Genomic DNA, 57,409 nt, shown 5'->3' with positions numbered 1-57,409 from the left:
CCGCGAGGCCCGGGTCTACAGCGAGATCGTGCCGAGCACCATGCCGGTCTCCGAGATGCTCGCGAAGAACCCCGCCGCGATCATCCTCTCCGGCGGCCCCTCGTCGGTGTACGCGGACGAAGCGCCCTCCGTGGACCGCGCACTGTTCGAGGCGGGCGTCCCCGTCTTCGGCATGTGCTACGGCTTCCAGCTGATGGCGATCACCCTCGGCGGCACCGTCGACAACACGGGCGCCCGTGAGTACGGCCGTACGCCCCTGCACGTCTCCAAGTCCGGATCGACCCTCTTCGAGGGCACCCCGGACGAGCAGCCCGTGTGGATGTCGCACGGCGACGCGTGCAGCGCGGCACCCGAGGGCTTCACCGTCACCGCGTCCACGGACGTCGTGCCGGTCGCGGCCTTCGAGGACGACGAGAAGAAGCTGTACGGCGTGCAGTACCACCCCGAGGTCATGCACTCCACGCACGGCCAGCAGGTGCTCGAGCACTTCCTCTACCGGGGCGCGGGCCTGAAGCCCGACTGGACCACCGGCAACATCGTCGAGGAGCAGGTCGCCGCGATCCGCGAGCAGGTCGGCACCAAGCGTGCGATCTGCGGTCTGTCCGGCGGCGTCGACTCCGCCGTGGCCGCCGCCCTCGTACAGAAGGCCATCGGTTCGCAGCTGACCTGCGTGTACGTCGACCACGGCCTGATGCGCAAGGGCGAGACCGAGCAGGTCGAGAAGGACTTCGTCGCGGCCACGGGCGTGAAGCTCAAGGTCGTCGACGCGCAGGAGCGCTTCCTGAGCGCCCTTGCCGGGGTCTCCGACCCCGAGCAGAAGCGGAAGATCATCGGCCGCGAGTTCATCCGCGTCTTCGAGCAGGCCCAGGCGGAGATCGTCGCCGAGGCGCCGGGCGACCAGCCCGTGGAGTTCCTCGTCCAGGGCACGCTCTACCCCGACGTCGTCGAGTCCGGCGGCGGCACCGGCACCGCGAACATCAAGTCCCACCACAACGTGGGCGGCCTCCCCGAGGACCTCGAGTTCCAGCTGATCGAGCCGCTGCGCCAGCTCTTCAAGGACGAGGTGCGGATGGTCGGGCAGGAGCTCGGTCTGCCGGACGAGATCGTCCAGCGCCAGCCGTTCCCGGGCCCCGGCCTCGGTATCCGCATCGTCGGCGATGTCACCAAGGAGCGTCTGGACCTGCTCCGCGACGCCGACGCGATCGCCCGTGAGGAACTGACCGCGGCCGGTCTCGACCGTGAGATCTGGCAGTGCCCCGTGGTGCTGCTCGCGGACGTGCGCAGCGTGGGCGTGCAGGGCGACGGCCGGACGTACGGCCACCCGATCGTGCTGCGGCCCGTCTCGTCCGAGGACGCCATGACCGCCGACTGGTCGCGCCTTCCGTACGACGTCCTCGCGAAGATCTCCACGCGCATCACGAACGAGGTCGCCGACGTGAACCGCGTCGTCCTCGACGTGACGAGCAAGCCCCCGGGCACCATCGAGTGGGAGTAGTCCCCAGGGCCTGACCCAGGTCTGAACGCCGGTGCCGCCGTCCCCCGAAGCCGGGCGGCGGCATCGGCGTTTTCTCGCGTCCCTCGGGTCCTTCGGGTCCCTTGCGTCCCTCGGGCCGTTCCTCATGTCCGCCTGGTCGTCCGCGCCGGCGCACCCGGCTTCCACAGCTGCACCGCCAGATACTTCTCGTCCTCGATGTACGTCCGCACCACTTCCGTCAGTTCCGTGCGGAAGAGGTGGAACGCGGACGGGTCCGGCGGGTTCACCTCGCCCACGTACCGCGCGACGACCTCGGGATCCTCGACCTCGATCGCCCGCCCCGAGATCCGGATGTCGCCGCCTGCCATCTCCGTGTCCGACCCGGGGTTCGCCTGGATCGAGAAGCGCGGATCGCGGCGCAGGTCGAGCGCCTTCATCGAGCCCGGCATCATGCCGAGCCACAACTCCCCGGACAGGAAACGGACTTCGAGGCCGGTCGTGCGCGGTGATCCGTCCTTGCGGAGTGTGGCGAGGACGTGGTGCGTGAACAGGCCGAACCGCTCCTCGGTGGTCCGGGCGAAGGTGGGTTCCGCTGCGCTGAAGACTGCCCAGTTCGTCGTCATACGGCGAGTGTCCCGCCGATACCCGACACCCGCTGTCCGCTTTGACGCACCGACTTCTGTCCGGCATCGCGCCCCGCATACGCACTCTCTTCACAGGGCACCCCTGTCTTCCTGCGCTGACCGGCGGTAACTTCCGCTCCGTACAGCCAGGGATGGAGGACACATGCAGGCGCCCACACCGATACCCGTCGAGCGGTTGCAGTTCGCGATGCCGCCGGTGCACGAATCGTTGGCGGACGAACGGCGGTACCGCAAGGAACGGCTCGCCGGGGCGCTGCGGATCTTCGGGCGGCTCGGCTACGAGGACGGGGTGTCCGGGCACATCACCGCGCGGGACCCGGAGCTCGAGGACTGTTTCTGGGTGAACCCCTTCGGGATGCCCTTCAAGCACGTCACCGTGGGCGACCTGGTCCTCGTCAACGCGCAGGGGCAGGTCGTCGAGGGTCGCCACCACGTCAATCAGGCCGCCTTCACCGTCCACGCGCAGGCGCACCTCGCGCGGCCCGACGTCGTCGCCGTCGCGCACTGCCACTCGCTGCATGGCCGCGCCCTGTCCACACTCGGCGAACTCCTCGACCCGATCACCCAGGAGTCCTGCGCCTTCTACGAGAGCCACGCGCTGTACGACGGCTACACGGGCGTCGTCGTGGACTCGGACGAGGGCCGCCGGATCGCCACCGCGCTCGGCGACCACAAGGCCGTCATCCTGCGCAACCACGGGCTGCTCACCGTCGGCGACTCCGTCGACTCCGCCGCCTGGTGGTTCCTCACGATGGAGCGCTCCTGCCAGGTCCAGCTGAGCGCGCGGGCCGCGGGCCGCCCGATCCTCATCGGCCACAAGCAGGCGGTGGCGACGCGCGAGCAGCTCGGAAGCGATCTCGTCGCGTGGATCAACTACCAGTCCTTGTGGCAGGACATCAGCCGCAGCGAACCGGATCTGCTGGCCTGAGCCCGAGCCGGTGACGCCCGCCGTCAACACGGGCGTACGGAAATCACCCTCGCTGACCTGACCCGAGGAAGCTGATCGCCTTCCAGTACGGCACAATCCCCTTTCATCGCAAGGAAGTTCACGTTTCGGTGCTCGAACGAGGGCGGGGAAGGCGGCGTACGCGGTGGTGGCGGTGCAGGAGGCGCGGCGGGGCGCACACGGGGGCGGCTGCACATGTGGCGACTGCCCGCACGGTGCGCGGGAGGGGCATCGGCGTGCCGTGGCCGCATTCCTCGCCAAGCGCGACGAGCTGGCGGCGGGACAGGGGCTGCCCGCGGCGGTCGCCCACTCGGCGGGCGCTTCCCGGCAGTGGGTGTCGGACGAGCTGACCCAGTCCGCACGCACCGTCGCCGAACGCGGCCGGGCCGAGGGCGAGGCCTGGCTCGGCCGACTGTGGCTGCGCACCGTCGGCGTCGTCTGGGTGGCCGTGGGCGTCCTGCTCCTGGTCCAGGCGCTCACCGCGATCGACACCGGGTGGACTCTTGCCCGGACCGCGGGGGTACTCGCGGCCGTGGTCGTCGGCGGTCTGCTGACCGGCGCCGGATATGCGCACCGGGCGCGCGGCGGCATCTTCGCTCCGTTGATCGGCGAGGACAACCGGCTCTCCACCTCCCGTGCGGTGGCCGCCTGTTGGGTCCTCCTCGTCGTCTTCTCCGTGCTCGTCCTCGTGGGCGAGCTCGCCGGGGCCTCGGGCCACCGTGAGCGGGACGAACTGATCGCCGGGCTCGACCTCGCCCGCGCCGTCGGCGTCGTGACCGTCCTCGCCGTGGTCTGCGGGGTCGCCGTGCTCGTACGCCGCGTGGTGGGCCTGCGCGTCCTCGCCCAGCGGCTGCAGAAGGTGCCCGCCGACCGCCCCCGGGCCGCCGATCTGCTCACCGACGACTCGGGCCGCGGCAGCTTCGCGGACGTGCAGTACGTCCTGGTCGGCGCCGTCGCCATAGTTTTCGCCGCCGTACGCCTCGCGCGGCGTCCCGAGCAGCTGCCCGACCTGCCGTGGGGCCTGGCACTCCTCGTCCTGGTGTCGGCAGCGACATACCTCGCGGGCAAGTACGCCGAGGGCGGCCGGCCCGTGATCCTCTCCGTGGTGCGCGCCCGCGAGGCCGGTGATCTCGACGCCCCCATCCGCACGGGCGACGACATCGAGATCCGCGGCGCCGGATTCGTGCCCCCGGGCGCGCAGACCGCCGACCGTCTCGCCCGTATGGTCGTTCGCATCGGAACCGTGCACGTCCATGTGCCGCTCGTCCCCGTGCCGGGCGGTTTCACCAACCCGACCGACGCGGTCCTGACCGTCCCCGTCCCGGTCGACGTGGAGCCGGGGCGCGTCGACGTCCAGGTGATCACGGCCGCGGGCGTGGAGACGAACCGCTGCACGATCGACGTCACGGACTGAAGCCACCGTCCTGCCGTCGAGCAGGTCCTCGCGAATTCGGTGCAAGCCACTGAGCAGGCCCTCCTGTTCGTACGTATCGTCAGATGACGGGTCCATGGGCGAAGCGGGTCAACGGGAGAGGCGGCGAGAGCGATGGCTCACGGCATGCGTACCGACAGCCACACCAGCTACGTCAGAAGCAGCGGCTGGCGGGAGAGCGCTTCCCGGTATGCCCTGCTACCGCTCCGGATCTTCCTCGGCGTCACCTTCATCTACGCGGGCCTGGACAAGCTCACCGACAGCGCCTTCATGTCGGCCAGTGGCTCAGGGTCCATCGGCGAGATGATGAAAGGTGTCCGCGACATCTCCGCCTTTCCGGCCCTCGTCGACCTCTCCCTCAAAAGCCCCGTCGGCTTCGGCTACGCCATCGCCCTCGGCGAACTGGCCGTCGGCATCGGCACCCTCGTCGGTCTGTTCGCCCGGATCGCCGCGCTTGGCGGTGCGCTGATCTCGCTCAGCCTCTGGCTGACCGTGAGCTGGTCCACCGAGCCCTACTACTACGGCAACGACCTGGCCTACCTGATGGCCTGGCTCCCGCTGATCCTCGCCGGGGCGTCCGTCTTCTCGGTCGACGCGATGATCACGGCCCGCCGCAGGTACGCGTCGGGGCTCGACTGAGGCTCGGTCGGGCTGGGCTGGTCCGGGCTGGGGCGGGCCGCTGTGGGCTAGGCGTCCGTGGAGTCGTCGGCCGAGCGGTCCGTCGCGCGGTCCGATATGCGGTTCGCCGTGCGGGCCGCGGGTCGGCCGCGTATGCCGTAGGAGACGGCTGCCGCCGCGCCTCCGAGGAGCAGACCCGCAAGGAGGAGCGGGAACGCCATGAACCACGGTGTGTCCCAGATGCCGCCCGCGTCGCCCGCGTAGGCGATGGCCGCTATCAGCAGGAACAGGCCAAGGACCAGCTTGCCGGGATGGAACTCATGACGTAGCACGGGCCACCTCCACCTGTCCGATGCCAACCTCGATGTGCATCTCCAGCGTGCCGCCGTTCTTGCTGCCCGCGGGCGGGGCCAGCGTCACCGACTTCCCCTTGCCCGGAGCGATGTCCACGTCTCCCTCGCGGTCGTCCGGCAACTGGATGTCACCGACGCCCACTTCGATGTCCAGCTTCACCGTGCTGTCCCTCGGCAGGACCACCTTGAGCTGCCCCGCCCCCATCTCGGCACTGGTGCTCAGAGTCCGGCCCTTGCCGGGTCCGGCGCGGGTCAGGTCGAGTGTGCCGAGGCCCGTCCCCAGTTCGTACCGGGGCTTGACCTGTTCCACCGCGGTCGGTCGCCACTCCGTCTCCCCCCAGCTGGTGGTGATGTCCTTGGGCAGTGCGGCGGCGCCCGCGAGCAGCCCGGCCGTGATCACCGCGAGCACGATCGAGCCCACGCCGGTGCGCCCGAGGAAGGCGCTGAGCGCGATGCCGACGCCGAACACAGCGAGGGCGAGGGCCAGGCCGGTCTGCAGGCTGGTGCTGAGCGACTGCTGCTCCCACGTGAGGGCGGTGCCGAGACCGCCGGCGAGCAGCGCTCCCAGGAAGACGAGGCCGCCGATCCAGCGCGGGCCGCGCGGCTTGGGCGGGGAGGCCGCCTCGGGCTCCCGCTGCCGTATCCGCCCGTGCGGAGGGTCGGGCTGATACTGGACGGCCACTCCCTCGGGCCCCCAGAAATAGCCCGAGATCCCGTCGTGCGTGCCGTCCTTGATGATCGGGTCCCGCCACCACGAAGGGGCACCGGCCACCGGAGGTGCCTTCGCCTCCGGCGGGGCATCCGCCACGGCCTGGGCCGCCACCGGGTCGGGGTCGGTCATACCGCGCTGCTGCGACCAGTACCCCGCGCCCGCGAGGAGCAGCGCGAGGACGGCGGCGAAGGCGAGCGCCCCGCCGTTGTTCAGCAAAGAGAGGAAGACGCCGCAGCCGACGAGCGCGAAGAGCACGGCCGTCAGGGCCTGGCCGTCCACCCGGCCGGAGAGGAGCCTGCGCGCCTCGTTCTCCTCCTCGTCCTCGAAGGGGACGAACAGCCACGCGAAGCCGTAGAAGACAAGGCCGAGCCCGCTGGTGACGGAGATGAGCGCGAACCCGATCCGGAAGATCACCGGATCCATGTCGCAGTGCTGACCGAGCCCCGCGCACACACCGCCCAGCTTTTTGTGCCGCCGATCGCGGCGGAAGGCCCGCACGACCATCGGCCCGCCCGGCTCCTGCGCCGTGGCGGTCAGGGGATCGGGCGCGGTCTGCGGGCCCGTCCCGGCGGGCTGCTCGTCTGTCATGTGTCCATGGTGACGGGCAGGAGGCCGCCGCGGCAGCCGGGACAACCCTGGACGAACCCTGAGATCGCCCCTGACACATCCCTGCCCCGACCGCCACGCCCTCGCCGTCCGGGGCGGAGATCAGGGACGTCTCGGGGGTCGACCCTGATGCCCGTGCCCGCGTACGCGTGTGAATATCGGAGGCATGCCGGAAGCCGCAGCAGTATCCATCGAAGACGAGCGGCCGCTGCGAAAGCTCTATCGCAGCGGTGACGGCCGTTGGCTCGGCGGTGTCGCGCGCGGCCTCGCCGGTCATCTCGGGCTGCCCGTCGTCTGGGTGCGGTTGATCTTCGCGGGTCTGTTCATGGCGGACGGGCTCGGCGCTCTGCTGTACGCGGCGTTCTGGTTCTTCGTGCCGCTGGGCGTCGGCGGGGTCGACGCCCAGCGCCCGCCTTCCGCCGTCACCAGCGAGACGGCGCCCGACGGGCGCCGCAGACTCGTGGCCCGCAAGCCGGACAGGGGCCAGCTCGTCGCGCTGCTCGCGATGGTCATCGTCGCCATGGTCTTCGTCGGCAATGTGGACCTGGGCAGCTCCACCAAGGCCTACCTCTGGCCGACCCTGCTCGTCGGCGCCGGTGTCGCGCTGGTCTGGCGGCAGGCCGACAACGCCCGCCGGGCCCGCTGGATGGCCGTCGGCCGCCGCAGGCGCACCCTGACCATCGCCCGCGCGGGGGCCGGAGTGCTGCTCGTGGGCGCCGGTGTCACCGGCATCGTCGTGCTGCAGGGCTCCACCTCGCACCTCAGCTCCGTGCTGCAGGCCGCGCTCGCCGTGCTCGTCGGCGTCGCGCTGCTTGCCGGCCCCTATCTCGTGCGCATGATGCAGGACCTCTCCGAGGAGCGGCTGATGCGTATCCGCGCCCAGGAGCGGGCAGAGGTCGCCGCCCATGTGCACGACTCGGTCCTGCACACCCTGACCCTGATCCAGCGCAACGCCGAGAACGCCTCAGAGGTGCGCCGCCTGGCCCGCGCCCAGGAGCGCGACCTGCGCCAATGGCTCTACAAACCCGAGGGCAGGGGCAAGGACGAGGCGGACGAGCCCGACACGCTCGCCGAAGCGGTCCGGCGTGACGCCGCGGAGGTGGAGGACAAGCACGGCGTCCCCATCGAGGTCGTCATAGTCGGCGACTGCCCGCTCGACGACCGCCTGACGGCGCAGACGCAGGCCGCGCGGGAAGCAATGGTGAACGCCGCCAAGTACGGTGGCGACGGCGGTGCGGTGCAGGTCTTCGCCGAAGTCGACGGGCAGACGGTGTTCGTGTCCGTCCGGGACCGTGGCCCCGGCTTCGATCTGGATTCCGTGCCGGACGATCGCATGGGCGTACGAGAGTCGATCATCGGCCGTATGCAGCGCAACGGCGGCACGGCGCGGCTGCGCGCGGTGCCGGGGGGCGGCACGGAAGTCGAGCTGGAGATGGAGAGGACGGCGACGACATGAGTGAAGCGAGCGAGCCCGTGGGGCCCAGGGGCGGATCAGAAGGTGCGGCCGAGCCGTCCGCGGCCGAACCGACCACGTCGGCCGGGGCGACCGGACCGGCTCAGCCCGCCGGTGCGGCGGCCGATGCGGCCGGTGCCGCCGGTGGCGGTGACCAGGAGGGGCGCCGAGCGCGCGTCGTCCTCGTCGACGACCACCGGATGTTCCGTACGGGCGTCCAGGCGGAGATCGGCAGGACCGCGATCACCGGTGTCGAGGTCGTCGGCGAGGCCGCGGACGTCGACCAGGCGGTCACGGTCATCACGACGACGCGCCCCGAGGTCGTGCTCCTCGACGTGCACCTTCCGGGCGGCGGCGGGGTGGAAGTGCTGCGCCGCTGTGCTCCGTTGATGTCCGATGCCGAGCGTCCTGTGCGGTTCCTCGCGCTCTCCGTCTCGGATGCCGCTGAGGACGTGATCGGCGTCATCCGTGGCGGTGCCCGCGGCTATGTCACCAAGACGATCACCGGCACCGACCTGGTCGACTCCATCTTCCGTGTGCAGGACGGCGACGCGGTCTTCTCGCCGCGCCTGGCCGGTTTCGTCCTCGACGCGTTCGCGTCGACCGACGCGCCGCCGGTCGACGAGGACCTGGACCGCCTCACCCAGCGCGAGCGGGAGGTGCTGCGGCTCATCGCGCGCGGGTACGCGTACAAGGAGATCGCCAAGCAGCTCTTCATCTCGGTGAAGACGGTGGAGTCGCATGTGTCGGCAGTGCTGCGGAAGCTCCAGCTGTCCAACCGGCACGAGCTGACGCGGTGGGCGACGGCGCGGCGGCTGGTCTGACGGTCGGTTCGGCCGCGCTTCGGCGACGGTCCGGCCCTGACTCAGCGGTGCGCGCCGTTCGCGGCGGAGGCGGGGCCCAACTTCCGTATCGCCCAGCGGTAGTGGCCCGCCGCCTTGGTGATGCCGATGAGGCCCGTCAGCCACAGGATGAGCCCCGTGCCCATGCCGAGCACGACGTCGCTGTACGAGTCCCGTCCCGGTTCGGCGTAGGCGGCGGCCGCGAAGGACGCCCACAGGCCGACCGCACAGACGAGGAGGGACGAGAGGAGCCAGCAGAGGCTGAGGCCGGGGGAGCGGAGAGCGGAGTCGGATGCCGGGTGGCTGTCCAGGGCCAGCCAGCTTTCGGTGAGTTCGCGGGCCTTGCGGTCGCTGCGGATACCGACGACGACGCCGATCACCGAGGGAACGAGGGCCCCGAGGCCCAGGACCGCGCAGAGCGGGCCCAGGACGAAGGCCATCGGATCATGGTCCTCGATCATCTCGATCGGCACCGTCAGAAGCGCCCAGCCGATGACGCAGCCGAGCGCGAGCAGCCAGAGCAGCAGGATCCGATGCACGCCCAGGCTGCGCCTGCGCAGCTCTTCGAGCGCCATGCCGCGGTCGTGCAGCAGCGCGTTCCGGTCCGGCCAGGTGCGCAGATAGGCGGGTGGCGGAGGCGGCGGCAGCGTACGGCGGGGCATGACCCTGACAGTACCCGCGGGCCCGCGCGGCACTTCGGGCCACCCGCGTGAGACCCCGGGCCACCCATGAGGACCCGCCCCCACCGAGACCCCTCACGCCACCCGCGCTGCCCCCGCGAACGGCATCTGGCTGATCGGGGCGAGGCGTACCGGTGCGCTCGGGTTCGGGGCGTGGATCATCTGGCCGTTGCCCACGTAGATCCCGACATGGCTGATGCCCTGGTAGAAGAAGACCAGGTCTCCGGGCCGGAGTTGAGAACGCGGGATCCGTTGGCCCTCGTTGATCTGCGCGTACGTCGTGCGCGGCAGGGCGACCCCCGCGGACCGGTAGGCGGCCTGGGTCAGCCCCGAGCAGTCGAAGGCGTTGGGACCGGTGGCGCCCCATACGTAGGGGCTGCCGAGCGCCTTGTAGGCGTACGAGACAGCCGCTGAGGCACGGGAGTTGGAGGCCTTGGCCAAGGCGCCCGGGGAGCCGTCACGGCCCGCGGCGCGGGAGGCCCTGTCGCGGTCACCCGTGAGCTTCGCGCGCTGCTCGGCGGTGAGCTGCGACAGGAGCCGCTTGGCCGCCTCGAGCTTTCCGGTGACGGTCTTCTTGTTCTTCTTCAGCTCCGCCTGACGGGACCTGAGGTCCACGAGTGTGTCGTCGGCCTCGCTGCGCAGCTGGTCGATCTCCCGGAGCTGCTTCCGCACGCCGTTGACGGCCGCGGCCTGGCGGCTGTCCGCCCGGTCGGCGAGCGCGGCACGCTCGAGGTACTGGTCGGGGTCGGAGGAGAGCGCGAGCTGGACGGCCGGGTCGATGCCACCGGTGCGGTACTGCGCCGTGGCGATCGCACCGAGACCCTCGCGCGCCGAGTTGAGCTTCTCCGTCTTGCGGGCCGCTTCGTCGCGCAGCTCGCCCAGGGACTTCTCGGCGCTCTCGGCCTTCTCCTTGGCGCCGTTGTACTTCTCGGTGGCGACCTCGGCCTCGCGGTAGAGCGCGTCGACCTTGGACTTCACCGCGGCCGGGGTGAGCCGTGGATCCGCGTGTCCTGTGCCGTCGAAGGCGATGGCTGTGGCGGCCCCGGCGAGGGCGATGGTGGCGGCGGTACGGGCCGTATGGCCACTGAGCGAGCGCTGTTTGGGCTTGCGGTGCGCTGCCACGAAAAGGGCTCCTTAAGGTTCCGGCGGCGGCCCACACAGGGGGAGCGGACCGCCGCCGGATTCTCGGTGGTGGTGTCCGACTGCCGCCCCTGTTCCGAGCGGCGGTGGGGAGCCGGTCACCTGACGAAGGACGCTAAACCTGACCGTCACGGGTTGGTGACGGATTGTGCGCAACTGGCTGAAGTGTGCCGCCGGTGACCGAATGTGGCTGTGCGGTCCACCGGACCGAGCGCCCTTCCCGTAGGCGTGTGTCCGATGCGGCGCTTGGGGCCCACCTGGCTACGGAGTGGTGATATGGCCCCGGCTAGGCTCCGGCTCATGGACGTTCTCACCCACCTCTTCGTCGGCCTGCACATCATCGGCATCGCCTCCCTCCTGGGTGGCTTCCTCACTCAGATGAAGCAGATGGGCGAGGGCACGGCCCGCTTCAACCCGGCGATGCTGCACGGCGCGCTGACGATGCTGGTCACGGGCGTCGTCCTGGTGGGTCTCAACCAGGCGGACGACAACCCGGTCAACAACCTCAAGATCGGCATCAAGATGGCCGTGCTGATCGTGATCCTCGCGCTGGTCTACGTGAAGCGGGACGAGGAGAAGGTGGACAAGGGGATGTTCGGCGCCGTCGGTCTTCTGACCGTCGCGAACATCTTCATCGCGGTGCTGTGGACCTGATCCCGCCCCCCCACTCACGGAAAACGGCCCTCCACGCGCGCGTGGAGGGCCGTTTTCTCGTGTGACGGTCGTGAGGGTTACGCGGGCCGTACCACGCTGTGGATCGGCATGTAGTAGATCGACTCGGTGCGGACGTTCGCACCCGGCTTCGGGGCGTGGATCATCTTGCCGTTGCCGATGTAGATACCTACGTGGCTGATGTCGTCGTAGAAGAAGACCAGGTCGCCGGGCTTGGCGTCGGCGGTCTTCACGGTCGTGCCGACCTTGACCTGGTCCCAGGTCGTGCGCGGCAGGGAGATCCCCGCGGCCTTCCACGCGTCCTGGGTGAGCCCGGAGCAGTCGTAGGAGTCGGGTCCTGTGGCGCCCCACACGTACGGCTTGCCGATCTGTGCCTCGGCGAAGTCGATGACCTTCGCGGCCTTCGCCGCGTACCCGCTGTCCGTGTTGCCGGAGCCGGAGCCGGAGCCCGAACCCGCGTCCGAACCGGAACCGGAACCGGAACCGGAGCCGGTGTCCGGGGTCTCCTTGTTCTTCTCGCGCTCCTTCGCCGCGGCCTCTTCCGCCGCCTTGCGCTTGGCCTCCGCCTCGGCCTCCTGCTTGCGGGCCAGCTCGGCGGCCTTGCGCTTGGCCGCTTCTTCCTTCTTCTTCTCGATCGCCGCGAGCCGCGCCTTCTCCTCGGCCGTCAGCTTCGAGAGCATCGTGCGCGCCTGGCCCAGCTTCTTCTGGACGGTCCGCTTGCTCGCCTTGAGGTCGTCCCGCGAGTCGCTCAGCGTCTGAAGGCTCTTGGCGGCCTTCGTGCGCTGCTTCGTCGCCGCGGCCTGCTTCGTCTGGTAGTCGTCGACCGCCTTCTTCTGGCGCGCGGTCAGGCGGTCCGACAGATGGTTCTGGTCGAAGTACCCCTGCGGGTCGTCGGCGAGCATCATCGTGGCGGTCTCGGAGACGGCGCCGGTGCGGTACTGCGCCGCGGCGAACGCGCCCAGCTCCTGGCGGGCCTCGTTCAGCTTGTCGGTGCGCTGGGCCACGTCGTCGAGAAGGGTGTCGACCTTCTTGCGCTGCGTGTCCGTGCGCTCCTTGGCCGAGTTGTACTTCTGTGTGGCCACGCCCGCCTGATGGTAGAGGTCGTCGACCTTCTTCTGGACCTCTTCGAGGCTGGGCTTCTGCGGTGCGGACGGTGCCGCCTGCGCGCTCTGTGACAGCAGGGCCACGGAGGTGAGGGCGGCCGTCGTGATGCCGATGGCGGGGGTGACGCGTAGGCCGGCCATGCGGGTCCGCGGCTTGCGGTGCGACGCCAAGGGAGGCGACTCCTTCCGTAGACCGCCTACCGGGTTAGCTGTCGGGTTCGGGCGGGTGGTTCCGGAAGGTTGCCCTACAGTCCCGTACTTCGTACGGGACCGATTCACCCCAAGTTCATCGTGGGTCCCCGGCTCCGAGGAGATCGAACTCGGCGGAGGCCACCCGTTCCCGGCGGGGTTCGCCGGTGGGAGTACGAGCAGCCCACGCAGCACGCTAGCCAACTCGTGTGGCTCGTGTGAAGGTTGATGTTCGATATGCCCGATACATTTTCGTGACTTTACGAAGCTCTTGATGCGGACACGCCATGCGGTGGCGGAGGGTGATCGGGCGTGGGCAGGGCGTAGACGAGTGGACGTTCGTGAGTGGACGTGGCCGGAACCCGGAGCGGGTTGTCAGTGGGGCCGCCTAGACTCGGGAGGCGATGAGCAGCCTCTTTGATGACAGCTTCCTGGCGGACCTCAAGCCCTCGCGGGCTTCGGAGGAAGAGCCCCCGCCGCCGCCCGAGGACAGTGCTCCGGAGTCCGTTCCGGATGATCTGTTCGACGGGAAGTTCGACGCGCCCGCACCCCGGGACGCGCACTACCGCGACGGCGCCCCGCGCCCCGTGCTCGACCCGGCAGCCCTGCTCGACGGTCTTAACGAGAACCAGCGCGCGGCAGTCGTGCACGCGGACACCCCGCTGCTCATCGTCGCGGGCGCGGGCTCCGGCAAGACCCGGGTCCTCACGCACCGCATCGCGTATCTCCTGGCCGAGCGGCACGTGCACCCGGGGCAGATCCTGGCGATCACGTTCACGAACAAGGCCGCGGGCGAGATGAAGGAGCGCGTCGAGCAGCTCGTCGGGCCGCGGGCCAACGCGATGTGGGTGTCGACCTTCCACAGCGCGTGCGTGCGCATACTGCGCCGCGAGTCGAAGACGATCGGTTTCACCTCCTCCTTCTCGATCTACGATGCCGCCGACTCCAAGCGCCTGATGGCCCTGGTCTGCCGTGACCTGGACATCGACCCGAAGAAGTTCCCGCCGAAGTCCTTCAGCGCCAAGATCTCGAACCTGAAGAACGAACTGATCGACGAGGAGACCTTCGCAGGACAGGCCGCCGACGGCTTCGAGAAGACGCTCGCCCAGGCATACGCGATGTACCAGTCGCGGCTGCGCGAGGCGAACGCCCTCGACTTCGACGACCTGATCATGACGACGGTCAACATGTTCCGCGCGTTCCCGGACGTCGCCGAGCACTACCGCCGCCGCTTCCGGCACGTGATGGTCGACGAGTACCAGGACACCAACCACGCCCAGTACGCCCTCGTGCGCGAGCTGGTCGGCCCCTCCGGAGGCGAGGGGGACGACCCCGCCGAGCTGTGCGTCGTGGGTGACGCGGACCAGTCGATCTACGCCTTCCGCGGCGCCACGATCCGCAACATCCTCCAGTTCGAGGAGGACTACCCGAACGCGACGACGATCCTCCTGGAGCAGAACTACCGCTCCTCGCAGACGATCCTCACCGCGGCCAACGCCGTCATCGAACGCAACGAAAGCCGCCGCCCCAAGAACCTGTGGACCAACGCGGGCGCGGGCGCGGGCATCACCGGCTATGTCGCCGACACCGAGCACGACGAGGCGCAGTTCGTCGCCGACGAGATCGACCGGCTCACCGACGCGGGCGACGCGAAGGCGGGCGACGTCGCGATCTTCTACCGGACGAACGCGCAGTCCCGTGTCTTCGAAGAGATCTTCATCCGCGTAGGCCTGCCCTACAAGGTCGTCGGAGGCGTCCGCTTCTACGAGCGCAAGGAGGTCCGGGACGTCCTCGCGTATCTGCGGGTGCTCGCCAACCCGGAGGACTCCGTACCGCTGCGGCGCATTCTCAACGTACCCAAGAGGGGTATCGGCGACCGCGCTGAGGCGATGATCGACGCGCTCTCGCAGCGCGAGAAGATCTCCTTCCCGCAGGCGCTGCAGCGCGTCGACGAGGCGTACGGAATGGCGGCCCGCTCGGCGAACGCCGTCAAGCGTTTCAACGTGCTGATGGAGGAACTGCGGACCATCGTCGAGTCCGGCGCGGGCCCCGCCGTCGTCCTGGAGGCCGTACTCGAACGGACCGGGTATCTCGCCGAGTTGCAGGCCTCGACCGACCCGCAGGACGAGACGCGCATCGAGAACCTCCAGGAACTCGCCGCCGTGGCACTTGAGTTCGAACACGACAGCGGTGGCGGCAGCGAGGACGGCGAAAACGGCGAGGACGGCGAAGGGCAGACCGAAGGGGCGGCCGAGGGCGAGACTGAGGACGGAACCGGCGGTGGAGAGGAAGACGCGGGCGCGGGCACAAGCGTTTCGGGCACGCTCTCCGCGTTCCTCGAGCGGGTCGCGCTCGTCGCCGACTCGGACCAGATTCCCGACGAGGAGGACGACGGCTCCGGAGTCATCACGCTGATGACGCTGCACACGGCCAAGGGCCTCGAATTCCCGGTCGTCTTCCTGACCGGCATGGAGGACGGCGTCTTCCCGCACATGCGCTCCCTCGGCCAGGTCAAGGAGCTGGAGGAGGAGCGCCGCCTCGCGTACGTGGGCATCACGCGCGCGCGGGAACGGCTCTATCTGACGCGGGCCTCGATGCGCAGCGCCTGGGGACAGCCCTCGTACAACCCGCCGTCGCGCTTCCTGGAGGAGATCCCGGAGGTTCACCTGGACTGGAAGCGGAAGGGCTCCGTCGGCGCGCCTGCCTCCTCAGGCCCCGCGGCCGGAATCGCCTCTTCCTTGTCGTCGTCGCGCTCGCGCACCGGGGGAGCGCAGGGCTTCGCCACGCGCCGCGCCTCGGAGAAGCCGGTGGTCGCGCTGGCGATCGGGGACCGGGTCACGCACGACCAGTTCGGCCTCGGGACCGTGGTCGGGGTGAAGGGCACGGGCGCGAACGCCGAGGCGACGGTGGACTTCGGAGAGCCCAAGCCGAAGCGGCTCCTGCTGCGGTACGCGCCGGTGGAGAAGCTGTAACGCGGGGGCGGCGGCCGGAGTTACGTCGGGTCGAGGTTGTGGCTGCGCAGCCACGGCAGCGGGTCGATCGCCGAGCCGCCGCCGGGGCGCACCTCGAAGTGCAGGTGCGGTCCCGTGGAGTTGCCGGAGTTTCCGGAGAAGGCGATGGGGTCGCCCGCCTTGACGGGGCCGCTGGAGACCTTGTGCGTGGAGAGGTGGCAGTACCACGTCTCCGTGCCGTCCTTGGCGGTCACGATCGCCATGTTGCCGTAGGCGCTGTTCCACTTCGTGGAGACGACGCCGTCGGTGGCGGCGAGCACCTCGGTGCCGTACGACACCGGGAAGTCGATCCCGGAGTGCGCGGACATCCAGTTGACGCCCGCCTGCCCGTAGTACGCGCTCAGACCGTGCTGCTTGACCGGCAGTGCGAACTTGGGTCGCAGACGCTCCTTGCGCGCGGCTTCCTCTATCGCCTTCTTCTCGGCGGCGACCTTCTCCGCCTTGAGGTCGATGCGCTCCTGGGTGCGGCTCGCGCGGTCGGCGAAGTCACCAGCGTCCGCCGAGAGGTTCGCCAGCTGCGTGTCGAGCTTGTTGTTGGCGGCGGAAGGCTGCACCGACGTGGGGTCCGGGGCCGATGCCGCCTGCGTCTCCTTGCCCTCGTCGCCGCCGAAGCTGCCCACGGAGGCGGCGGCGATACCGGCCACGCCCATCACACAGGCGGACGGCACGGCGACGGTGAAGAGGGCGGAACGCTTGGAGGGGGTGCGGCGGCGGGTCCGCGAGCGGGAGCCGTGCGAGCGGTCCATGACCGGCGGCTCGTCGGCACCGGCGGAGCCGTGATGGCTCGGCTCGACCGGACCGAGTGAATCGGCGGGAGCCGCGTCGGGCGTGAACTCGTGCTCAGCGGGAGTCGGTTGGGCGTAGGCCTCGGGAGTCTGTGCCTCGGGGGCCTGCGCCGGGGAGGAGTAGGAATCGGGGGCGTAGGACCCGGTGTCGTAAGGCGAATGCTCGTACGTTTCGGGCGCCTCGTACGTGTCGGGCGCTCCGGGCGTGTCCTGGGCCTCGTACGTTCCGTGGGCCTCTTGCGTCCCGAGTGTCCCGTGGTCCTCCGGGATGCCGTACGCCTCGTGGGTCCCGGTGGCCCCGAACGTCATGTCCTGGCCGCCGGAGTTCCACGCGGTCGCGTCGTACGCGCCGGTGTCGAAGGCCTGTGTCTCCCACTGGCCGGTCTGCTGCGGCTGATTCCAGGCGCTCGCGTCCCACTGCCCGGTGATATCGGGACCGGCCTGCGCCGGGATGTCGGCGGAGACGTGCTGATAGCCGCCGGTCGACCACATGCCGGTGGTGTCGTAACCGCCGGTCTCGTACCCGCTGGTGTCGTACGCGGCTTGGTGCTGCGCGGCGTACGGGTCGTAGTTCAGCGTCTGTTGCGTCCCCGTCGTCGCCCACTGGCCGGTGTCGTACGAACTGCCGGGCATGTCGCCGAAGAGCGGGTCGGACGCGAAGCTTCCGGTGTCGGGACCGGCCGTCGCATAGCTGCCTGTGGTGTCGAAGCTTCCGGTGGAGTAGCCGTCGTAACCCGTATAGGCGCCGTGCTGAGTGCCCTGCTGGTCGTACGCCGCGTAGGGCGCGTAGTCGGCGGGTGCCGAGGCCGGGGGTGTTGAGCTCCCCGACGGGTGACGGTCGTTCACCAACTTCTCTTTCGCCTCGGCAGCAGGGGCAGAGCAGTGCGGTGACTGTACCCGGCGGTACGCGGGCGCGACAATCTTCGGCTGGTTTCGCGCTCTCAGGAAACGGGCATTCGGCCGTCTTTCGGGGGACTGTGGGCACAGCTTTGGCCCTGCGTTCGAGATCCGTTCGACAAAATTCCCGCATCGCGGGGTGCGTGAGCTGCTCGGAGCTGTCCCTCAGGCCACGGTCAGTCCGTTCTCGACGCCCGTCGCAGGGGTACCCGGATCAGGCCGATCGAGGGCCTGGCGGATTCCGGCGGCGACCGCGGGGTGCACGGGCAGGGCGAGATGGCCGATACCGGAGACACGTACGTTCTGCGCGTTCAGGTCGGGATGGTTGACGCAGGCCGTTTCGAGGGGGGCCATCAGCTGGTCCAGGTCGCTCCAGAAGCTCACGAAGCGGGTCCGGCAGTCCGGCGCGGGCTCGCGCAGCTCCTCGATCACGTCCGAGCCGGGGCGCATCTGGCGCACGATCGGGTGCGCGTCGGCCAGCGGCACGACCCGCGTGCCCTCGTGCGGGGTACCGAGGGTGACCAGCGTGCGGACGCGGGCGTCGCCGCCGAGGCGCTGTGCGTAATAGCGGGCTATCAGGCCGCCGAGGCTGTGCCCGACGATGTCCACCTGGTGGTGGCCGGTGCGTTCGCAGATCTCCTCTATATGGCGGCCGAGCAACTCCGCGGCGGTGCGGATGTCGCACGTGAGGGGGGAGTAGTTCAGGGACTCCACGCGCTGGCCGCCGTGCTGGGCCAGGGAGCGGCGCAGCAGGACGAAGACCGAGCGGTTGTCGATGAAGCCGTGCAGCAGGACGACCGGCGGCCGGCTCTCCGCGGGGAGCCGAGGGGCGTCGGGCGGCGGCAGTTCGGCGGCGATCCGGCGTTCCTGGACGATGCCCGAGGGGTAGAGAAGGAGGTGGCCGGCGAGGATCGCCACCTCGAGGGCGGTCGCTTTCAGCAGAGCCATGGAGAGCCCCGCCAGTCTGGCGGGCAGCAGAAGGCAGGGCGGGCGAAAGGGCAGGACCCTCGTAATGGTCATGGTCGACCTCCCGGTCGGCACGGGAGGGGACGACTCTGTCCCCCGTGTGCCCGTAGTGGGGAGGCGTGGCAGAGGTCGTACGGCGGAGCGTGGTCAGCGCCGGTGGCGCCCTGCATGCCGGCGCGATCGCCGATGTGCCGCGTCACCACGGCGCGCGGCTGGTGGCGCGGTGGCGCGGCGACCTCGTTGCGGCTCCCCTTGCGCCGTCCCGGAAACGGTCCGTGGACCGCTGAATACGGGGATGGCGCGCAGCGAACGTGTCCCATCGTGTGATTTCCCCCTCGCTCTCCACCGTGAAACTGCCGGGTGCGAGATGCTGGAGATAACGTTCGTTCACTTCCCCTGCCGATGCGGCACGGGGTGCCAGTGCTTGGACAGATGGATATCGGTACATGGAGGCAGTGATGGGTGTGGCAGCCGGTCCGATCCGCGTGGTGGTGGCCAAACCGGGTCTCGACGGTCATGATCGCGGCGCGAAGGTGATCGCGAGGGCACTGCGTGACGCGGGGATGGAGGTCATCTACACCGGCCTGCATCAGACGCCCGAGCAGGTGGTGGACACCGCGATCCAGGAGGACGCCGACGCGATCGGTCTCTCCATCCTCTCCGGCGCCCACAACACACTTTTCGCCCGCGTGATCGAGCTCCTCAAGGAGCGCGACGCGGAGGACATCAAGGTCTTTGGCGGCGGCATCATCCCCGAGGCGGACATCGCGCCGCTCAAGGAGAAGGGCGTCGCGGAGATCTTCACTCCCGGGGCGACGACGGCATCGATCGTGGACTGGGTCCGGGCGAACGTCCGTCAGCCGGCGGGCGCTTGACGGACGCCGCGTTCCGGTGGGGGCGTCCGGCCTCCTTGGCTCCGGGGCGGTGGCAGTGGCAGTGGCGTCAGGCTGCCTTGTTCGCTTCGGGGCGGTGGCGTTGGGCCTTTCCCGCTCCAAGGCGATGGTGTCCGGCCTGACCGCCCGCTCCAGGGCGGTGTCCGCTCGTCGGCTTCGAGCCGCGGTGGGGGCTGCTGACCGCCTTCGCCTCATGGCCGGGGCGTCGGTGGGGCCGCCGGTGGAACTGCCGATGGCGGCAGCCCGGCGCCTCAGCTCCTCAATGGGGTTGCCTAAGATGACGGCACCCCCGGACCTTCCGGCGCCACACCCGGTTCCCCCGGGCCCGCGCCCAACTCCGCCCGCATCGCCGCGCGTAGACGCAACGTACTGACCAGCCGCTGGAAGGCTTCTGACCAGTAGCCGCCCGCGCCGGGGGACGCGTCCTCCGGTTCGTCCGGTATCGCGGTCAGCAGGTCGAGACGGACCGCCTCCGCCGGGTCAAGGCAGCGCTCCGCCAGGCCCATCACTCCGCTGAAACTCCAGGGGTAACTCCCGGCGTCCCGCGCGATGTTCAGCGCGTCCACCACCGCCCGGCCCAGCGGTTCCGACCAGGGCAGCGCGCACACGCCGAGCAACTGGAACGCCTCCGAGAGGCCGTGCGTCGCGATGAACCCCGCGACCCAGTCGGCCCGCTCCACGGCAGGCAGCGCGGCGAGGAGCTTCGCGCGCTCGGCGAGCGACGCCGCGCCGGGCCCCGCCGCATCGGGGGACGAGGGGGATCCGAGCAGCGCCCGGGACCAGACCGCGTCGCGCTGGCGCACCGCCGCGCGGCACCACGCGGCGTGCAGCTCGCTCTGCCAGTCGTCGGCCACGGGCAGCGCCACGATCTCGACGGGGGTCCGGCCGCCGAGCCGCTGCGTCCAGGTGCCGAGCGGGGCGGCCTCCACCAACTGACCCAGCCACCAGGAACGCGCGCCCCGACCGGCGGGCGGCTTCGGGGTGACGCCGTCGCGCTCCATACCGGCGTCGCACTCGTGCGGCGCCTCGACCGTGAGCGTCGGCATGCTCTTCGTGCCCTGCGCGTGGTCGATGGCCACGCACGAGGCCGCGCGGTCCGCCATCCGAGCGGCGAGGGCGGATGAAGGCAGCGCGGAGAGGAGCTCGGCCGCCGTGGCGCGGACGTTGCGGCTGCGGTCGGTGAGGGCCTGCTCCAGGAACGGCTCGTCGGCGTCGGACAGTTGGGTGCGCAGGGAATCGAGGAACATCAGGCGGTCCTCGGCCCGCTCCGTGCTCCAGGTGGCGGCGAGCAGGTCCCGCGCGGCGGCCGGGTCATGGGCCCGCACCGCGCCGAGCAGTGCGACGCGTTCGGCGAACAGGCCCTCCTCCCAGAGCTGGTGGACCTGCGCGGTCTCCTCCGGTGCGGGCAGGGCCACCCCGCCGCCCGGAGTGGAGCGGAGCGCGAACTTCCAGTCCGGGTTGAGTCGCGCGAGCCACAGGGCGCGCGGGCCCGCGAAGGCGAGTGCCTGCGGCCGCAGGTCGGTGCGCCCGCGGGCCGCGTTCAGGAGGGCCGGAAGCAGCTCGGGCGGCGCCGCGAAGCCCCGGTCGTTGGCCAACGCCAGCCATTGGGGCAGCAGTTCCATCAGGTCGGGCACCGCGCCCCGGCGTCCGCCGCTGCCCGCGCCGGGGTGGTCGGTGAGCAGCGTGGCGAGCCTCTGCCGTGCCGCGGGCGGCACCAGGGGCCTGGGATCGTCGGCGACAGGTCCGGGAGGTGTCGCGGCGGGCGCGGGGCACAGACCGGCTCTGCGCCGGACGGTCTGCACGGCCGCCGCGTCCAGCAGGGCGGTCGGTGCGTCCTTTTCCTGGGTGCGTACGGGTGGCGTGCGGCGGTCGGTGCCGAGGAGCGCGGCGGTGACCAGGTCTTCCCAGGGGGTGACGGTTGCTTCAGTGAGTGCGGTGGCTGCGGTCGCTTCAGTGACTGCGGTGGCTGCGGTGGTGGCGGTCATGTCGACTCCTCTCTCGGGCGGATCTTCCGAGGGGCCCTTGGGTCCTTGGACCCTTGGAAGATCCCTCGGTCCTTCGTCTGGATCCGCCGTCCTGCACTGGCTCCGTCGGAGAACCCCGCGGTGCGCGTTGTGGTGCTCTGGTCGTGGTGAGCTCAGCGGGCGTTGCGGTGCTGCGGTGTCCCGGTGGACTCCGCGGTGCACCGCGCGAACCCGGATCCGCTTCGCGAACGCATCAGTTCTCGCGGGGCACGGGCGGTGCGACGGCGGTGAGGCGTGGTGGTCAGCACAGGGCCACCGCCTCTCCCCCTCCGCGCGGCCAGGCCGTCAGAGGGGTGAAGCCCTCGTGCCCACACTCGCCGAAGACCGTCACCGGAGCGCCTCCGGAGAGTGCCGCCAGGCGCCACAGGCCCGCTCGGGCCGCCGCGGAAGGGGTGATGGGCAGGGCCATGTCGCCGTCCGCGTCCGCCAGTTGCCAGCTGTCGGAGGCCGGGTCCGGGTGAGGGGTCGGTATCACTTCGCTCAGCGTCACCGGCCAGGAATCCAGCCAGGGGTCGTCCCGCAGCACCTCTCCGTAGCGACGCGCGGCCTGGTCCGTCCGTACGCCCGACGGCCGGACCGCCACCGGTACGGGAGCGCTGAACTGTTCGCCCAGGTCGGCCCGCAGCTGCCCCGCACCCGGATACGCGGTCAGCTCGGCGTCGAGCGCGAGGCCGACCGGCAGTGCGAGCGCGGGTGCGCGGCCCGCGGCTCCGTACGACAGGAGCAGGGTCGTCCGTCCCGACTCCACGCCGTACAGCCATATCCGGCGGGTGGTGAGCTTGCTGTCCGCCGTGTCGTACTGCGCGAGCACCAGCCAGCGGTCCCGCACCGGCCGGCCCTCCGCCGACGTGGGCAGGCCTATGCGGGCGCGGACCGTGGCCGCCAGGGCCTCCGGCAGCCGCTCGCGGTGCAGCCAGCCCTGGCCGAGGAGGTGGAGGAGCGCGCACTCCTCCAGCATCCGCACCGGCCAGCCTGGCCCGGAGGACGGAATGGCACCCAACTCCCGCACGCGCGCGGCGAGCCCGGGTGCCTGCGCGTCCACCATGCGGGCCGCCGTCTCCTCCCACAGCCCGTACCCCGACTGTTCGGCGGAGGCCATGCCGCCCCGCAGCAGATCGGAGAGGCGCTGCTCCAGCTCCGTCACCCCCGCCGTGACCCGCTCGGCCCGCCGCTCCGCCCTGCGGCGCGCGGCCTCGGGGTCAGCGGGGGTCGCCGAGCCCTGAGCCGCGTCCGAAGTCCGCTTCGTCTCCGCTCTTTTGCGACGCCCCGCCAGCCACTCCTGCGCCCAGGCCGGTGGCTGTGCGTCCGGTGCCGAATCGTCCGGGGCCGAATCGCCCGGCACTGGACCGAAGGGCTCCTCGCCACCCGCCCAGAGCAGCAGCAGTCCGAGCGCGTGCTTGCACGGGAACTTGCGGCTCGGGCAACTGCACTTGTACGCCGGGCCCGCCGCGCCCGTGACGTCCGCGATGTCGACGACCGTCTGATACGGCTTGCTGCCACTTCCCTTGCACAGTCCCCACACCGTCCCCTCGCCCGAACTGCCTGCCTCCGACCATGGGCCGGCGACGCCGAGTTTGCTCCCCGCTTTGCGTGACGGGGCATCAGGCGCCAAGGCAAGGACCTGATCCGCCGTCCAGCGCACCCCCTGCTGAGTCATGTCTTCGACGGTAGGTCCCACCACTGACAATCGATCTCGAATTCGATGTCTGTGCAGGTCAGTGGGGTGCGAGGGTCGATTGTCAGTGGCGTGGTGCACGGTTGGAATCACATCCGGGCCAGATGTGCCCGGACGAGTTGGAGGGGGATCGCTCCATGACCGTGTCCATCGACTCGACGACCTCGACGGTGACCTCGACGACGACCGCGACGGCGACCTCGGCGACAGGTGAGGCGGAGGTGCTGCGTCCGCACGCCGAGCACGCTTTCGCCGCCGAACTGGCCGCGCTCGCCGTGCAGGACGACCGGCCCCGGCCTGCCCGCTGGCGGCTCTCGCCGTGGGCGGTCGCGACGTATCTGCTCGGTGGGACGTTGCCCGACGGGACGGTGATCTCGCCGAAGTACGTGGGGCCGCGCCGCATCGTCGAGGTCGCCGTCACCACCCTCGCCACGGACCGCGCCCTGCTCCTGCTCGGCGTGCCCGGCACCGCGAAGACCTGGGTGTCCGAGCATCTGGCGGCTGCCGTGAGCGGGGACTCGACGCTGCTCGTGCAGGGCACGGCAGGGACGCCGGAGGAAGCGATCCGGTACGGCTGGAACTACGCGCAGCTGCTCGCGCACGGCCCCAGCCGCGACGCGCTCGTGCCCAGCCCCGTCATGCGGGCCATGTCCGACGGCATGACGGCGCGGATCGAGGAGCTGACCCGCATCCCCGCCGACGTACAGGACACGCTGATCACGATCCTGTCGGAAAAGAACCTGCCCATACCGGAGTTGGGACAGGAGGTGCAGGCGGTCCGCGGCTTCAATCTGATCGCCACGGCCAACAACCGCGACCGCGGGGTCAACGACCTGTCGAGCGCGCTGCGCCGCCGCTTCAACACCGTGGTCCTTCCCTTGCCGGAGAGCGCCGACGCCGAGGTCGACATCGTCTCGCGCCGCGTCGATCAGATCGGGCGCTCGCTCGATCTGCCCGCCGGGCCGGAGGGGATCGACGAGATACGCCGTGTTGTCACCGTCTTCCGCGAGTTGCGGGACGGGGTCACGGCCGACGGCCGTACGAAGGTGAAGTCGCCGAGCGGCACGCTCTCGACGGCCGAGGCGATCTCCGTCGTGACCAACGGCCTCGCGCTGGCAGCCCACTTCGGGGACGGCGTACTGAGGCCGGGTGACGTCGCCGCGGGCATCCTCGGCGCGGTCGTCCGCGATCCGGCCGCGGACCGGGTGATCTGGCAGGAGTACCTGGAGGCGGTGGTCCGTGAGCGGGACGGCTGGAAGGACTTCTACCGCGCGTGCCGTGAGGTGAGCGTGTGATGGGCGTGGCCATGACGGGTGCGGGTGCGGGGGCGGGTGTGGTTGTGACGGTGGCTGGTTCGTGGGAGAAGGGGAGGGGCGGACATGAGCGACGAGGTGCGGGGAGCGACTCGGGCTGGCGAGGGGCCGTTGCTGCTCGGAGTGCGGCATCACGGGCCTGGGTCCGCGCGTGCGGTGCGGGCAGCGCTTGAGGAAGGCGCGCCGCGTGTGGTCCTGATCGAGGGGCCGCCGGAGGCCGACGCGCTGGTGGCGCTCGCGGCGGACGAGGGGATGCGGCCGCCAGTCGCGCTCCTTGCGCACGTCGTGGACGAACCGGGCAGGTCGGCGTTCTGGCCGCTGGCCGAGTTCTCGCCGGAGTGGGTGGCGATCAAATGGGCCGCCGGGGCCGGGGTTCCCGTCCGGTTCATGGACCTTCCGGCGGCGCATTCGCTGGCGCGGGCGGAGGGGACGGAGGAGGCGCCGGAGGGGGAGCCCGGCGACCCCGGAGCTTCGGGGGACGCGGACGCGGTGCGGATCGATCCTCTTGCGGTGCTCGCGGAGACCGCCGGGTACGACGACCCCGAGCGGTGGTGGGAGGACGTCGTCGAGCACCGGGGCGGGGGCGGTGACGTGTTCGCGCCGTTCGAAGCCCTCGGAGAGGCCATGGGGGTGCTGCGCGAGGAGTACGGGACCGGAGGGCACGACCGTGACCTGGTGCGCGAGGCGTACATGCGGATCCAGGTGCGGGCGGCGCAGCGGGAGTTCGGAGCGGACGGCGTCGCGGTCGTGTGCGGGGCCTGGCATGTGCCCGCGCTGCGGCAGAAGGTGACCGTGGCGGCCGACCGGGCGCTGCTCAAGGGGCTGCCCAAGGTGAAGGTCGACATGACCTGGGTGCCCTGGACGCACCGGCGGCTCTCGCGGGCGAGTGGATACGGGGCGGGTATCGCCTCGCCCGGGTGGTACGGGCATCTGTTCGGCGCGCCCGACCGCCCCGTCGAGCGCTGGCTGACCAAGGTCGCGCGGCTTTTTCGGGACGAGGACAGGCTCGTGTCGTCCGCGCATGTCATCGAGGCGGTACGGCTCGCGGAGACGCTCGCTGTGATGCGGGGGCGTCCGCTGCCGGGACTCACCGAGACGATGGACGCGATCCGGGCGGTGATGTGCGAGGGCTCCGACGTGCCGCTCTCCCTCGTGCACGACAAGCTCGTCGTCGGGGACGTGCTCGGGGAGGTGCCGGACTCCGCGCCGGCGGTGCCGTTGCAGCGCGATCTCACGCGGCTCCAGCGGAAGCTCCGGCTCAAACCGGAGGCTTTCGAGAGGGAGTTGGAGCTCGATCTGCGCAAGGAGACGGACGCGGCTCGCAGCAGGCTGCTGCATCGGCTCCGGCTGCTCGGGATCGGCTGGGGCGAGCCCGTGGCGTCGCGGGGGAGCACGGGTACGTTCCGGGAGACCTGGCGACTGCGGTGGGAGCCGGAGCTCTCCGTGCGGGTGGCGGAGGCGGGGGTGTGGGGGACGACCGTGGTGTCGGCGGCCACCGCTCGGGCGGAGTCCGATGCCGTCGGGGCGAGCGCGCTGGCCGATGTCACCGCGCTGGCCGAGCGGTGTCTGCTGGCCGAGTTGCCGCAGGCGTTGCCGGTGGTGATGCGGGTTCTGGCGGACCGGGCGGCGCTGGATGCGGACGTCGGGCATCTGGCGCAGGCGTTGCCCGCGTTGGTGCGGTCGCTTCGGTACGGGGATGTGCGGGGCACGGACACCGCCGCGCTCGGCGAGGTGGCCGGGGGGCTTGCCGAGCGGGTGTTCGTCGGGCTGCCTCCAGCGTGTGCGGGGCTCGACCAGGATGCGGCGCTGGAGATGCGGGGGCATGTGGACGCGGTTCACCAGGCGGTGGGCTTACTGGGGGAGTTGGGCGATGGACGTACGCCTGCCTCTTCGTCTGCCTCTGCCTCTGCGCCTGTGCCTGTGCCTGAGTCTGCGTCTACCCCTGCCTCCGCCTCCGCCGCTGCTTCGGCGTCCGCGTCTTCGGGGGCGGGGGCTGGGGCGGCTCGTATGCGGGAGCGGTGGTTCTCCGTGTTGAAGGTGTTGGGGGAGCGGGACAGCGTTGCCGGGGTGGTGCGGGGGCGGTGTGTGCGGATCCTGACGGACGGCGGGGAGTTGGCCGATGGGGAGGCCGCTCGATTCATGGGGTTGGCCCTGTCCCGGGGGACCGAACCCGCTGAAGCAGCCGCCTGGGTCGAGGGGTTCGTGGGCGGTGGGTCCGGGGGCGGCATGTTGCTCGTGCACGACGAGCGGCTGCTCGGGCTTGTCGACGACTGGTTGAGCGGGGTCCCTGACCGAGCCTTCACTGACGTGCTGCCTCTGCTGCGGCGCACCTTCTCGGCGTACGAACCGGGAGTGCGGCGGACTCTGGGCGAGCTGGTGAGACGAGGGCCGGCGGCGGGCGGAGGCGGCTTGGGCGTTGCCGGTGGGATACCTGGCTTCGGGGCGGAGCTTGACGCCGAGCGCGCGGATGCCGTTCTGCCGGTGCTGAGTCTGTTGCTCGGGGCCGGGGCCGGGGCCGGGGCCGGGGTCAGAGGCGGGGGCGGGTCCGAGCCCGGGGCCGGGGCTTGGGCCGGGCTCGGTGAGGGTGACGGTGACGAGCTTGTGGGGGTGGGCTGATGACGCAGGACATGACTGAGGGAGTGGATCTGGGAGTGGCTCTGGGAGCCGGTGTTCGAGCAGGGGCAGCAGCCGCAGCTCAGGGGGGAACAGGTCATGGCGGGGCCGGGGCCAGGGCCGGGGCCGGGGGAGTGGTGCAGGGGGTGGCCCCGGATGTGGCCCCGGATGTGGCGTCTGGGCCGGTTCTGGATCCCGCGGAGGAGCGGCTGCGGAGGTGGCGGCTTGTGCTTGGTGGGGGTGCGGCGGATGGCACGGGGTGTGAGCTCGTCGGGCGGGACGCGGCGATGGACGGGGCGCTCGGTGCGTTGTACGGGGGAGGGGACGGGGGGAAGAAGGACCGGGGGCGGGACCGTTCGGCGGGGCTCGGGGCATCCGCGCCGTCCGTGTCGCGCTGGCTCGGGGACATCCGGACGTACTTCCCCTCGTCCGTCGTCCAGGTCATGCAGCGCGACGCCATCGAGCGGCTCGGCCTCTCCACGCTGCTCCTGGAGCCGGAGATGCTGGAGGCCGTGGAGGCCGACGTGCATCTGGTGGGGACGCTCCTCTCCCTCAACAAGGCCATGCCGGAGACGACCAAGGAGACCGCGCGGGCCGTCGTGCGCAAGGTCGTCGAGGACCTGGAGAAGCGGCTCGCCACGCGCACCCGCGCCACCCTCACCGGCGCGCTCGACCGCAGCGCCCGCGTCAGCAGGCCGCGCCACCACGACATCGACTGGAACCGCACGATCGCGGTCAACCTCAAGAACTACCTGCCGGAGTACAAGACGATCGTGCCCGAGCGGCTCATCGGGTACGGGCGGGCATCGCAGTCCGTGAAGAAGGAGGTCATCCTCTGCATCGACCAGTCGGGCTCGATGGCGGCGTCCGTCGTCTACGCCTCGGTGTTCGGTGCCGTGCTCGGGTCGATGCGGTCGCTCAACACGCGGCTCGTCGTCTTCGACACGAATGTCGTCGACCTCACCGATCAGCTCGACGACCCGGTGGATGTCCTGTTCGGCACGCAGCTGGGAGGCGGGACCGACATCAACCGGGCGCTCGCGTACTGCCAGTCGCAGATCACCCGGCCAGCCGACACCATCGTCGTGCTCATCAGTGACCTCTACGAAGGGGGCATACGCAACGAGATGCTGAAGCGGGTCGCGGCGATGAAGGCGTCCGGGGTCCAGTTCGTGACGTTGCTCGCGCTCTCCGACGAGGGCACGCCCGCGTACGACCGAGAGCACGCGGCGGCGCTCTCGGCGCTGGACGCACCGGCCTTCGCATGCACCCCGGACCTCTTCCCCGAGGTGATGGCAGCGGCGATCGAGAAGCGCCCACTTCCCATACCGGACACGAATCCACACCGGATATGAATCCACATCGGACACGAATCCACCCCGGACACGAATCCACACGGGATATGAGTGCGCATCGGTAACGGCGTCACAGGAGCAAATGGGAGCAAACGGAAGCAGGCGAAGTGGTCCCTGTCACCACAGGGGCCGCCCTCCCTGCACCCGGATCCGCGATCTGTGACAGTCATCACCGCCCAAATGTGATCTGCGATTTAGGGACCTACGGCCCACGGCGATAACCTGCGAGACGGACATGCCGCGTACCGGACTCCGTCCTACGCCTCCCTTGTGACAGCGCAGTCACGTTGCCCTCCGCGGCACGCCCACGCAGACAGCTGACCACAAAGCAGCGAGATCGCAGCGAGATCACGGAAAAGGGACGGACGCGCGTGGACCTGTTCGAGTACCAGGCGAGGGACCTCTTCGCCAAGCACGGTGTACCGGTGCTGGCCGGTGAAGTCATCGACACGCCTGAGGCGGCGCGCGAGGCCACCGAGAAGCTGGGCGGCAAGTCGGTCGTCAAGGCACAGGTGAAGGTCGGTGGCCGCGGCAAGGCCGGCGGCGTGAAGCTGGCCGCCAACCCGGACGAGGCCGTCGCTCGCGCGACGGACATTCTCGGGATGGACATCAAGGGCCACACGGTCCACAAGGTGATGATCGCCGAGCTGTCCCCGGAGATCGAGGCGGAGTACTACGTCTCGTACCTCCTCGACCGCACCAACCGCACCTTCCTCGCCATGGCGTCGGTGCAGGGCGGCATGGACATCGAGGAGGTCGCGGAGAAGACTCCCGAGGCCCTCGCGAAGGTCCCGGTCAACGCCGTGGACGGCGTGGACATCGAGAAGGCCCGCGAGATCGTGGCCCAGGCGAAGTTCCCGGCCGAGGTGGCCGAGGGTGTCGCCGAGGCCATGGTGACCCTGTGGGACACCTTCGTCGCCGAGGACGCGCTCCTCGTCGAGGTCAACCCGCTGGTGAAGACCAAGGACGGCCGCATCCTGGCCCTTGACGGCAAGGTCTCGCTCGACGAGAACGCCGACTTCCGCCAGGCCGACCACGAGGCCCTCGAGGACAAGGAAGCAGCCAACCCGCTCGAGGCTGCCGCCAAGGCCAAGAACCTCAACTACGTCAAGCTCGACGGCGAGGTCGGCATCATCGGCAACGGCGCGGGTCTCGTCATGAGCACCCTCGACGTCGTCGCGTACGCCGGTGAGGCGCACAACAACGTCAAGCCGGCCAACTTCCTCGACATCGGTGGCGGCGCTTCGGCCGAGGTCATGGCGAACGGCCTGGAGATCATCCTCGGCGACCCGGACGTCAAGTCCGTCTTCGTCAACGTCTTCGGTGGCATCACCGCGTGCGACGAGGTCGCCAACGGCATCGTCCAGGCGCTGGAGCTCCTCAAGTCCAAGGGCGAGGAAGTCACCAAGCCGCTGGTCGTCCGTCTCGACGGCAACAACGCGGAGCTGGGTCGCAAGATCCTGTCGGACGCCAACCACCCGCTCGTACAGCGCGTGGACACCATGGACGGCGCGGCCGACAAGGCCGCCGAGCTCGCGGCTGCGAAGTAAGGGACCAGGTCAGAACACCATGGCTATCTTCCTGACCAAGGACAGCAAGGTCATCGTCCAGGGCATGACCGGTGCCACGGGCATGAAGCACACCAAGCTCATGCTGGGCGACGGCACGAACATCGTCGGTGGCGTGAACCCGCGCAAGGCCGGCACGTCCGTCGACTTCGACGGCACCGAGGTACCGGTCTTCGGCTCCGTCGCCGAGGCGATGGAGAAGACGGGCGCCAACGTCTCCGTCCTCTTCGTGCCGCCGGCCTTCTCCAAGGCCGCCGTCGTCGAGGCGATCGACGCCGAGATCCCCCTCGCGGTCGTCATCACCGAGGGCATCGCCGTCCACGACTCCGCCGCCTTCTGGGCGTACGCGAAGTCGAAGGGCAACAAGACCCGCATCATCGGCCCGAACTGCCCCGGTCTCATCACCCCGGGCCAGTCGAACGCCGGCATCATCCCGGGCGACATCACGAAGCCGGGCCGTATCGGCCTGGTCTCGAAGTCCGGCACGCTGACGTACCAGATGATGTACGAGCTCCGTGACATCGGCTTCTCCTCGGCCGTCGGCATCGGTGGCGACCCCGTCATCGGCACGACGCACATCGACGCCCTCGAGGCGTTCGAGGCCGACCCCGAGACCGACCTGATCGTCATGATCGGCGAGATCGGCGGCGACGCCGAGGAGCGTGCGGCGGACTACATCAAGGCCAACGTGACGAAGCCGGTCGTCGGCTACGTCGCCGGTTTCACGGCGCCCGAGGGCAAGACCATGGGCCACGCCGGCGCCATCGTCTCCGGCTCCTCCGGTACCGCGCAGGCCAAGAAGGAGGCCCTCGAGGCCGCGGGCGTCAAGGTCGGCAAGACGCCGACCGAGACGGCCAAGCTCGCGCGGGCGATTCTGGCCGGCTGAAGCTTGACCTAGCTGTTCAAGGTGGGCCCGCATCTCTTGTGTGAGATGCGGGCCCACCTTTTTGTCTGAAGCTGTTTGTCTGAAGCTGAAGGGGCGCTCGTCATCTCGGCAGCGGCGTCAGTCTCTCCGGGCCGTTCGACAGGTCCTCGCGGAGCTTCTTGTGGAGGATCTGGTCCGCGTACGTGAGGTGGCCCGGGCCCATCCTGGGCGGTACGCCGCTGATGGCCTTTCCGGGGGACTGGGGTGGCTCGTAGTGCGTGGGGGCCGTTCTGAGGGTGAGCGCCGTCGCGCCGACGATCAGGGCGGTGAAGGCGATCGCCGCCCGGGTCCAGAAGCGGGCGCGGTGTTCGCTCCCGGTGCGCACCCGGCCCGCGTTCGGGGACCGCAGCTTCTCCGCCCCGCACAGTTCGCCGAGACGCTGGTGCAGGGCGTCGGGTGTCGCCGCCAGTTCGGGGAGCCGCTCGGTGATCGTCTCGCGGGCGCGCAGCAGCCGGCCGGCCGCCGCGGGAGTACTCGCCTCCGTCTCGGCTGCGGTCTCGGGCAGGTCGAGCCCGACGCCGTCGTAGAGCAGCAGGGTGCGGCGCTGCGCGGGCGGCAGGCTCATCAGTACGTTGAGGAACGCGCGGTCGTCCAGTGCGGCGGGCGGGGCGTCCGGGTGCCGGTGGGAGGGGCGCAGGCGGTGCCAGGGGGACATCGCGTACTCGTACGCCGCCGCGCGCACCCAGCCCGCGGGGTCGCGGTCGACGGCGACCTCGGGCCAGCGCTGCCAGGCGAGCTGGAAGGCGCGCTCCACGGATTCCTGGGCGAGGGTGCGGCGGCCGGTGAGCAGGTAGGTCTGGCGTACGAGGCCGGGGGCGCAGGTCGAGCAGAGCGCGTCGAAGGCTTCGGCGGGGGTTGCCCCGGCGAAGGACTCCGGCGCCCCCGACGCCTCCACGGTCTCCGGCCCGGGCCCAGGTTTCGGTCCCAGCCTCAGCGCCGTCCCCGACCCTGACCCCGTCCCCGTCCCCGGTTCGACAGTCGTCGTCACCCGCACCACCGGAGGCTCGGGCCGCGTGTGGCCGTTTATCGCGGCGCCCACCGGGATCCGAGCGGGAGACTTGCCGCCCTTGGTGTCCTCGACCGGCGGCTGCGGCAGGTTCTGCGCCCAGCTGGTGCGCCGCGCCGAGCGCTTGCCCCGCTTGCCCGCGACGGTCTGTTCGTTCGCGAGTTCGGCGAGCAGCCTCGTGTAGACCTCACGCCTGCGGCCGCGCGGCGCCGAGCGGCCCGACTCCCAGGAGCGGACCGTCTCCCGGGTGACGCCCACCCGGGCCGCGATCTCGGTCTGGCTCAGGGACTTCGCCTCGCGCAGGCGCCGCCGTTCCTTGGGGGACGGCAACGGTGTGGCATGGCTCTGGGTCATGTCGGACTCTCCGCGCCGTGGGCCGTGGGCCTTCGTGCGGCGGGTAGCCGGGCGTGACTGATCCGTCGTACGAAAAAGTACATAAACATATCTTGAGCGACACATCCGGTATTCGCCTGTTACGAGGAGAAAGCGCGTGTCGTTGGGAGCATGGCGACGTGACTCATATCACCGACCGCAGCTCACCGTTGCCGCCCCTCAAGCCGCTGATCGAGCGGGTGCGCGACCGTCGGCCCGGCCTTGCGACGTGCCTGTTCGGAGGGGCCGTGGCGGCCGGGCTCGGGCTCGGCTCGATCGCCGTCCTGGTGATGGTCCTCTGGATCAGCTCGCCCTACCCGGACAGCGGGCCCAGCGGGGCGCTGCATGTCGCCGCCGCGGTCTGGCTCATCGCCCACGGCACGGAGCTGATCAGGACCGACACGCTCTCCGGGGCGTCGGCGCCGCTCGGCGTCACGCCCTTGCTCCTGATGGTGCTTCCGGGCTGGCTGGCGTACCGGGCGGCGCGGGTCGCGGCGGATCCGCAGGAGCGGGGGATGGCGCCGCGGACCGCGTGGTGCGGGGTGGTCGGGGGCTATCTGCTGATCGGCGCCGCCGCGACGCTGTACGCGGCCGGGGGCGAGCTGCGGCCGTCGTGGCCGAGCGCGGCCCTGCACATGCCGGTGCTCGTGGGCGGCGCGGCGGCGGTGGGGGTCTGGGCGGCGCTCGAACGGCCCGGGAGCCCTTTGCCGGGCGTGGTGCGGGCGGGCCTTCGTGCGCTGCCCGCGCGGGTACGTCCCTTCTTCGTACGTCCCTACATCCGCGCCGTCACGAGGGCCGCGGCGGCCGGGGCGCTGGTCCTTGTCGGCGGCGGAGCGCTCCTTGTCGCGGCGTCCCTCGTCCTGCACGGCGGTCTTGCGAAGGCGTCGTTCGCGCAGCTCACGGACGTGTGGTCGGGCCGCTTCGCGGTGCTGCTGCTCGCCATGGCGCTGGTGCCGAACGCGGCGGTGTGGGGCGCCGCGTACAGCCTCGGCCCGGGGTTCGCGCTCGGCACGGGGAGTGTGGCGGGGCCGCTCGCCGTGAGCGCGGGGCCGATGCTGCCGGCGTTCCCGTTGCTCGCCGCGGTGCCGGGGGACGGGCCGGGGTCGCCTTTGACGTGGGCGGCGGGAGCGGTGCCTGTGGGGGCGGGCATCGCGGTGGCCTGGTTCACGGCGGGGGCGGCGGCGCCTGCCTCCGGGGAGCGCGACGGGGCGTGGTCACGGGGGCGGACGGCGCTGGTCGCGGTGGCGGCGGCGGCGCTGTGCGGGGCGGTCATGGCGGGGCTCGCGGCGCTGGCGGGCGGTCCGATGGGCGTGGCCGTCCTGGCCGAGTTCGGGCCGGTGTGGTGGCAGACGGGGGCGGCGGCGCTGGGGTGGACGGCGGCGGTGGGGGTGCCGTTCGCCCTGCTGGGACGGGCCTGGCGCTTGCGGACACGCCGGACCGCGTCGCACCGGACCGCGTCACGCGGGACTGCACCGGGCGAGGCCGCACCACGCGAGGCGACATCACGCGACACCACGCCACGCGAGGCGACATCACGCGAATCCACGCCACGCGAAACCACACCACGCGAGACCGCGCCTGACGAAACCACGCCTGCCGAGACCGCCCCGCGCCGGACCTGGCTCAGGCTGCCCAAGCTGCCGAGACCACGCATCCCGCAGCTGCATGTCCCGCAGCTGCATGTCCCGCAACTGCATGTCCCGCAACTGCGCGTCCCCCGCCTACGCCTGCCCCGCCTACGCGCTCCCCGCCTACGCCTCCCCCAGCTCTCCCGCCGCCAGAGCCCGCCGCCTCCGGAGCCGCCGACTCCGGCCTCGGAGCCGTTCGAGCCGTACGACTTCCTGCCGCGTACACCGGCGGTGGACACGGCGGACTGGGGCATGGCGGACTGGCACGACGACGCGGCCCGCGAGGCCCGCTGGGCGGCGCTGAGGGACGCGAGCAAAGAGGAGCGCCCGCCGACGCCTTGAGAGGGGCGGGGTGGGACGGAGCCCAAGGCCCCGCCACCCCACCCCAACCCAACGTCAGTCCTGCTCGCCCAGCAGTGGCCGCAGCTGCTTCGGCAGAAGGTCGTTGCACTCCTGCTGCGACTGGCTCGTGAGCGCGTCGGTGGCGCACGTGTAGTAGTCGCTGTACACCAGCTGCGCCGCGAACGTCGCCGCCACCATCGCCAGGGCGAGCGACGCCGTCACCAGGCCGCTGATCGCCGCCGTCCTCTGCGGCTTGGAGCTCGTGAGGTCGGCCGCGGGCTGCTGTGCGGCGGGCGCCGTCGGGTCCGGCTGCTTCGGCTTGGCCCGCAGCGCGCTGATGCCCCAGTTCAGCGCGAGCGCGCCCAGGAGCAGGGCGACGGACCGCCAGCCGAAGAGCGCGAAGAAGAACGCCCACATGCCGGAGAGCAGGGCGTACCGTGCGCGGCGCTGGGCCGGGTCGGTCGGGTCCCAGCGCATGCCGCTGCCGGATCCGGAGCCGGAAGGACCACCGTCGGGACCCTGGCCCCCGCCCTGCTGGCCGGGCCGCTCGCCGAAGCCGCCGCCCTGGGAGCGCCCGGGCTGCCGGTCGCTCCACTGGCTGCCCCAGGGGGAGTGGCCCTGGTCGTCGGAGCCTTCGCCGCCATTGCCGGGGCGGGGCCGCCACGGCTTGTCCGGCGTCCCCTCCGGCGGCGGCGCGAAGGGATTGTCGTCCTTCTTCCCGGAGCTGCCCGAGCCGGAGGAGGAGCCAGAGGAGGAGCCAGAGGAGTCGGAGGAGCCGGAGGAGTCGGAACTCCCGGAGCCCTGGGAGTCCTGCGGCGGGGACGACGGGCGGCCGTCGCGCAGCAGCGTCGAGCCGCGCTCCCCTCCATGCGTCAACCCGAACGCGAAGGACAGCGGGAGGCGGAGGCTACGGTCCGGCATCAGGTGTGCGTCTTCCCCTTGGTCGAGCGAACTTTGGTCGAGCGAACTTCTGAACGGAATCCCGAACGGAGTCCCGAACGGTCCCGAGCGGAATCCCGAACGGTCCCGAGCGGAATCCCGAGCGGAGTCCCGAACGGTGTTCTGGACGGTAGGACGTCATGTGACGTCTTGGTGCAGACGCTACCTTCCGGCCGCGCCCCCGTCCCGTGAGGGGCCGCACCGTGTGCCGGTATCGTTGCTGACGGTCGGCGGCTTCGTAGAGTTCCCCTATCGCGGGAGATGAAGCTTTCGTACGACCGTACAAAGACGCACCTCCCGAGAAAGGGCCCCGCTGTGGCCAAGAGCCCTGTGGCCAAGCGCCTCGTCGTGCTGGTCTCCGGATCAGGTACGAATCTGCAGGCTCTGCTCGACAAGATCGCGACGGACGGGGCGGCGGGGTACGGCGCCGAGATCGTCGCGGTCGGCGCCGACCGCGACGGCATCGTCGGCCTTGAGCGTGCCGAGAGCGCCGGGATTCCCACCTTCGTCTGCCGGGTGAAGGACCACGCGACGCGTGACGAGTGGGACGCGGCGCTGGCCGAGGCCACCGCCTCGTACGAGCCCGATCTGGTCGTGTCGGCCGGGTTCATGAAGATCGTGGGGAAGCGATTCCTCGCACGGTTCGGCGGCCGGTTCGTCAATACGCACCCCGCCCTGCTGCCCAGCTTCCCGGGGGCCCACGGTGTGCGCGACGCGCTCGCGTACGGCGCGAAGGTCACGGGATGCACCGTCCACTTCGTCGACGACGGCGTCGACACCGGTCCGGTCATCGCCCAGGGCGTGGTCCCGGTCGGGGATGAGGACGACGAGAGCGCTCTGCACGAGCGCATCAAGGAAGTCGAGCGAAGGCTGCTCGTCGATGTCGTGGGGCGTCTGGCCCGTAACGGCTACCGCATTGAGGGACGAAAGGTACTTATCCCGTGACCGCCGAAGGTACGCACGGTTCGCAGCGCCCCATCAAGCGCGCGCTCATCAGCGTCTATGACAAGACCGGGCTCGAGGAGCTCGCGCGCGGGCTGCACGAGGCCGGCGTCGAGCTCGTCTCGACCGGTTCGACCGCCGCGAAGATCGCCGCCGCCGGGGTGCCCGTCACCAAGGTCGAGGAGCTGACCGGCTTCCCCGAGTGCCTGGACGGCCGGGTCAAGACGCTGCACCCGCGCGTGCACGCCGGGATCCTCGCCGACCTGCGCCTGGAGGACCACCAGCGCCAGCTCGCCGACCTCGGCATCGAGCCGTTCCAGCTGGTCGTCGTGAACCTCTACCCCTTCAAGGCGACCGTCGCGTCGGGCGCGACGCCCGACGAGTGCGTGGAGCAGATCGACATCGGCGGCCCCTCGATGGTCCGCGCCGCCGCCAAGAACCACCCCTCGGTGTCGGTCATCACGAGCCCCGCCCGGTACGCCGACGTGCTCGCCGCCGTCCGTACCGGCGGTTTCGACCTGACCGCACGCAAGCGCCTGGCCGCCGAAGCGTTCCGCCACACCGCCGAGTACGACCTCGCGGTCGCCTCGTGGTTCGCGGACGCCCGCGGCGGAGCCGCTGATGAGCACAGCGCGGCGGACGACAGCTCGGCCTTCCCCGAGTTCATCGGCAGCGCGTACGCGCGCAAGAACGTCCTGCGCTACGGCGAGAACCCGCACCAGGGCGCCGCCCTCTACGTCGACGGCAATGGAGGCCTCGCCGAGGCCGAGCAGCTGCACGGCAAGGAGATGTCGTACAACAACTACACGGACACGGACGCCGCGCGCCGTGCCGCGTACGACCACGACGACCCCTGCGTCGCGATCATCAAGCACGCCAACCCCTGCGGCATCGCGATCGGCGCGAACGTCGCCGAGGCGCACCGCAAGGCGCACGCCTGCGACCCGCTCTCCGCGTTCGGCGGCGTGATCGCCGTCAACCGCCCGGTCTCCAAGGAGATGGCCGAGCAGGTCGCCGACATCTTCACCGAGGTCATCGTCGCGCCCGAGTACGAGGACGGCGCTCTCGAAGTCCTCACGAAGAAGAAGAACATCCGTGTCCTGCGCGCCCACGCGGCCCCGTCCCACACGGTCGAGGTCAAGCAGATCGACGGCGGCGCGCTCCTCCAGGTCACCGACCGCCTCCAGGCCGACGGCGACGACCCCGCCAACTGGACGCTCGCCACGGGTGAGGCCCTGAACGCGGGCGAGCTCGCCGAACTCGCCTTCGCCTGGAAGGCGTCGCGCGCGGTGAAGTCCAACGCGATCCTGCTCGCCAAGGACGGCGCCTCGGTCGGCGTCGGCATGGGGCAGGTCAACCGCGTCGACTCCGCGAAGCTCGCGGTCGAGCGGGCGGGCGAGGAGCGGGCGCGCGGCGCGTACGCCGCCTCTGACGCGTTCTTCCCGTTCCCCGACGGCCTGGAGATTCTCACGGCCGCGGGCGTCAAGGCCGTGGTGCAGCCGGGCGGTTCGGTCCGTGACGAGCTGGTCGTCGAGGCCGCGAAGAAGGCGGGCGTGACGATGTACTTCACGGGTACGCGGCACTTCTTCCACTGAGCCGCCGAGCGGCGTCCGGCGCGCATACGACGGTGGCCGCGCCCTTCCTCCGGGAAGGGCGCGGCCACCGTCAGTGCCCCGCGCGGGGCCAAGTCGCTCAGTAACGCGGGCGGTTGAACCACGCGGCACCCGAAGGAGCGATCATTGCTGCGGCCATGATCCCTCCAAAGCCGATCCAGAGCAGCGCCCAGACCAGCCCCACGGTGGTGTCGGCGCCGGCTGAACCGATCAGGATCAGTACCCCGAACAGGGCGCCGAGGATGCCGTACACCATGGTGGTGATGCGGACCCCCTGTCCACCCTTGGAGAACTTCACGCCGAGTGTGATCGACAGTGCGGCGAGCCCGAGGAAGAGCAGGGCGATGACCAGGATGATTGCCGCCGAGCCCTGCCCGATGTCGGAGAACTCGTTGTCCCCGAACGTGTCGGACGCCGCATCCGAAGCGTCGCTGACCGTGGCAGCGCCGAAGATCGCGAAGATACCGATGAGTATCTGCACCGCGGAGACGATGAACAGCAGCACACGCGCCGTCATCATCAGCCCCGGCATCGACTGCGGCATCATGTTGCCGCCCGGGTAGCCGGGGTAGGCGGGCTGCTGCGGGTAGCCGTAGCCCTGCTGCGGCGGGACGCCGGGCGGCGGGGCCTGGGGGTAGCCGTACCCGGGAGCGGCCGGGGGCTGTTGACCCTGCGGCGGACCGTAGGGGTTGTTCGGGTCGCCGTAACTCATGGCGGTCTTCCTCCGTCGGGTAATGCGGGGACGACGCGGCACATCACGGAGGAAAGTTCTACAGATGCGGTCCGTCCCCCCGACACTGCCCGCGGCACTGTGTCGCATATCGTTCTTTAGGCCAGGCTTATTTGTCCAGCCGCATGGCGTATGCGTTGTGCAAGTGCAACAGAGCTGGTCAGGTCCCGGGACACAGCTGAGACACAGTCGGGCCGCGGCGGAGCCCTGATTGGTACCCGGCGGGTCTCATCCGGGAAGATGGGGTCATGACCGCCCAGATTCTCGATGGCAAGGCCACCGCAGCCGCGATCAAGTCCGAACTGACCGCCCGCGTGGCGGCCCTGAAGGAGAGGGGCCTCACGCCCGGCCTCGGGACTGTTCTGGTCGGTGACGACCCGGGCAGCCAGAAGTACGTCGCCGGCAAGCACCGCGACTGCGCGCAGGTCGGCATCGCCTCCATCCAGCGTGAACTGCCCGCCACCGCGACGCAGGACGAGATCGAGGCCGTCGTCCGCGAGCTCAACGACGACCCGGCCTGCACCGGCTACATCGTGCAGCTCCCGCTGCCCAAGGGCATCGACGAGAACCGCGTCCTCGAACTCATGGACCCGGCCAAGGACGCCGACGGCCTGCACCCGATGAACCTCGGCCGCCTCGTCCTGAACGAGCCCGCGCCGCTGCCCTGCACGCCGTTCGGCATCATCACGCTGCTGCGTCAGTACGGCGTGGAGATCAACGGCGCCGAGGTCGTGGTCGTCGGCCGCGGTGTGACGATCGGCCGCTCGATGCCGCTCCTGCTCACCCGCCGCTCGGAGAACGCGACGGTGACGCAGTGCCACACCGGTACGCGCGACCTGTCCACGCACCTCAAGCAGGCCGACATCATCGTGGCCGCTGCGGGCGTACCGCACCTGATCAAGCCCGAGGACGTGAAGCCGGGCGCCGCGATCCTGGACGTCGGCGTCTCGCGCGACGAGTCCGGCAAGATCGTCGGCGATGTGCACCCGGGCGTCCGCGAGGTCGCCGGGTGGATCTCGCCGAACCCCGGCGGCGTCGGCCCGATGACGCGCGCGCAGCTGCTCGTCAACGTCGTCGAGGCCGCCGAGCGCGCCGCGACCGCTGCCGCGAGCTGAACCGGGAAAGGGTGAGCCCATGAGCGCAGAACCTGAGCAGGAGGCATCGCGGGCCGACGTCGACGTCGACGCCGACGTCGACGTCACGGATGCCGGGGAGGACGCCGTGGCCGTGGCGGACACCGAGGCCAAGGGCCACGTCAGCGCCCCCGGCCCCGACGGGCCGAAGAAGACCACGCGGCGCTTTCCTCTGCTGACCCGGGACACCGCGCGTCCCGAGGGCGGCGGCCGGGCCGCGGCAGGTGACGCCCCCGCCCCCGCCCGCCAGTGGCCGCTGCTCAGCGTGCTCTCGACGGTGGGGCTCGGGCTGCTGCTCACGGCCTTCGACGTGTTCCGGATCGGCACGATACTGATCGGCGTCGCGCTGATCGGTGGCGCCGTCATGCGGTGGGGGCTGCCCAGCGTCGGCATGCTCGCGGTGCGTTCGCGCTTCACGGACATGGTCACGTACGGCGTCCTCGGCGTCGCGATCGTGCTGCTCGCGCTGATGGCGCAGCCGGGGCCCTGGCTGCAGATCCCGTTCCTGAGCGAGACCCTGCATCGGACGATCACCACCTAGCGGTGGGCGGCGCGTACGACGTGGCAGGCGGCCCGTCCTCTCCCCCGGGGAGGGCGGGCCGCCGTCGTGGTGCTGGTGCAAGAAGTTACGGCGGCGGGGGCGGGGGAGTCGTCCCGTGCCGGGTTGAGGTTCGGGTACCTCTGGCGGAGTACGCCCGCGGTACCTGCAACTTCCGCGGTACCGCCGTAGTTTGACGTTCCGGTGCCCGCACGGGGCTACGCTGCCGCGATGCGGATCCGCCCCCTCGTCGCCGACACGTCGATCGCGGTCGCCCTGACCACGGTCGCCGTACTCCTCGGGCAGGAGTCGGCGCGGCAGGGATGGCCCGAACTGGACGTGCGGGGCTATGTGTTGGTGGCGCTCGCCAACGTGCCGATCGTGTTCCGGTCCCGGGCGCCGCTCGCTGTCCTGCTCCTGGTGCACCTGGCGTGGGCCGCGTATGTCACCGTCGGCTACTGGCCCGTCGTGAACACCTTCGCGCCCATGCTCGCCGTCTACACCGTCACGGCCCTGCGGCCCGCCCGCGTCTCCATTCCCTGCGCGGCCCTGATGAGCGCCGTCTGGATCTACGCGGGCGTGGTGAGCGATGAGGCGGCGATGGCGTCCGTGGTCGCGCAGGCCATCGGCTTCCCCCTGGTGATCTGGCGTTTCGGGTACGTCGCCGGCCGGTCCGCCGAACTGGCCAGGCAGCTCAAGCGCGAGCAGGACGAGCGGGCGCGGCGCGAGGTGGCCGAGGAACGCGGGCGCATCGCGCGGGAGCTGCATGATGTGGTCGCCCACCACATGTCGGTGATCTCCGTGCAGGCGGGTCTCGCGAAGTTCGTCTTCACCTCGGATCCGGCGACCGCCCACGCCGCTCTCTCCACCATCTCCGGGACCAGCGGAGAGGCCCTTGAGGAACTGCGGCGCATGCTGCGGGTGCTGCGCGCACAGGAGGAGGGCGACGGCGCGCCCGACGCTCCGATGCCGGGGCTCGCGCGGCTCGGGGAGATGGTCGAGCGGGTCCGGGCCGGGGGAGTCGCCGTGGGCCTGCGCGTCGAGGGGACGCCGCGGCAGCTCGCGCCCGGGGTCGAACTCTGCGCGTACCGCGTGGTCCAGGAGGCCCTGACCAACGTACTGAAGCATGCGCCAGGGGCCGGCGCGGCGGTCGAACTGCGGTATCAGCCGCACCATGTGACGGTCTCGGTCACCAATGACGGAGAGGGGGTGGTTCCGGACAGAGTGGGCGCAGGGAGCGGCCACGGGTTGATTGGGATGCGGGAGCGGGCCAAGCTCTACGGCGGGACGATCAGCATCGGCCCGCTGAGCGAGGGAGGGTTCGCCGTGCGCCTGACCCTGCCGACCTCCGCGCAGGCCGCATCGCAGGGGGACGACGCGACTTAAAATGACCAGGGTGCTCGTGGTCGACGACCAGTTCCTCATTCGGGCCGGACTCGTGGGGCTGCTGCGTGCCGCGCCCGGCATCGAGGTCGTCGGTGAGGCGGGCGACGGGGCGGAAGCCGTCGCGCTCGCCGCGACAACCCGGCCCGACGTGATCCTGATGGACATCCGCATGCCCGGCATGAGCGGCATCGTGGCCACCGAGAAGATCCTCGCCGACGCGCCCGAACCGGCGCCGCGCGTCCTGGTCCTCACCACGTTCGATCTCGACGAGTACGTGTACGGGGCGCTGCGGGCCGGAGCGTCGGGCTTCCTGCTCAAGGACTCCGGGCCCGAGCGCCTGCTCGCCGCGGTGGCCGCCGTCGGCGGCGGCGACGCGCTCTTCGCGCCCAGTGTCACCTGCCGCCTCGTCGAGGCCTTCGCCCGGCAGGTCGGCACCGGGACGGGGTCCGGAGCCGGGTCCGGTCCCGGTGGATCGGCCAAACCGCCGCCCGATCTGCGGGCGTTGACCCTGCGCGAGGTCGAGGTCCTGAAGCTGATCGCCACGGGCCTGTCCAACGCGGACATCGCCGATCACCTGTACATCAGCGAGGCCACCGTCAAGACCCACCTCAACCGCACGATGAGCAAACTGGACCTGGGCAGCAGGGCGCAGGCGGTGGTGGTGGCGTACGAGACGGGCCTCGTCACGCCGGGCGGCGGCGGTCGCTGAACACGGCGGGTCCCCAGAAGGGGAGCTGAACACGGCGGGTCCCCAGAGGCGGAGCTGAACACGGCGGGTCTCCAGAAGCGGAGAAGAAGACGGCGCCCGTCCTCTCCCCCGTGGGAGGACGAGCGCCGCCAGTTGGCGGGGAGGCCGCCGTTCCAACGGGATCCAGCGTCGTGCCCTTACTAATCCCATACAAGGGCTGCCTTGCCCCTGTGGCACGGAGGTGACAATTCCGCCACGGTGTTCCCGGCCCGCAACAGACGGCCGCCTGTGTGGAGGGCATTTCGTGGAACTGCTGCGACTGCCGCGGGGCACTTCGCAGAAGGGGTGACGTGTGTAATCGGGGCGCGGTGGGGCGTCCCAGTGCGCTACCTGGGGTTCCGCATCGTGGGCCGGGACGGCGGTGGGACACTGGACGCTGGACCGCAAGGAGTGCGACGGTGCACGCCAGTGGCCCGAATGCTCCCGTGCGCCCCCGGTCCGGGAACTGACATCCTGGCTTCCGGCATCCCTCTGGGTAGCCCATGACAGGAGCAGCGGGGGCTGTCTCATGGGCAGAGCGGGGGGAACCACGCGCGGGGGCAAGTAGGCACGTACGGGGGGAATAGGGGGAGTAATGCCTCGTTGGAAGGCGCTACCGGATGAGCTCGACCCGCAGGTCAGGGAGTTCGCCAGTCAGCTGCGCAGGCTCGTCGACCGGAGTGGTCTGAGCATTGCCGCGGTGTCGGACCGCACCGGGTACAGCAAAACGTCGTGGGAGCGCTATCTGAACGGGCGGCTGCTCGCCCCCAAGGGTGCGATCGTCGCGCTTGCGGAGGTGACCGGCACCAACCCCGTTCACCTCATCACCATGTGGGAACTCGCCGAGCGTGCGTGGAGCCGCTCCGAGGCACGGCACGACATGACCATGCAGGCCATCCGGATCTCCCAGGCGCGGGCCGCGCTCGGAGAGCTGGGGCCGAACCCGCCGGGCGGCAAGGGGACCAGCGGCGCGGCGCGCAACGGCGCGGGCTCGGGCGCGGGCGCCGGTGTCGGTACCGGTGTCGATTCCGCCGACCGTCCCGGCCGCTCCGGCCGTACGGGCGGGAGCGTCACCGGAGTCGCGGGCCCCGCGGGTGTCTCGCCCACGATCCCGCCGCAGACGCCGTCGTACGGACCCGCGGGCGGGGGCGCGGGCGACCTGGGTGCCGTCACGGCGCAGCCCGGTCCGCACGGGCCGGGTGACGGCGGGGACTCCCCCGACCGGCAGCGGCGGCGCAGAAAGCTGACGATGTTCCTCGCGGGTGTCGTCGGCGCGCTCGTCGTCATAGCCGTCGCCGTCTTCCTGACGGACTTCGGCAAGGACGACAAGAGCGACGAGAGCGCCAAGCCGTCGGCGACGCCGACCACGAGCGACAAGGACCTGCCCCCGGGCGTCGAGTGCACCGGCAAGAGCTGCACCGGCAAGGACCCGGAGAGCATGGGCTGCGGCGGCGAGTTGGCGAGCACGACGACACGCGCGACGGTCGGCAAGGCGCTGATCGAGGTCCGCTACAGCAAGACGTGCGGGGCGGCCTGGGCGCGCATCACGCAGGCCGCGCCGGGCGACAAGGTCACCATTTCCGGCGAGGGCGCCGCCAAGGAGAACGGGACCGTGAACGCGGACTTCGACGCGTACACGCCGATGGTGGCGGTGAAGGACGGCGCGTCGGCGGAGGCCTGCGCGACGCTCAAGGCCGGTCAGACCGGTTGCACGAAGTAGAACCGGTTGAGCGAAGTGGAACCGGCTGCACGAAGCGGGACCGGCTGCACGGAGTAGAACCGGTTGAGCGAAGTAGAACCGGCCGCACGAGACCGACGCCACCCGCATCAGAAGGCGGAGGTGGCCGCAGCGCACAACATTGCGGCCACCACAGGGGGGAAATGTGGTGGCCGCAACGCGGCACATGGCGGCCACCACAGGGGGGAATGTGGTGGCCGCGCCGCGACAGATGGCGGCCACCACAGGGGGGGGAGCGTGGTGGCCGCGCCGCGGGAGATGGCGGCCACCACAGGGGGGGAGCGTGGTGGCCGCCCGGGGGTGTGACCACTCCCGTGGGGGTACTGCTCCATGTGCCCTCGCGTTCGGGAGCCATGCGTTTCTTTTTCGTTGAATTTTTGTGGGGCCCGAACAGGGCGCTCGGACGATCTCTGTGGGGTGGCCGGATCACGTCTGTGGGGTGGGCCACACCCTCCCGGGGTTCGGGGGTCGGCGGGGCGCGATAGCCTGACGGCGGATCTCTCTTGATGCCAAGAGATCGATCATCGAGAGGCGATCGACGAGGGCGTCGGCAGGGGATCCAGCACAAGGGGCAGGGACCCCCACCGCCAGCTGTCTTACGGAGATCGCCATGACCCGCACTCCCGTGAATGTCACCGTCACCGGCGCGGCCGGCCAGATCGGCTACGCGCTGCTCTTCCGCATCGCCTCCGGCCACCTGCTCGGCGCGGACGTGCCGGTCAACCTTCGGCTCCTGGAGATCACTCCGGCCCTGAAGGCCGCCGAGGGCACCGCCATGGAGCTCGACGACTGTGCCTTCCCGCTGCTGAACTCGATCGAGATCAGCGACGACCCGAACGTCGCCTTCTCCGGCACCAACGTCGCCCTCCTCGTCGGCGCCCGCCCCCGCACCAAGGGCATGGAGCGCGGCGACCTGCTCTCCGCCAACGGCGGCATCTTCAAGCCGCAGGGCAAGGCGATCAACGACAACGCCGCGGACGACATCAAGGTCCTCGTCGTGGGCAACCCGGCCAACACCAACGCGCTCATCGCGCAGGCCGCCGCCCCGGACGTACCGGCCGAGCGTTTCACCGCGATGACCCGCCTCGACCACAACCGCGCGCTCTCGCAGCTGTCGAAGAAGACCGGCGCCCCGGTCTCCGACATCAAGCGCCTCACCATCTGGGGCAACCACTCGGCCACCCAGTACCCCGACATCTTCCACGCGGAGATCGCCGGCAAGAACGCCGCTGACGTCGTGAGCGACCAGGCCTGGCTCGCCGACGACTTCATCCCGACCGTCGCCAAGCGCGGCGCGGCGATCATCGAGGCCCGTGGCGCGTCCTCGGCCGCCTCCGCCGCCAACGCCGCCATCGACCACGTCCACACGTGGGTGAACGGCACGGCCGCCGGTGACTGGACCTCCATGGGTATCCCGTCGGACGGCTCGTACGGCGTTCCGGAGGGCCTCATCTCCTCCTTCCCCGTCACCACCAAGGACGGCAAGTACGAGATCGTCCAGGGCCTGGAGATCAACGACTTCTCGCGCACCCGCATCGACGCGTCCGTGCAGGAGCTCACCGAGGAGCGCGAGGCGGTCCGCGGCCTCGGCCTCATCTAGTACGACCCCTTGGCGCGGCCCCTCGGTACGCCCCTCCAGTACGCCCTCTCGCCCCCGGCAGCCACTCGATCGGCAGCCGGGGGCGAGGTGCGTTCATTCGCTTGCACGAGGGGCAAAATCAGCGTTCTGTGGTCAGGCGGTACACGCTCCGTTACTCTCCAATTCCGCTTTATCCTGACGGAGTTGGCCATGGCAGGTAATACCGAGGCCACCAGACTGCTGTGCGCGGGCGTCCACCTGGACGCGGTGTTTCGCAGGAAGGTCGTCTCAGAACTCGTCGGCCACGCGGAGCGCCCCGTGGCGCCGCCGCTCGGTGCCGATGTGCTCCCGGTGCTCGCGCACGCCCTGCGCGCCCGGCGCGAGGAACTGTTCACCGCGCTGCTCCTCGCCGCCGTGTGGATCGGGTTCCTCGTCGCCGACGCGGTGATGGTGTGGGACGCCCTCGAAGACGCCAGGGGCGGCGATTCAGGCGTATCCGGTGCGGACCTGGCGCTGCTCGCCCTCGACCCGCACGGCGTCGTCGACGCGGGCCCGCCGGGCGTGATCGGCGCCCTCCTGCCGGGCGGCTGGGCGATCGCGTACGCCGCTGTGGTCCTGCTCCTCTGGCTGGGCCGGGTCGTCTCGGGCCGGGGCGCGGACGGCGGGACACTGCGGCGGATGGAGCTTCCGGCGCCGCTGGCCTGGCTGCGGCGCAAGATCGGCTGGCTGGTGACCGTGTTCGTGTGGTGGTGCGCCGCCGCGTACGGCTTCTCCGCGCTCGCCGTGATCAAGGAAACCCCGTACCCGGTGATCTTCCCGCTGCTCATCGCGGCCGTGGTCTGGCGCCATCAGTTCCTGAGCAAGCGGATCCTGCGCACGTACCTCGCCCGGCAGGCCTTCGCCGAGACCGAACAGCCCGGGATCCCCCCGCGGTTCTCGCGCATCGTCGAGTGCATCCGCCGCGAGCAGAACGCACCGGTGACCCTCTACGACGCCAACCGCCCCTTCGTCGGCGCCGGAAAGCCCCGCAAGCCGTGGTCGGTCGTGCTCGAACTGCGGCGCGCCGAGAAGGAGAAGGACGGCGGGATCGGCGTGGTGCCGTCCCAGCGCGTGTACGAGACGCTGGCCGCGCGCGAGGTCATCAAGATGATCGAGCCACGCCTGAAGGACCTGCGCCGGTCCGCCGCCGCCACCAGCGTGGACCGGCTTCGTGAACTGGAGATCGAGGAGTTCGTCTACCTTCCCGCGGGCGCGGGCCGCGACGAGCAGCTCTACACCGGACAGGGGTACGAGACCGCGGGGCCCTACGACGCCGGGCAGGCCGCCCGGCATCTCGAACGGGCGGCGGGCGAGGGCGGCGAGGCGCGCCGCCACTTCCTGCGGATCCGGGTCGGCGCCTGGAACGAACAGGTCGTCGTATCGCTCCTGGTCAGGGTGCACACCCAGGGCGGCATGCTGGTCCTCGAAGTGGTGCCGCACGTGCTCGGGCCGATCGTCCCCGAGTTCCGGGAGGTCGACACGATCGTGGCCCGCGAGCCGGAGGGCCCGGTCCACGACGCCCTGCGCGCCTGCGTCGACGGCCCCGCTGTCGGCGTGGCGATCGGCATAGCGGCCCTGCGCGCACTGCCCTCCCTCATTCCCTCGTTCCGGCTGTGGCTGGTCCAGCCCGACGCCACGTCTGAAGGCGTGAAGACCCCCGCGCCGCCCGCCGCGCTGCTCCTGCGGTCCCTGTGCTCGCGCCTCGGGCTCGACCGCCCCGTGCAGGCGCCGCCGGACGCCCCGCTGGTCTCGCTGCGCCAACTGGCGAGCACCGACGACCTCTCGCTCTTCCAGGAGATGGACGTCGCCCGCTACACCCGCACCCTCCAGGACCGCATCGGTGAGGGCGTCCGTGACGCGCTGCGGGCCGGCGGTTTCCGCACGGACCGCCTCGAACAGAACATCACGCAGATCAACAACAGCGGGGTCTACATCTCGGAGATGTCCGGCGGCGCACTCGCCACCGGCTCCCACGGCCAGGCCACGCACAGCGAGAGGAGCACGGCATGAGCGACGGGGACAAGGGCGGCGGGGACAACGGCGGCGGCGACGGCGGCGGTGCGCACGTCCAGATCGGTTCGATCACCGGCGGCTCGCAGGCCTTCGGCGCGCACGGCAAGGCCGAGTCCACCAACCACACGGTGGTGGTGTCCGATCCGAGGCAGCAGCACCTGCTCACGCAGGTCCGGGCGCTCCGCGGCGAGCTGGGCCGGGCGGCCGGGCGCACGGCCGACGACGCGGCGCTCGACGCCGAACTGGGCGAGCTGGAGGGGGAGATCAGCCGCGCGGGCCACGGTGACAGCCGCCTGCTCGGCAGGCTCCGTACCCGCCTGGAGCAGTACGGCGCGGCCGCCGCGACAGCCGCGTCCGTGACGGCCGTACTCCAGGCGATCGTCCAGATCACGGGCTGAGTGACGAGCGGTGCTGATCTTCGACGACGACCGCCAGGAGTGGGTCGGCCATGAGCAGGAGCGGCGGATCGCCGAGCTGCACGACCGGGACGCGGTGCGCCAGGGCAAGGCGCAGCGCGGTGCCGTGACGCTCCTCGCGGTGTGCGGCCTGGTCTTCGGCGCCTGGGCGCTCGGCTGGAAGGACGAACCGCGGCCGACGGGGTACCTCACGGTGCTCGATCAGCCCGCGCGCGGCGCGGACGTGGACGCCGAGGGCGGCGACACCGCGGCGCCCTCGCCCGCGGGCGTACCGCCCGCCCCGTATGAGGAGGTGAACGACGCGGAGGGCTACCGCCTCGCCGTCCCGCGGGGCTGGGTCCGTGACGTGATCTCGCCGGGTGAGGGCTACAACGTAGTCAACTACCGCAGCCCGGAGGGGGACCGGCGGCTACAGGTGTACAGGGTGGGGGAGGCTTCGCCCTACGCATCGCTGCGGACCTGGCTCGACGAGACGCCGATGCCCGGCGGCTTCGACCAGCTCGCCCCGCTGGAGCGCACGGACGACGACGGCCGCCCCGCCGCCCAGCTCGACTACGTGGCCGACCGGTTCAAGGATGAGCCGGACATCGGCGGGTGGCACGTCATCGACCATCGCTTCCAGGCGGTGGACGGCAATCTCTACGCCCTCGCGGTGTACGGCTCCGAACTGGACGGCAGGGACGACGAGGAGAAGTTCATGTCGACCGCCCTGGCGTGGTTCTGCCCTCCGGGCGAGACCTGCCCCGCGCCGGGCTCCGACTGAACTGGCTTCGACTGAACTGCCGGGCTCCGACTGAACTGACTCCGACTGAACTGACCTCGACCCGCTGCCCGTTGCGTACATGCTCACCGATGTAGTACTTCTTATACATGAGCGAGCAGGTGCACAACAGGTTGGCGATGGTGCGCGCGGAGCGAAAGGTGTCGCGCCAGAGCCTTGCCGAGGCGGTGGGGGTCCACTACCAGACCATCGGCTACATCGAGCGCGGGCAGTACAACCCGAGCCTCGACCTGGCGTTGAAGATCGCGGAGTTCTTCGGGCTGCCGGTGGAGGCGCTGTTCTCCCTGGAGCCGTTCCGCCCGCTCACGGACGAGGTCTACGGGAGGAGTCAGGGATGACGGACCACCAGCGGGTGCGGGAGGCGCGGGCGCGGGAGATGACCGGGTACGACCGGCGGATGCTCGCGATCATGAACCGGCGCGAGGGAGCGCCGATGTACGCCACGGCCACGCGCAGGCGGATAGCGGTCGGCGCCCACATCGCCCTGACCGTGGCGAGTGTCGCGGCCTGGCTCCTCACGGTCGTCGGCCATCAGCGCTGGGCGATGTGGGCGATGCTCGTGCTCGTCCTGCCGTGGTGTGTGGCCACCGGTGTCATCAACGCCTCCACGCGCGGCCTCCTCGAACTGCGCGAACGCGCCCTCGACGAGCGGCAGCGGGCGGAGAGGTTCCGTGTCGCTGCGCGCGCCCGTCAGATCATGCTGTGGCTGCTCCTCGCCGCCGTCGTCGGCGCGGGGATCGCGGCGAACCAGGAATGGGACACGCAGGAGCTGCTCTTCCCCGTGCTCTTCACCGCGTTCGTCGTGCACTGGCTGATGCCGCTGTGGGTGGCGGGGCTCGCCGTGCGGGACGAGCCCGCGGACCTCGATCTCGACGTCGACCGAGGCCGCGACATCGACCGCGACCGTGATCGCGGCCTCGGTCTCGACGGGGTCGACAGGTAGGGCGCACAAAACCTTCCATCTACGTTCCTTTCGCTCCAAGTGCCCGCACGCGCAGTGACACAGAGCACTTTCGGTTATGTAATGCGCATGGTTCCTCCCCCTCAGGGCAGGTGGACCCGGCTACCGCGAGTGACAGGCGGGGCGAATGACAGGAACGGAAGGCAAACGGGACGTGTCCGCACAACAGACCATCCATGTGGGCGGAGAGTGGCGAAACGCCCTCTCCGGCGCCACGCGCGAGATCCTCGACCCGGCGGATGCCAAGCCGTTCGCACTGATCGCCGAGGGCGGCACCGAGGACACCGACGCGGCCATCGCCGCCGCACGTGAGGCGTTCGACCACGGACCGTGGCCGGCCACGCCCGTCGCCGAACGCGCCGCGCTGCTGCGCCGCGTGGCGGACCTCCTCGTACGCGACCGGGAGAAGATCGGGCTCCTGGAGAGCCGCGACGCCGGCAAGACCGTCGAAGAGGGCCGCGTCGACGTCGACTGCGTCGCCGACGCCTTCCGGTACTTCGCCGACCTGGTGATCGGCGAGGGCGCGGGCCGTGTGGTCGACGCGGGGTCCGACGACATCCACAGCGTCGTCGTGCACGAGCCGGTCGGCGTCTGCACGATGATCACGCCCTGGAACTACCCGCTCCTGCAGGCCAGCTGGAAGATCGCCCCCGCGCTCGCCGCGGGCAACACCTTCGTCATCAAGCCGAGTGAGGTCACTCCGCTGACGACGGTCGCGCTGATCGAGCTGCTCGTCGAGGCGGGCCTCCCGGCCGGTGTCGCGAACATCGTGACCGGTCCCGGCCACACCGTCGGCGCCCGCCTGTCCGACCACCCCGACGTCGACCTGGTCTCCTTCACCGGCGGCCTCGTCTCCGGCACCAAGGTCGCGCAGGCCGCGGCCCTCGGCGTCAAGAAGGTCGCCCTGGAGCTCGGCGGCAAGAACCCGAACGTCGTCTTCGCCGACGCCTGCGCCACCGAAGAGGGCTTCGACACCGCCGTCGACCAGGCGCTGAACGCCGCCTTCATCCACAGCGGGCAGGTCTGCTCCGCCGGTGGCCGCCTCATCATCGAGGAGTCGGTGCGCGAGCGCTTCGTCGCCGAACTCGCCCGCCGCGCGAGCCGCATCAAGCTCGGCCGCGGCACCGAGGACGGCGTCGAGTGCGGCCCGCTCGTCTCGCAGCAGCAGCGTGAGAAGACCGAGTCGTACGTCGCCTCCGCACTGGAGGAGGGCGCGGTCCTGCGCTCCGGCGGCAAGCGCCCCGAGCCCAGCGAAGTCCGCCCCGCGACCGGCTACTTCTACGAGCCGACCGTGCTCGATCAGTGCCACCGCGAGATGCGCGTCGTACGCGAAGAGGTCTTCGGCCCGGTCCTGACCGTCGAGACCTTCCGCACCGAGGACGAAGCCGTCACGCTGGCCAATGACACCGAGTACGGTCTCGCGGGCGCCGTCTGGACCAACGACGCCGGTCTGGGCCGCCGCATGGCGCGGCGCCTGCGCCACGGCACGATCTGGATCAACGACTTCCACCCCTACCTGCCGCAGGCGGAGTGGGGCGGCTTCGGCAAGAGCGGCGTCGGGCGCGAGCTCGGACCCGCCGGGCTCGCCGAGTACCGCGAGTCCAAGCACATCTACCAGAACCTCGCACCGCAGCCCGTCCGCTGGTTCGCGGGCTGAGGCCCGACTCGTAGAGGCGTGCGCGGGGGCGGCAGTCCCGCCCCCGCGCACGTATGCATGTCCGAACGTCCGAGCACTCCCCGCTCAATAAGCGCGAGCACCTTGCACCACACCTCGCAGGAAGAGGAGCAGCACGCATGGCTGAGACCACCGAGTACGACTACGTCATCGTCGGCGGCGGCACCGCAGGTTCGGTGATCGCGTCCCGCCTCACCGAGGACCCGGACGTCACCGTCGCCGTCATCGAGGGCGGCCCGAGCGACATCGACCGCGAGGACGTCCTCACGCTGCGCCGATGGCTCGGCCTCCTCGGCGGCGAACTCGACTACGGCTACACGACCACCGAGCAGCCGCGCGGCAACTCGCACATCCTGCACAGCCGGGCCAAGGTCCTCGGCGGCTGTTCGTCGCACAACACCCTGATCTCGTTCAAGCCGCTGCCGTCCGACTGGGACGAGTGGGAAGAGGCGGGCGCCACCGGCTGGGGCGCCGCCGCGATGGACCCCTACTTCGGCAAGCTGCGCAACAACGTCGTGCGCGTCGCCAAGAAGGACCAGAACCAGATCGCCACGGACTGGGTCGAGGCGGCGCAGAGCGCACTCGGCGTCCCCGAGGTCATCGGCTTCAACGACAAGCCCTTCGACGAGGGCGTCGGCTTCTTCGACCTCTCGTACCACCCGGAGAACAACAAGCGCTCCTCCGCGTCCGTCGCCTACCTCCACCCCCACATGGAGGCCGGTGACCGCCCCAACCTCCGCCTCTTTTTGGAGACCTGGGCCACGAAGCTGGAGTTCGACGGCACGACCGCGCGCGGCGTCCACATCCGTGCGAAGGACGGCGCGGAGCACCTGCTCACCGCCCGCCGCGAGGTGCTGGTCTGCGCGGGCGCCGTCGACACCCCGCGTCTGCTCCTGCACTCCGGCATCGGCCCCGCGGGGGATCTCGAAGCACTCGGCATCCCCGTCGTGCACGACCTGCCGGGCGTCGGCGAGAACCTCATCGACCACCCCGAGTCGGTCATCGTCTGGGAGACCAACGGGCCGATCCCCGGCAACTCCGCGATGGACTCCGACGCGGGCCTGTTCGTGAAGCGGGACCCGGACCACAAGGGCCCGGACCTGATGTTCCACTTCTACCAGATCCCGTTCACGGACAATCCGGAGCGCCTGGGCTACGAACGCCCGGAGCACGGTGTCTCGATGACGCCGAACATCACAAAGTCTCGGGCACGGGGACGTATCTATCTGACATCGGACGACCCAGAAGTAAAGCCTGCTCTCGACTTCAAGTACTTCGAGGACGAAAGTGACTACGACGGGCAGACTCTCGTCGACGGCATCAAACTGGCCCGCAAGGTCGCACAGGCCGAGCCCTTCGCCAAGTGGCTCAAGCGTGAGGTCTTCCCTGGTCCCGACGTCACCGACGACGCCGAGATCAGCGAGCTGGTGCGTAAGGCCGCCCACACCGTGTACCACCCGGCGGGAACCTGCCGAATGGGTGCTTCCACCGATGAACTTGCCGTAGTCGACCCGGAGCTGAGGATCCGGGGCCTTGAGGGGATCCGAATCGCGGACGCATCCGTCTTCCCGACGATGCCTGCCGTGAACCCGATGATCGGAGTGCTGATGGTCGGGGAAAAGTGCGCGGAACTGTTGACCGGGAGTGATGTCCGATGACCACCACCACTGACAAGACACCTGCCCCCGAGCCCGCGGCGCCCGTGTTCGTCGTCCGGGACCTGTGGAAGGTCTTCGGCCCCAAGGCCCAGAGCATCCCGGGCAACGAGGAGTACGCGAGCCTTTCCCCGTCCGAACTGCGCGAGCGCACCGGCTGCACGGCCGCCGTGCGGGACGTCAGCTTCGACGTCCAGCGCGGCGAGGTCTTTGTTGTCATGGGCCTCTCAGGATCGGGCAAGTCCACGCTGGTGCGGACCCTGACCCGGCTCATCGAGCCGACCAGCGGCTCCATAGCCATGGACGGCCAGGACGTGCTCGCCATGGACAAGAACCAGCTGCGTGAACTGCGCCGCCACAAGGCCGCGATGGTCTTCCAGAACTTCGGCCTCCTTCCGCACCGCTCGGTCCTCGACAACGTCGCCTACGGCCTGGAGATCCAGGGCGTGGGCAAGGCCGAGCGCCGGGCCAAGGCCATGGAGGTCGTCGCCAAGGTCGGCCTCGAAGGCCTGGAGGACCGCCGTCCCACGCAGCTCTCCGGCGGCCAGCAGCAGCGCGTGGGCCTGGCCCGCGCCCTCGCCGTCGACCCCGAAGTGCTGCTCTTCGACGAGCCGTTCAGCGCACTCGACCCGCTGATCAGGCGGGACATGCAGGAAGAGGTCATCCGCCTGCACCGTGAAGAGGGCCGCACGATGGTCTTCATCACCCACGACCTGAGCGAGGCGCTGCGCCTGGGCGACCGCATCATGCTGATGCGGGACGGCGCCATCGTGCAGCTCGGCACTCCCGAGGAGATCGTCGCCAACCCGGCCGACGACTACGTCCGCGACTTCGTCCAGGACGTGTCGCGCGAGCAGGTCATCTCCGTACGCCGTGCCATGCGCCCCGCCGTGGGCGACGAGGCCGAGTCCGGTGCCGCGATCGGCCCGGACACGCTGGTCGTCGACGCGATCGAGGCCGTCGCGCGCAGCGGCGAGCACTGCCGCGTCGTGGACGGCGGCCGCACCATCGGCATCGTCGACCACGAGCAGCTGCTCGCCGTCGTCGCGGGTCTCGACAGTGACCCCCAGGACAAGGAGGTGGCAGCGGTATGAGTGCCGCCCCGACTTCCGTCCTCGAAAAGAAGGACGGCGTCTCCCCGCCGGGTCCTTCCGCTGACCCCGGGCCGCTCGCCAGGCTCGTGCGGAACCCCAAGGCCGTCGTGCTGCTGTGCGCCCTGCTTGTCGCGGTCGTCTCGGCGGCCGTCACCGCCAACGGCGTCTGGCCATCCGATCTGACCTTCGACGTGCGTTCGCCGCTCGACGACGTCAACACGTGGATGGCGGAGAACCGCGACACCAGCCCGATCTTCCTGTACTTCCTGCTGCACATCAGCAACACCGCGCAGTCCTCGGTGGACGGTGTGCTCAGCGGTCTTGAAGCCCTCGGCTTCCTCGGCGTGATCGCCGCCGCCGTGCTCATCTCCTGGTACGCGGGCGGGGCGGGACTGCGCCGCCGCTCGCTGTCCCTCGCGGGCATCGCCTTCGGCACCTTCGCCGTGATCGGCCTGCTCGGCGTCTGGGAAGAGGCGATGGAGACCCTCGCCCTGATGGTCGTCTGTGTGGCCGTCGCGGGTCTGGTCGGTGTGCTGCTCGGCCTCGCGGCCGGGCTCTCGGACCGCGCCGAGCGCATCCTGCGGCCGGTCTTCGACACCATGCAGGTGCTTCCGGCCTTCTCCTATCTGCTGCCCTTCGTGTTGATGTTCGACGTCGGCACCCCGGCCGTCTTCATGGCGACCGTCATCTACGCCGCCCCGCCGATGGCCCGGCTCACCTCGCTCGGCCTGCGCGGCGCCGACGCCGCCGCCCTGGAGGCCTCCCAGTCGCTCGGCGCAAGCGCCTGGCAGAGGCTGTGGACGGCCCGCCTCCCGCTGGCCCGCAAGCCGATGCTGCTCGGCCTCAACCAGACGATCATGATGTGTCTTTCGATGGTCGTGCTCGCCACGGTGGTCGGCGCCGGCGGTCTCGGCGACCCGATCTTCCAGGCGATCTCCACCCTCGACGTGGGCCTCGCGGTGCCGGCCGGTGTCGCGATCGTGCTGATCGCCATCTGGCTCGACCGTACGACCGCGGCGTTCGGTGAGCGGATCGACGACTCGGCGCCCGCGCGCGGCGCCTTCGCGACACGCGTCGTGTGGGCCGTCATGGCCGCCGTGATCGCGGGCGCCGCCGTACTCGGCCAGGCGCTCGGCCGTACGGAGTGGCCGGAGAACTGGGTCGTCTCCATCTCCCAGCCGATCAACGAGGCCGTCGGCTGGATCGAGCGCGAGCTCGGCTCCGGCATACCGGTCATCGGCGGCACCCTCACCTGGGCGAACGGGTTCATCCGCTGGGGCATCAACCCGATGTTCGACGCCCTGCTCGCCACCCCGTGGTGGGCGGTGCTCCTGGTCTCCGGTGTCCTCGCCTATCTCGCGGGACGCTGGCGTGCGGCGGTCACCGTCGTGCTCGCGCTCGCCGCGATCGGTGTGATGGGCCTGTGGAACCGCTCCATGGACACGCTCTCGCAGGTCATCGCCGCCCTGGTGGTCACTCTGATCCTGGGCTTCGCCATCGGAGTGCTCGCGGCCCGGGTGGGCTGGGTGGAGCGGGCCATCCGGCCGGTGCTCGACACCATGCAGACCCTGCCGGCGTTCATCTATCTCATCCCGATGATCGCGCTGTTCGGCTCCAACCCGTCGGCCGCCGCGGTGGCCTCGATCATCTACGCGCTGCCCGCCGTCATCCGCATCACCGCCCAGGGCATCCGCCAGATCGACCCCTCGGCCCTGGAGGCGTCCCGCTCGCTCGGCGCGTCCACCGGCCAGCAGCTCTGGCAGGTCCAGCTGCCACTGGCCCGCCCCGCGCTGCTCGTCGCCCTCAACCAGGGCGTCGTCCTTGTCCTCTCCATGGTCGTCATCGGCGGAATGATCGGCGGCGGCGCGCTCGGCGTCGACGTGATCAAGGGCCTCACCAAGGGCGACCTCGGGCTCGGCATGACGGCCGGTATCGCGATCGTCTGCCTCGGTCTGCTCCTCGACCGCATCTCCCAGCCCGGCGCCGACGTCAAGGAACGCGCCCTGCGCTGACGTACGGTCCGCCCTCCGGAATCCCGCTCTCCTGCTACGTAAGGGAACAATCACGTGAACTACAGCAAGCGGATACGAACCGCCCTCATCGCCGGTCTCGGCGCCGCGTCCATGGTGGCGCTCAGCGCCTGCGGCGCCGCCGACACCAAGTCCTCGGGCAGCTCCGACGAGGTCACCCTCACCGTGCCGTCCTGGGTCGGCGCACGCGCCAACGCCGAGGTCGCCAAGGCGCTCCTCGAGGACGAGGTCGGCGTCAAGAAGGTCAACCTGCAGCAGCTCGACGAGCCGATCGCCTGGGACGCGCTGAACAACGGCAAGGCCGACGCGATCCTGGAGGACTGGGACGGCCAGCCCAAGAAGCAGAAGCTCTACATCGACCAGAAGAAGACGGTCGTCAAGGGCGGCGACCTGGGCGTCACCGGCCACATCGGCTGGTACGTGCCGAAGTACTACGCGGACAAGCACCCCGAGATTCTCGACTACAAGAACCTCAACAAGTTCGCCAAGGACTTCAAGAGCAACCGCAGTGGCGGCAAGGGCGAGTTCATCGGCGCGGCTCCCTCGTACACCACGTACGACGAGTTCCTGATCAAGAACCTCAAGCTGAACTACAAGATCAAGGACACCGGCAACGAGGCCGCGCAGATCAAGGAGATCCAGCGCAAGTACGCCGCCAAGGAGCCCTTCATCAGCTACTGGTGGGAGCCCCTGTGGGCCAACGCCGACATGGACCTGGTCGAGGTGAAGCTGCCGCCGTTCAAGGAGGGCTGCAACGAGCCCGAGGCCAAGACCGATTGCGGCTACGCCAACACCCCGCTGCAGAAGTACTTCAACGCCGACTTCGCCAAGGACGGCGGCAAGGCCGCGGAGTTCCTGAAGAACTTCAAGTGGACGACCGACCAGCAGAACGAGGTCGCCAAGTCGATCGCCAAGGACAAGATGTCCGGCGAGGCCGCGGCCCAGAAGTGGATCAAGGACAACAAGGCGACGTGGGAGAAGTGGATCCCGAAGAAGTGACGTCGCTGAATCCAGTCAGTGACTGAACGGCGGCTGAACGGCTGAACGGTTGAAAGGCCGAACAGCTGAACAGCTGAACGCGTCAGTGTGGCGGGGGGGGGGGGGGGGGGGGGGGGGGGGGGGGGGGGGGGGGGGGGGGGGGGGGGGGGGGGGGGGGGGGGGGGGGGGGGGGGGGGGGGGGGGG

47 protein-coding genes and 1 riboswitch (1 of these 48 cut by a window edge) are annotated in these 57,409 nt (G+C 70.5%); of the genes, 34 read left to right on the top strand and 13 right to left on the bottom strand.

Annotated features, from left to right (window positions below; all coding sequences use genetic code 11):
- Positions 1 to 1,495, top strand: the 3' portion of a protein-coding gene (guaA, locus tag ACZ5CR_RS37230) for a glutamine-hydrolyzing GMP synthase (protein ID WP_389904259.1). 92 nt of this gene lie to the left of the window's left edge; only the last 1,495 of its 1,587 coding nucleotides appear in the window; the start codon falls outside the window, past its left edge; the stop codon is at positions 1,493 to 1,495.
- Positions 1,496 to 1,617: 122 nt separating this feature from the next.
- Here guaA and ACZ5CR_RS37225 read toward each other — a convergent pair whose 3' ends face one another.
- On the bottom strand, positions 1,618 to 2,097 hold the full coding sequence (locus ACZ5CR_RS37225) for a pyridoxamine 5'-phosphate oxidase family protein (protein WP_468866051.1): 480 nt from the start codon (positions 2,095 to 2,097) through the stop codon (positions 1,618 to 1,620).
- A gap of 163 nt (positions 2,098 to 2,260) precedes the next feature.
- Between ACZ5CR_RS37225 and ACZ5CR_RS37220 the strand changes: the two genes are divergently transcribed.
- The 3 genes from ACZ5CR_RS37220 (at position 2,261) to ACZ5CR_RS37210 (ending at position 5,135) form a co-directional block, all read left to right on the top strand.
- Positions 2,261 to 3,046 (top strand): class II aldolase/adducin family protein, encoded by a 786-nt coding sequence (locus ACZ5CR_RS37220; protein ID WP_453536473.1) that lies wholly within the window; start codon positions 2,261 to 2,263, stop codon positions 3,044 to 3,046.
- Positions 3,047 to 3,212: 166 nt separating this feature from the next.
- The gene (locus ACZ5CR_RS37215; protein ID WP_468866135.1) at positions 3,213 to 4,478 is read left to right on the top strand and encodes a hypothetical protein; all 1,266 of its coding nucleotides are present in this window, start codon (positions 3,213 to 3,215) and stop codon (positions 4,476 to 4,478) included.
- Positions 4,479 to 4,610: 132 nt separating this feature from the next.
- Positions 4,611 to 5,135, top strand: coding sequence for a DoxX family protein (locus ACZ5CR_RS37210; RefSeq protein WP_468866048.1), 525 nt, complete (start codon positions 4,611 to 4,613; stop codon positions 5,133 to 5,135).
- A 47-nt stretch (positions 5,136 to 5,182) separates the two neighbouring features.
- On the opposite strand, the gene ACZ5CR_RS37205 is transcribed toward ACZ5CR_RS37210, so the two are convergent.
- Together ACZ5CR_RS37205 and ACZ5CR_RS37200 are read right to left on the bottom strand one after the other, a co-directional pair.
- On the bottom strand, positions 5,183 to 5,446 hold the full coding sequence (locus ACZ5CR_RS37205) for a hypothetical protein (RefSeq protein ID WP_468866046.1): 264 nt from the start codon (positions 5,444 to 5,446) through the stop codon (positions 5,183 to 5,185).
- Positions 5,433 to 6,767, bottom strand: coding sequence for a PspC domain-containing protein (locus ACZ5CR_RS37200; RefSeq protein ID WP_468866044.1), 1,335 nt, complete (start codon positions 6,765 to 6,767; stop codon positions 5,433 to 5,435). The genes ACZ5CR_RS37205 and ACZ5CR_RS37200 overlap by 14 nt, the downstream gene beginning before the upstream one ends.
- A 184-nt stretch (positions 6,768 to 6,951) precedes the next feature.
- Here ACZ5CR_RS37200 and ACZ5CR_RS37195 point away from each other — a divergent pair, with 184 nt between their 5' ends.
- On the top strand, positions 6,952 to 8,241 hold the full coding sequence (locus ACZ5CR_RS37195; protein ID WP_468866042.1) for a PspC domain-containing protein: 1,290 nt from the start codon (positions 6,952 to 6,954) through the stop codon (positions 8,239 to 8,241).
- Positions 8,238 to 9,062 (top strand): LuxR C-terminal-related transcriptional regulator, encoded by an 825-nt coding sequence (locus ACZ5CR_RS37190; RefSeq protein WP_468866040.1) that lies wholly within the window; start codon positions 8,238 to 8,240, stop codon positions 9,060 to 9,062. The genes ACZ5CR_RS37195 and ACZ5CR_RS37190 overlap by 4 nt, the downstream gene beginning before the upstream one ends.
- Before the next feature lie 41 nt (positions 9,063 to 9,103).
- Here the strand turns inward: ACZ5CR_RS37190 and ACZ5CR_RS37185 are convergent, their stop codons facing one another.
- On the bottom strand, positions 9,104 to 9,742 hold the full coding sequence (locus tag ACZ5CR_RS37185) for a hypothetical protein (protein ID WP_468866039.1): 639 nt from the start codon (positions 9,740 to 9,742) through the stop codon (positions 9,104 to 9,106).
- Positions 9,743 to 9,835: 93 nt separating this feature from the next.
- Positions 9,836 to 10,882 (bottom strand): C40 family peptidase, encoded by a 1,047-nt coding sequence (locus ACZ5CR_RS37180; RefSeq protein WP_468866037.1) that lies wholly within the window; start codon positions 10,880 to 10,882, stop codon positions 9,836 to 9,838.
- Between the two features lie 318 nt (positions 10,883 to 11,200).
- Here ACZ5CR_RS37180 and ACZ5CR_RS37175 point away from each other — a divergent pair, with 318 nt between their 5' ends.
- A complete protein-coding gene (locus ACZ5CR_RS37175) occupies positions 11,201 to 11,554 on the top strand; it encodes a hypothetical protein (RefSeq protein ID WP_468866035.1) in 354 nt (117 codons plus the stop codon).
- Positions 11,555 to 11,631: 77 nt separating this feature from the next.
- Here the strand turns inward: ACZ5CR_RS37175 and ACZ5CR_RS37170 are convergent, their stop codons facing one another.
- Positions 11,632 to 12,846 carry a C40 family peptidase gene (locus ACZ5CR_RS37170; protein ID WP_468866033.1) on the bottom strand — a complete coding sequence of 405 codons (1,215 nt, stop codon included), beginning with the start codon at positions 12,844 to 12,846 and terminating at the stop codon, positions 11,632 to 11,634.
- A gap of 8 nt (positions 12,847 to 12,854) precedes the next feature.
- A riboswitch (cyclic di-AMP (ydaO/yuaA leader) is annotated at positions 12,855 to 13,011 on the bottom strand.
- A gap of 257 nt (positions 13,012 to 13,268) precedes the next feature.
- Here ACZ5CR_RS37170 and ACZ5CR_RS37165 point away from each other — a divergent pair.
- A complete protein-coding gene (locus tag ACZ5CR_RS37165) occupies positions 13,269 to 15,836 on the top strand; it encodes an ATP-dependent DNA helicase (protein WP_468866031.1) in 2,568 nt (855 codons plus the stop codon).
- Positions 15,837 to 15,856: 20 nt separating this feature from the next.
- On the opposite strand, the gene ACZ5CR_RS37160 is transcribed toward ACZ5CR_RS37165, so the two are convergent.
- The gene (locus tag ACZ5CR_RS37160) at positions 15,857 to 17,506 is read right to left on the bottom strand and encodes a M23 family metallopeptidase (protein WP_468866029.1); all 1,650 of its coding nucleotides are present in this window, start codon (positions 17,504 to 17,506) and stop codon (positions 15,857 to 15,859) included.
- Positions 17,507 to 17,722: 216 nt separating this feature from the next.
- Positions 17,723 to 18,577 carry a lipase family alpha/beta hydrolase gene (locus ACZ5CR_RS37155; protein WP_468866027.1) on the bottom strand — a complete coding sequence of 285 codons (855 nt, stop codon included), beginning with the start codon at positions 18,575 to 18,577 and terminating at the stop codon, positions 17,723 to 17,725.
- Positions 18,578 to 18,642: 65 nt separating this feature from the next.
- On the opposite strand from ACZ5CR_RS37155, the gene ACZ5CR_RS37150 reads away from it, so the two are divergent.
- Complete coding sequence (locus ACZ5CR_RS37150) at positions 18,643 to 18,810, top strand: hypothetical protein (protein WP_468866025.1); 168 nt, start codon at positions 18,643 to 18,645, stop codon at positions 18,808 to 18,810.
- A gap of 171 nt (positions 18,811 to 18,981) precedes the next feature.
- Positions 18,982 to 19,398: a cobalamin B12-binding domain-containing protein gene (locus ACZ5CR_RS37145; RefSeq protein WP_160506729.1), complete on the top strand. Its 417-nt coding sequence runs from the start codon at positions 18,982 to 18,984 to the stop codon at positions 19,396 to 19,398.
- 290 nt (positions 19,399 to 19,688) lie between these two features.
- Here ACZ5CR_RS37145 and ACZ5CR_RS37140 read toward each other — a convergent pair whose 3' ends face one another.
- Positions 19,689 to 21,401, bottom strand: a complete 1,713-nt coding sequence (locus ACZ5CR_RS37140) for a DUF5691 domain-containing protein (RefSeq protein WP_468865943.1) — start codon at positions 21,399 to 21,401, stop codon at positions 19,689 to 19,691.
- Between the two features lie 280 nt (positions 21,402 to 21,681).
- The gene (locus ACZ5CR_RS37135) at positions 21,682 to 23,097 is read right to left on the bottom strand and encodes an SWIM zinc finger family protein (protein WP_468865940.1); all 1,416 of its coding nucleotides are present in this window, start codon (positions 23,095 to 23,097) and stop codon (positions 21,682 to 21,684) included.
- A gap of 155 nt (positions 23,098 to 23,252) precedes the next feature.
- Between ACZ5CR_RS37135 and ACZ5CR_RS37130 the strand changes: the two genes are divergently transcribed.
- The 5 genes from ACZ5CR_RS37130 to sucD all read left to right on the top strand — a co-directional run bounded on the left by ACZ5CR_RS37130 (position 23,253) and on the right by sucD (position 30,850).
- A complete protein-coding gene (locus tag ACZ5CR_RS37130; protein WP_468865938.1) occupies positions 23,253 to 24,410 on the top strand; it encodes an ATP-binding protein in 1,158 nt (385 codons plus the stop codon).
- Between the two features lie 84 nt (positions 24,411 to 24,494).
- The gene (locus tag ACZ5CR_RS37125) at positions 24,495 to 27,044 is read left to right on the top strand and encodes a DUF5682 family protein (RefSeq protein WP_468865936.1); all 2,550 of its coding nucleotides are present in this window, start codon (positions 24,495 to 24,497) and stop codon (positions 27,042 to 27,044) included.
- A gap of 143 nt (positions 27,045 to 27,187) precedes the next feature.
- Positions 27,188 to 28,396: a vWA domain-containing protein gene (locus tag ACZ5CR_RS37120; RefSeq protein WP_468865933.1), complete on the top strand. Its 1,209-nt coding sequence runs from the start codon at positions 27,188 to 27,190 to the stop codon at positions 28,394 to 28,396.
- 371 nt (positions 28,397 to 28,767) lie between these two features.
- Complete coding sequence (gene sucC / locus ACZ5CR_RS37115) at positions 28,768 to 29,946, top strand: ADP-forming succinate--CoA ligase subunit beta (RefSeq protein ID WP_468865931.1); 1,179 nt, start codon at positions 28,768 to 28,770, stop codon at positions 29,944 to 29,946.
- Between the two features lie 19 nt (positions 29,947 to 29,965).
- A complete protein-coding gene (gene sucD, locus ACZ5CR_RS37110; protein ID WP_389904221.1) occupies positions 29,966 to 30,850 on the top strand; it encodes a succinate--CoA ligase subunit alpha in 885 nt (294 codons plus the stop codon).
- Between the two features lie 100 nt (positions 30,851 to 30,950).
- On the opposite strand, the gene ACZ5CR_RS37105 is transcribed toward sucD, so the two are convergent.
- Positions 30,951 to 32,249, bottom strand: coding sequence for a helix-turn-helix domain-containing protein (locus tag ACZ5CR_RS37105; protein ID WP_468865927.1), 1,299 nt, complete (start codon positions 32,247 to 32,249; stop codon positions 30,951 to 30,953).
- A gap of 158 nt (positions 32,250 to 32,407) precedes the next feature.
- Here ACZ5CR_RS37105 and ACZ5CR_RS37100 point away from each other — a divergent pair, with 158 nt between their 5' ends.
- On the top strand, positions 32,408 to 34,237 hold the full coding sequence (locus tag ACZ5CR_RS37100; RefSeq protein WP_468865925.1) for a cell division protein PerM: 1,830 nt from the start codon (positions 32,408 to 32,410) through the stop codon (positions 34,235 to 34,237).
- A 54-nt stretch (positions 34,238 to 34,291) separates the two neighbouring features.
- On the opposite strand, the gene ACZ5CR_RS37095 is transcribed toward ACZ5CR_RS37100, so the two are convergent.
- Positions 34,292 to 35,158, bottom strand: coding sequence for a hypothetical protein (locus tag ACZ5CR_RS37095; protein ID WP_468865923.1), 867 nt, complete (start codon positions 35,156 to 35,158; stop codon positions 34,292 to 34,294).
- Between the two features lie 333 nt (positions 35,159 to 35,491).
- Between ACZ5CR_RS37095 and purN the strand changes: the two genes are divergently transcribed.
- The gene (gene purN / locus ACZ5CR_RS37090; RefSeq protein ID WP_453536543.1) at positions 35,492 to 36,121 is read left to right on the top strand and encodes a phosphoribosylglycinamide formyltransferase; all 630 of its coding nucleotides are present in this window, start codon (positions 35,492 to 35,494) and stop codon (positions 36,119 to 36,121) included.
- On the top strand, positions 36,118 to 37,713 hold the full coding sequence (gene purH, locus ACZ5CR_RS37085; protein ID WP_468865921.1) for a bifunctional phosphoribosylaminoimidazolecarboxamide formyltransferase/IMP cyclohydrolase: 1,596 nt from the start codon (positions 36,118 to 36,120) through the stop codon (positions 37,711 to 37,713). The genes purN and purH overlap by 4 nt, the downstream gene beginning before the upstream one ends.
- Positions 37,714 to 37,810: 97 nt before the next feature.
- On the opposite strand, the gene ACZ5CR_RS37080 is transcribed toward purH, so the two are convergent.
- Entirely contained in the window at positions 37,811 to 38,443 is a 633-nt protein-coding gene (locus ACZ5CR_RS37080; protein WP_468865919.1) for a hypothetical protein, read from the bottom strand.
- A 266-nt stretch (positions 38,444 to 38,709) separates the two neighbouring features.
- Here ACZ5CR_RS37080 and ACZ5CR_RS37075 point away from each other — a divergent pair, with 266 nt between their 5' ends.
- From ACZ5CR_RS37075 to ACZ5CR_RS37000, 16 genes are all read left to right on the top strand, one after another.
- Positions 38,710 to 39,576 (top strand): bifunctional methylenetetrahydrofolate dehydrogenase/methenyltetrahydrofolate cyclohydrolase, encoded by an 867-nt coding sequence (locus ACZ5CR_RS37075; protein ID WP_468865918.1) that lies wholly within the window; start codon positions 38,710 to 38,712, stop codon positions 39,574 to 39,576.
- Positions 39,577 to 39,595: 19 nt separating this feature from the next.
- Positions 39,596 to 40,135 (top strand): DUF3017 domain-containing protein, encoded by a 540-nt coding sequence (locus ACZ5CR_RS37070; RefSeq protein WP_468865916.1) that lies wholly within the window; start codon positions 39,596 to 39,598, stop codon positions 40,133 to 40,135.
- 228 nt (positions 40,136 to 40,363) lie between these two features.
- Positions 40,364 to 41,518, top strand: a complete 1,155-nt coding sequence (locus ACZ5CR_RS37065) for a sensor histidine kinase (RefSeq protein WP_468865914.1) — start codon at positions 40,364 to 40,366, stop codon at positions 41,516 to 41,518.
- Between the two features lies 1 nt (position 41,519).
- A complete protein-coding gene (locus ACZ5CR_RS37060) occupies positions 41,520 to 42,227 on the top strand; it encodes a response regulator (protein ID WP_468865912.1) in 708 nt (235 codons plus the stop codon).
- 613 nt (positions 42,228 to 42,840) lie between these two features.
- Entirely contained in the window at positions 42,841 to 43,965 is a 1,125-nt protein-coding gene (locus tag ACZ5CR_RS37055) for an XRE family transcriptional regulator (protein WP_468865910.1), read from the top strand.
- Between the two features lie 628 nt (positions 43,966 to 44,593).
- The gene (locus tag ACZ5CR_RS37050; protein WP_468865909.1) at positions 44,594 to 45,583 is read left to right on the top strand and encodes a malate dehydrogenase; all 990 of its coding nucleotides are present in this window, start codon (positions 44,594 to 44,596) and stop codon (positions 45,581 to 45,583) included.
- Positions 45,584 to 45,772: 189 nt separating this feature from the next.
- Positions 45,773 to 47,611, top strand: coding sequence for a hypothetical protein (locus ACZ5CR_RS37045; RefSeq protein ID WP_468865907.1), 1,839 nt, complete (start codon positions 45,773 to 45,775; stop codon positions 47,609 to 47,611).
- Positions 47,608 to 48,012, top strand: coding sequence for a hypothetical protein (locus ACZ5CR_RS37040; protein ID WP_468865905.1), 405 nt, complete (start codon positions 47,608 to 47,610; stop codon positions 48,010 to 48,012). Before ACZ5CR_RS37045 ends, ACZ5CR_RS37040 begins: the two co-directional genes overlap by 4 nt.
- A 10-nt stretch (positions 48,013 to 48,022) precedes the next feature.
- Entirely contained in the window at positions 48,023 to 48,793 is a 771-nt protein-coding gene (locus tag ACZ5CR_RS37035; RefSeq protein ID WP_468865904.1) for a hypothetical protein, read from the top strand.
- Between the two features lie 107 nt (positions 48,794 to 48,900).
- Positions 48,901 to 49,149, top strand: coding sequence for a helix-turn-helix transcriptional regulator (locus ACZ5CR_RS37030; RefSeq protein WP_389904188.1), 249 nt, complete (start codon positions 48,901 to 48,903; stop codon positions 49,147 to 49,149).
- Positions 49,146 to 49,754 carry a hypothetical protein gene (locus ACZ5CR_RS37025; RefSeq protein ID WP_468865902.1) on the top strand — a complete coding sequence of 203 codons (609 nt, stop codon included), beginning with the start codon at positions 49,146 to 49,148 and terminating at the stop codon, positions 49,752 to 49,754. The genes ACZ5CR_RS37030 and ACZ5CR_RS37025 overlap by 4 nt, the downstream gene beginning before the upstream one ends.
- 145 nt (positions 49,755 to 49,899) lie before the next feature.
- Positions 49,900 to 51,429: an aldehyde dehydrogenase family protein gene (locus ACZ5CR_RS37020; RefSeq protein WP_468865900.1), complete on the top strand. Its 1,530-nt coding sequence runs from the start codon at positions 49,900 to 49,902 to the stop codon at positions 51,427 to 51,429.
- Positions 51,430 to 51,566: 137 nt separating this feature from the next.
- Entirely contained in the window at positions 51,567 to 53,105 is a 1,539-nt protein-coding gene (locus ACZ5CR_RS37015) for a GMC family oxidoreductase (RefSeq protein WP_468865898.1), read from the top strand.
- On the top strand, positions 53,102 to 54,196 hold the full coding sequence (locus ACZ5CR_RS37010) for a quaternary amine ABC transporter ATP-binding protein (protein ID WP_468865895.1): 1,095 nt from the start codon (positions 53,102 to 53,104) through the stop codon (positions 54,194 to 54,196). The genes ACZ5CR_RS37015 and ACZ5CR_RS37010 overlap by 4 nt, the downstream gene beginning before the upstream one ends.
- Positions 54,193 to 56,208 (top strand): ABC transporter permease, encoded by a 2,016-nt coding sequence (locus ACZ5CR_RS37005; protein ID WP_468865893.1) that lies wholly within the window; start codon positions 54,193 to 54,195, stop codon positions 56,206 to 56,208. The genes ACZ5CR_RS37010 and ACZ5CR_RS37005 overlap by 4 nt, the downstream gene beginning before the upstream one ends.
- Before the next feature lie 54 nt (positions 56,209 to 56,262).
- Positions 56,263 to 57,225, top strand: a complete 963-nt coding sequence (locus ACZ5CR_RS37000; protein WP_468865891.1) for a glycine betaine ABC transporter substrate-binding protein — start codon at positions 56,263 to 56,265, stop codon at positions 57,223 to 57,225.
- The last annotated feature ends 184 nt before the right edge of the window (positions 57,226 to 57,409 follow it).

Source organism: Streptomyces sp. NPDC031274, assembly GCF_055570235.1.
This window is presented reverse-complemented; position numbering and strand designations above follow the sequence as displayed.

Coding starts and splice junctions, on each gene's coding strand:
- ACZ5CR_RS37225 (WP_468866051.1), bottom strand. CDS start 2,097: ATGACGACGAACTGGGCAGTCTTCAGCGCAGCGGAACCCACCTTCGCC.
- ACZ5CR_RS37220 (WP_453536473.1), top strand. CDS start 2,261: ATGCAGGCGCCCACACCGATACCCGTCGAGCGGTTGCAGTTCGCGATG.
- ACZ5CR_RS37210 (WP_468866048.1), top strand. CDS start 4,611: ATGGCTCACGGCATGCGTACCGACAGCCACACCAGCTACGTCAGAAGC.
- ACZ5CR_RS37200 (WP_468866044.1), bottom strand. CDS start 6,767: ATGACAGACGAGCAGCCCGCCGGGACGGGCCCGCAGACCGCGCCCGAT.
- ACZ5CR_RS37195 (WP_468866042.1), top strand. CDS start 6,952: ATGCCGGAAGCCGCAGCAGTATCCATCGAAGACGAGCGGCCGCTGCGA.
- ACZ5CR_RS37190 (WP_468866040.1), top strand. CDS start 8,238: ATGAGTGAAGCGAGCGAGCCCGTGGGGCCCAGGGGCGGATCAGAAGGT.
- ACZ5CR_RS37185 (WP_468866039.1), bottom strand. CDS start 9,742: ATGCCCCGCCGTACGCTGCCGCCGCCTCCGCCACCCGCCTATCTGCGC.
- ACZ5CR_RS37175 (WP_468866035.1), top strand. CDS start 11,201: ATGGACGTTCTCACCCACCTCTTCGTCGGCCTGCACATCATCGGCATC.
- ACZ5CR_RS37165 (WP_468866031.1), top strand. CDS start 13,269: ATGAGCAGCCTCTTTGATGACAGCTTCCTGGCGGACCTCAAGCCCTCG.
- ACZ5CR_RS37155 (WP_468866027.1), bottom strand. CDS start 18,577: ATGACCATTACGAGGGTCCTGCCCTTTCGCCCGCCCTGCCTTCTGCTG.
- ACZ5CR_RS37145 (WP_160506729.1), top strand. CDS start 18,982: ATGGGTGTGGCAGCCGGTCCGATCCGCGTGGTGGTGGCCAAACCGGGT.
- ACZ5CR_RS37140 (WP_468865943.1), bottom strand. CDS start 21,401: ATGACCGCCACCACCGCAGCCACCGCAGTCACTGAAGCGACCGCAGCC.
- ACZ5CR_RS37135 (WP_468865940.1), bottom strand. CDS start 23,097: ATGACTCAGCAGGGGGTGCGCTGGACGGCGGATCAGGTCCTTGCCTTG.
- ACZ5CR_RS37130 (WP_468865938.1), top strand. CDS start 23,253: ATGACCGTGTCCATCGACTCGACGACCTCGACGGTGACCTCGACGACG.
- ACZ5CR_RS37125 (WP_468865936.1), top strand. CDS start 24,495: ATGAGCGACGAGGTGCGGGGAGCGACTCGGGCTGGCGAGGGGCCGTTG.
- sucD (WP_389904221.1), top strand. CDS start 29,966: ATGGCTATCTTCCTGACCAAGGACAGCAAGGTCATCGTCCAGGGCATG.
- ACZ5CR_RS37105 (WP_468865927.1), bottom strand. CDS start 32,249: ATGACCCAGAGCCATGCCACACCGTTGCCGTCCCCCAAGGAACGGCGG.
- ACZ5CR_RS37095 (WP_468865923.1), bottom strand. CDS start 35,158: ATGCCGGACCGTAGCCTCCGCCTCCCGCTGTCCTTCGCGTTCGGGTTG.
- ACZ5CR_RS37080 (WP_468865919.1), bottom strand. CDS start 38,443: ATGAGTTACGGCGACCCGAACAACCCCTACGGTCCGCCGCAGGGTCAA.
- ACZ5CR_RS37075 (WP_468865918.1), top strand. CDS start 38,710: ATGACCGCCCAGATTCTCGATGGCAAGGCCACCGCAGCCGCGATCAAG.
- ACZ5CR_RS37070 (WP_468865916.1), top strand. CDS start 39,596: ATGAGCGCAGAACCTGAGCAGGAGGCATCGCGGGCCGACGTCGACGTC.
- ACZ5CR_RS37065 (WP_468865914.1), top strand. CDS start 40,364: ATGCGGATCCGCCCCCTCGTCGCCGACACGTCGATCGCGGTCGCCCTG.
- ACZ5CR_RS37060 (WP_468865912.1), top strand. CDS start 41,520: ATGACCAGGGTGCTCGTGGTCGACGACCAGTTCCTCATTCGGGCCGGA.
- ACZ5CR_RS37055 (WP_468865910.1), top strand. CDS start 42,841: ATGCCTCGTTGGAAGGCGCTACCGGATGAGCTCGACCCGCAGGTCAGG.
- ACZ5CR_RS37050 (WP_468865909.1), top strand. CDS start 44,594: ATGACCCGCACTCCCGTGAATGTCACCGTCACCGGCGCGGCCGGCCAG.
- ACZ5CR_RS37045 (WP_468865907.1), top strand. CDS start 45,773: ATGGCAGGTAATACCGAGGCCACCAGACTGCTGTGCGCGGGCGTCCAC.
- ACZ5CR_RS37040 (WP_468865905.1), top strand. CDS start 47,608: ATGAGCGACGGGGACAAGGGCGGCGGGGACAACGGCGGCGGCGACGGC.
- ACZ5CR_RS37030 (WP_389904188.1), top strand. CDS start 48,901: ATGAGCGAGCAGGTGCACAACAGGTTGGCGATGGTGCGCGCGGAGCGA.
- ACZ5CR_RS37025 (WP_468865902.1), top strand. CDS start 49,146: ATGACGGACCACCAGCGGGTGCGGGAGGCGCGGGCGCGGGAGATGACC.
- ACZ5CR_RS37020 (WP_468865900.1), top strand. CDS start 49,900: ATGACAGGAACGGAAGGCAAACGGGACGTGTCCGCACAACAGACCATC.
- ACZ5CR_RS37015 (WP_468865898.1), top strand. CDS start 51,567: ATGGCTGAGACCACCGAGTACGACTACGTCATCGTCGGCGGCGGCACC.
- ACZ5CR_RS37010 (WP_468865895.1), top strand. CDS start 53,102: ATGACCACCACCACTGACAAGACACCTGCCCCCGAGCCCGCGGCGCCC.
- ACZ5CR_RS37005 (WP_468865893.1), top strand. CDS start 54,193: ATGAGTGCCGCCCCGACTTCCGTCCTCGAAAAGAAGGACGGCGTCTCC.